This window comes from Micromonospora sp. ZG13, assembly GCF_059359355.1.
Genome location: NZ_JCADBQ010000002.1, coordinates 622,326 through 677,252, shown reverse-complemented (window position 1 = coordinate 677,252; position 54,927 = coordinate 622,326). Strand labels below are relative to the sequence as shown.

58 protein-coding genes (1 of these 58 cut by a window edge) are annotated in these 54,927 nt (G+C 74.1%); 33 read left to right on the top strand and 25 right to left on the bottom strand.

Features of this window, described 5'->3' with window-relative positions; translation table 11 throughout:
- Nucleotides 1-157 precede the first annotated feature (157 nt).
- The 4 genes from AC5L34_RS07075 (at nt 158) to pheA (ending at nt 2,787) form a co-directional block, all read left to right on the top strand.
- On the top strand, nt 158-616 hold the full coding sequence (locus AC5L34_RS07075) for a hypothetical protein (RefSeq protein WP_494824126.1): 459 nt from the start codon (nt 158-160) through the stop codon (nt 614-616).
- Nucleotides 617-691: 75 nt separating this feature from the next.
- Nucleotides 692-1,081 (top strand): ACT domain-containing protein, encoded by a 390-nt coding sequence (locus AC5L34_RS07070; protein WP_089002865.1) that lies wholly within the window; start codon nt 692-694, stop codon nt 1,079-1,081.
- 65 nt (nt 1,082-1,146) lie between these two features.
- Nucleotides 1,147-1,824, top strand: coding sequence for a hypothetical protein (locus AC5L34_RS07065; protein ID WP_441173972.1), 678 nt, complete (start codon nt 1,147-1,149; stop codon nt 1,822-1,824).
- A 9-nt stretch (nt 1,825-1,833) separates the two neighbouring features.
- On the top strand, nt 1,834-2,787 hold the full coding sequence (gene pheA / locus AC5L34_RS07060; RefSeq protein WP_441173971.1) for a prephenate dehydratase: 954 nt from the start codon (nt 1,834-1,836) through the stop codon (nt 2,785-2,787).
- Between the two features lie 232 nt (nt 2,788-3,019).
- On the opposite strand, the gene AC5L34_RS07055 is transcribed toward pheA, so the two are convergent.
- From AC5L34_RS07055 to AC5L34_RS07045, 3 genes are all read right to left on the bottom strand, one after another.
- A complete protein-coding gene (locus AC5L34_RS07055) occupies nt 3,020-3,742 on the bottom strand; it encodes an AIM24 family protein (RefSeq protein ID WP_494824125.1) in 723 nt (240 codons plus the stop codon).
- Nucleotides 3,743-3,833: 91 nt separating this feature from the next.
- A complete protein-coding gene (locus AC5L34_RS07050) occupies nt 3,834-4,178 on the bottom strand; it encodes a metallopeptidase family protein (RefSeq protein ID WP_172896728.1) in 345 nt (114 codons plus the stop codon).
- 110 nt (nt 4,179-4,288) lie between these two features.
- Complete coding sequence (locus AC5L34_RS07045) at nt 4,289-4,720, bottom strand: OsmC family protein (protein ID WP_441173969.1); 432 nt, start codon at nt 4,718-4,720, stop codon at nt 4,289-4,291.
- Nucleotides 4,721-4,832: 112 nt separating this feature from the next.
- Between AC5L34_RS07045 and AC5L34_RS07040 the strand changes: the two genes are divergently transcribed.
- The 3 genes from AC5L34_RS07040 to AC5L34_RS07030 all read left to right on the top strand — a co-directional run bounded on the left by AC5L34_RS07040 (nt 4,833) and on the right by AC5L34_RS07030 (nt 7,483).
- On the top strand, nt 4,833-5,579 hold the full coding sequence (locus AC5L34_RS07040) for a hypothetical protein (RefSeq protein ID WP_441173968.1): 747 nt from the start codon (nt 4,833-4,835) through the stop codon (nt 5,577-5,579).
- Nucleotides 5,580-5,849: 270 nt separating this feature from the next.
- Nucleotides 5,850-6,671: an HAD family hydrolase gene (locus tag AC5L34_RS07035; RefSeq protein WP_441173967.1), complete on the top strand. Its 822-nt coding sequence runs from the start codon at nt 5,850-5,852 to the stop codon at nt 6,669-6,671.
- Nucleotides 6,671-7,483, top strand: coding sequence for an HAD family hydrolase (locus tag AC5L34_RS07030; RefSeq protein ID WP_441173966.1), 813 nt, complete (start codon nt 6,671-6,673; stop codon nt 7,481-7,483). Before AC5L34_RS07035 ends, AC5L34_RS07030 begins: the two co-directional genes overlap by 1 nt.
- Nucleotides 7,484-7,516: 33 nt before the next feature.
- On the opposite strand, the gene AC5L34_RS07025 is transcribed toward AC5L34_RS07030, so the two are convergent.
- On the bottom strand, nt 7,517-8,125 hold the full coding sequence (locus tag AC5L34_RS07025) for a bacterial proteasome activator family protein (protein ID WP_441173965.1): 609 nt from the start codon (nt 8,123-8,125) through the stop codon (nt 7,517-7,519).
- An 83-nt stretch (nt 8,126-8,208) separates the two neighbouring features.
- Here AC5L34_RS07025 and AC5L34_RS07020 point away from each other — a divergent pair, with 83 nt between their 5' ends.
- Nucleotides 8,209-9,006 carry an alpha/beta hydrolase family protein gene (locus AC5L34_RS07020; RefSeq protein WP_494824122.1) on the top strand — a complete coding sequence of 266 codons (798 nt, stop codon included), beginning with the start codon at nt 8,209-8,211 and terminating at the stop codon, nt 9,004-9,006.
- A gap of 80 nt (nt 9,007-9,086) precedes the next feature.
- Nucleotides 9,087-10,283 (top strand): ABC transporter substrate-binding protein, encoded by a 1,197-nt coding sequence (locus tag AC5L34_RS07015; protein ID WP_441173963.1) that lies wholly within the window; start codon nt 9,087-9,089, stop codon nt 10,281-10,283.
- A 51-nt stretch (nt 10,284-10,334) separates the two neighbouring features.
- Here the strand turns inward: AC5L34_RS07015 and ddaH are convergent, their stop codons facing one another.
- Complete coding sequence (gene ddaH, locus AC5L34_RS07010; RefSeq protein ID WP_494824121.1) at nt 10,335-11,168, bottom strand: dimethylargininase; 834 nt, start codon at nt 11,166-11,168, stop codon at nt 10,335-10,337.
- 59 nt (nt 11,169-11,227) lie between these two features.
- Here ddaH and AC5L34_RS07005 point away from each other — a divergent pair, with 59 nt between their 5' ends.
- Nucleotides 11,228-11,686 (top strand): Lrp/AsnC family transcriptional regulator, encoded by a 459-nt coding sequence (locus AC5L34_RS07005; RefSeq protein WP_089002854.1) that lies wholly within the window; start codon nt 11,228-11,230, stop codon nt 11,684-11,686.
- A gap of 98 nt (nt 11,687-11,784) precedes the next feature.
- A complete protein-coding gene (locus tag AC5L34_RS07000; protein WP_441173961.1) occupies nt 11,785-13,668 on the top strand; it encodes a beta-propeller domain-containing protein in 1,884 nt (627 codons plus the stop codon).
- 106 nt (nt 13,669-13,774) lie between these two features.
- Here the strand turns inward: AC5L34_RS07000 and AC5L34_RS06995 are convergent, their stop codons facing one another.
- The 3 genes from AC5L34_RS06995 to mobA all read right to left on the bottom strand — a co-directional run bounded on the left by AC5L34_RS06995 (nt 13,775) and on the right by mobA (nt 15,929).
- The gene (locus AC5L34_RS06995) at nt 13,775-14,881 is read right to left on the bottom strand and encodes a T3SS (YopN, CesT) and YbjN peptide-binding chaperone 1 (RefSeq protein WP_441173960.1); all 1,107 of its coding nucleotides are present in this window, start codon (nt 14,879-14,881) and stop codon (nt 13,775-13,777) included.
- An 80-nt stretch (nt 14,882-14,961) separates the two neighbouring features.
- Nucleotides 14,962-15,228, bottom strand: a complete 267-nt coding sequence (locus AC5L34_RS06990) for a DUF6457 domain-containing protein (RefSeq protein ID WP_089003792.1) — start codon at nt 15,226-15,228, stop codon at nt 14,962-14,964.
- A complete protein-coding gene (gene mobA, locus AC5L34_RS06985) occupies nt 15,225-15,929 on the bottom strand; it encodes a molybdenum cofactor guanylyltransferase (RefSeq protein ID WP_494824119.1) in 705 nt (234 codons plus the stop codon). The genes AC5L34_RS06990 and mobA overlap by 4 nt, the downstream gene beginning before the upstream one ends.
- Before the next feature lie 51 nt (nt 15,930-15,980).
- Here mobA and fdhD point away from each other — a divergent pair, with 51 nt between their 5' ends.
- The gene (gene fdhD, locus AC5L34_RS06980; protein ID WP_494824117.1) at nt 15,981-16,850 is read left to right on the top strand and encodes a formate dehydrogenase accessory sulfurtransferase FdhD; all 870 of its coding nucleotides are present in this window, start codon (nt 15,981-15,983) and stop codon (nt 16,848-16,850) included.
- A gap of 33 nt (nt 16,851-16,883) precedes the next feature.
- On the opposite strand, the gene AC5L34_RS06975 is transcribed toward fdhD, so the two are convergent.
- Together AC5L34_RS06975 and AC5L34_RS06970 are read right to left on the bottom strand one after the other, a co-directional pair.
- A complete protein-coding gene (locus AC5L34_RS06975) occupies nt 16,884-17,579 on the bottom strand; it encodes a GAP family protein (RefSeq protein ID WP_441173957.1) in 696 nt (231 codons plus the stop codon).
- Between the two features lie 204 nt (nt 17,580-17,783).
- The gene (locus AC5L34_RS06970) at nt 17,784-18,029 is read right to left on the bottom strand and encodes a flavin reductase (RefSeq protein WP_441173956.1); all 246 of its coding nucleotides are present in this window, start codon (nt 18,027-18,029) and stop codon (nt 17,784-17,786) included.
- 529 nt (nt 18,030-18,558) lie between these two features.
- Here AC5L34_RS06970 and AC5L34_RS06965 point away from each other — a divergent pair.
- Together AC5L34_RS06965 and AC5L34_RS06960 are read left to right on the top strand one after the other, a co-directional pair.
- Nucleotides 18,559-19,302 (top strand): Scr1 family TA system antitoxin-like transcriptional regulator, encoded by a 744-nt coding sequence (locus AC5L34_RS06965; protein ID WP_441173954.1) that lies wholly within the window; start codon nt 18,559-18,561, stop codon nt 19,300-19,302.
- Complete coding sequence (locus tag AC5L34_RS06960) at nt 19,290-19,484, top strand: DUF397 domain-containing protein (RefSeq protein ID WP_441173953.1); 195 nt, start codon at nt 19,290-19,292, stop codon at nt 19,482-19,484. The genes AC5L34_RS06965 and AC5L34_RS06960 overlap by 13 nt, the downstream gene beginning before the upstream one ends.
- 70 nt (nt 19,485-19,554) lie before the next feature.
- Here AC5L34_RS06960 and AC5L34_RS06955 read toward each other — a convergent pair whose 3' ends face one another.
- Nucleotides 19,555-20,343, bottom strand: coding sequence for a class I SAM-dependent methyltransferase (locus tag AC5L34_RS06955; RefSeq protein WP_441173952.1), 789 nt, complete (start codon nt 20,341-20,343; stop codon nt 19,555-19,557).
- A gap of 164 nt (nt 20,344-20,507) precedes the next feature.
- On the opposite strand from AC5L34_RS06955, the gene coaD reads away from it, so the two are divergent.
- Complete coding sequence (gene coaD / locus AC5L34_RS06950) at nt 20,508-20,930, top strand: pantetheine-phosphate adenylyltransferase (RefSeq protein ID WP_441173951.1); 423 nt, start codon at nt 20,508-20,510, stop codon at nt 20,928-20,930.
- A gap of 44 nt (nt 20,931-20,974) precedes the next feature.
- Here coaD and AC5L34_RS06945 read toward each other — a convergent pair whose 3' ends face one another.
- The 3 genes from AC5L34_RS06945 to AC5L34_RS06935 form a co-directional block, all read right to left on the bottom strand.
- Nucleotides 20,975-21,919: an acyltransferase domain-containing protein gene (locus AC5L34_RS06945; protein WP_441173950.1), complete on the bottom strand. Its 945-nt coding sequence runs from the start codon at nt 21,917-21,919 to the stop codon at nt 20,975-20,977.
- A gap of 93 nt (nt 21,920-22,012) precedes the next feature.
- Nucleotides 22,013-22,666, bottom strand: a complete 654-nt coding sequence (locus AC5L34_RS06940; protein ID WP_441173949.1) for a class I SAM-dependent DNA methyltransferase — start codon at nt 22,664-22,666, stop codon at nt 22,013-22,015.
- Between the two features lie 35 nt (nt 22,667-22,701).
- Nucleotides 22,702-23,208: a VOC family protein gene (locus tag AC5L34_RS06935; protein WP_089002847.1), complete on the bottom strand. Its 507-nt coding sequence runs from the start codon at nt 23,206-23,208 to the stop codon at nt 22,702-22,704.
- Between the two features lie 25 nt (nt 23,209-23,233).
- Here AC5L34_RS06935 and AC5L34_RS06930 point away from each other — a divergent pair, with 25 nt between their 5' ends.
- Nucleotides 23,234-24,076, top strand: a complete 843-nt coding sequence (locus AC5L34_RS06930) for an AraC family transcriptional regulator (RefSeq protein WP_441173948.1) — start codon at nt 23,234-23,236, stop codon at nt 24,074-24,076.
- Between the two features lie 172 nt (nt 24,077-24,248).
- Entirely contained in the window at nt 24,249-25,421 is a 1,173-nt protein-coding gene (locus tag AC5L34_RS06925; protein WP_494824113.1) for a serine hydrolase domain-containing protein, read from the top strand.
- A 6-nt stretch (nt 25,422-25,427) separates the two neighbouring features.
- Here the strand turns inward: AC5L34_RS06925 and AC5L34_RS06920 are convergent, their stop codons facing one another.
- On the bottom strand, nt 25,428-26,468 hold the full coding sequence (locus AC5L34_RS06920) for a DUF4192 domain-containing protein (RefSeq protein ID WP_441173946.1): 1,041 nt from the start codon (nt 26,466-26,468) through the stop codon (nt 25,428-25,430).
- 257 nt (nt 26,469-26,725) lie between these two features.
- Here AC5L34_RS06920 and AC5L34_RS06915 point away from each other — a divergent pair, with 257 nt between their 5' ends.
- From AC5L34_RS06915 to AC5L34_RS06895, 5 genes are all read left to right on the top strand, one after another.
- Nucleotides 26,726-27,640, top strand: a complete 915-nt coding sequence (locus AC5L34_RS06915) for a fructosamine kinase family protein (RefSeq protein WP_441173945.1) — start codon at nt 26,726-26,728, stop codon at nt 27,638-27,640.
- Complete coding sequence (gene moaA / locus AC5L34_RS06910) at nt 27,637-28,650, top strand: GTP 3',8-cyclase MoaA (RefSeq protein WP_494824111.1); 1,014 nt, start codon at nt 27,637-27,639, stop codon at nt 28,648-28,650. The genes AC5L34_RS06915 and moaA overlap by 4 nt, the downstream gene beginning before the upstream one ends.
- A 122-nt stretch (nt 28,651-28,772) precedes the next feature.
- The gene (locus AC5L34_RS06905; protein ID WP_089003790.1) at nt 28,773-29,012 is read left to right on the top strand and encodes a MoaD/ThiS family protein; all 240 of its coding nucleotides are present in this window, start codon (nt 28,773-28,775) and stop codon (nt 29,010-29,012) included.
- Nucleotides 29,013-29,025: 13 nt separating this feature from the next.
- Nucleotides 29,026-30,297: a metallophosphoesterase gene (locus tag AC5L34_RS06900; RefSeq protein ID WP_494824110.1), complete on the top strand. Its 1,272-nt coding sequence runs from the start codon at nt 29,026-29,028 to the stop codon at nt 30,295-30,297.
- Nucleotides 30,298-30,397: 100 nt separating this feature from the next.
- A complete protein-coding gene (locus tag AC5L34_RS06895; protein WP_494824109.1) occupies nt 30,398-33,592 on the top strand; it encodes a UvrD-helicase domain-containing protein in 3,195 nt (1,064 codons plus the stop codon).
- Between the two features lie 46 nt (nt 33,593-33,638).
- Here AC5L34_RS06895 and AC5L34_RS06890 read toward each other — a convergent pair whose 3' ends face one another.
- Together AC5L34_RS06890 and AC5L34_RS06885 are read right to left on the bottom strand one after the other, a co-directional pair.
- A complete protein-coding gene (locus AC5L34_RS06890; RefSeq protein WP_441173941.1) occupies nt 33,639-34,268 on the bottom strand; it encodes a prepilin peptidase in 630 nt (209 codons plus the stop codon).
- Nucleotides 34,269-34,278: 10 nt separating this feature from the next.
- Complete coding sequence (locus AC5L34_RS06885) at nt 34,279-35,307, bottom strand: EamA family transporter (protein ID WP_494824108.1); 1,029 nt, start codon at nt 35,305-35,307, stop codon at nt 34,279-34,281.
- Nucleotides 35,308-35,387: 80 nt separating this feature from the next.
- Between AC5L34_RS06885 and AC5L34_RS06880 the strand changes: the two genes are divergently transcribed.
- From AC5L34_RS06880 to AC5L34_RS06870, 3 genes are all read left to right on the top strand, one after another.
- Complete coding sequence (locus AC5L34_RS06880) at nt 35,388-36,005, top strand: LppU/SCO3897 family protein (protein WP_494824106.1); 618 nt, start codon at nt 35,388-35,390, stop codon at nt 36,003-36,005.
- Between the two features lie 607 nt (nt 36,006-36,612).
- Nucleotides 36,613-37,101: a PT domain-containing protein gene (locus AC5L34_RS06875; protein WP_441174092.1), complete on the top strand. Its 489-nt coding sequence runs from the start codon at nt 36,613-36,615 to the stop codon at nt 37,099-37,101.
- Between the two features lie 139 nt (nt 37,102-37,240).
- The gene (locus AC5L34_RS06870; RefSeq protein WP_441173938.1) at nt 37,241-38,482 is read left to right on the top strand and encodes a DUF8462 domain-containing protein; all 1,242 of its coding nucleotides are present in this window, start codon (nt 37,241-37,243) and stop codon (nt 38,480-38,482) included.
- A gap of 96 nt (nt 38,483-38,578) precedes the next feature.
- Here the strand turns inward: AC5L34_RS06870 and AC5L34_RS06865 are convergent, their stop codons facing one another.
- The gene (locus AC5L34_RS06865) at nt 38,579-39,133 is read right to left on the bottom strand and encodes a GNAT family N-acetyltransferase (RefSeq protein WP_441173937.1); all 555 of its coding nucleotides are present in this window, start codon (nt 39,131-39,133) and stop codon (nt 38,579-38,581) included.
- A gap of 125 nt (nt 39,134-39,258) precedes the next feature.
- Between AC5L34_RS06865 and AC5L34_RS06860 the strand changes: the two genes are divergently transcribed.
- Together AC5L34_RS06860 and AC5L34_RS06855 are read left to right on the top strand one after the other, a co-directional pair.
- The gene (locus AC5L34_RS06860) at nt 39,259-39,804 is read left to right on the top strand and encodes a DoxX family protein (RefSeq protein WP_101413412.1); all 546 of its coding nucleotides are present in this window, start codon (nt 39,259-39,261) and stop codon (nt 39,802-39,804) included.
- A 215-nt stretch (nt 39,805-40,019) separates the two neighbouring features.
- Nucleotides 40,020-41,462, top strand: coding sequence for a glycosyltransferase 87 family protein (locus AC5L34_RS06855; RefSeq protein ID WP_441173936.1), 1,443 nt, complete (start codon nt 40,020-40,022; stop codon nt 41,460-41,462).
- A gap of 19 nt (nt 41,463-41,481) precedes the next feature.
- Here AC5L34_RS06855 and AC5L34_RS06850 read toward each other — a convergent pair whose 3' ends face one another.
- The 4 genes from AC5L34_RS06850 to moaC all read right to left on the bottom strand — a co-directional run bounded on the left by AC5L34_RS06850 (nt 41,482) and on the right by moaC (nt 44,231).
- Nucleotides 41,482-41,934, bottom strand: coding sequence for a molybdenum cofactor biosynthesis protein MoaE (locus AC5L34_RS06850; RefSeq protein ID WP_441173935.1), 453 nt, complete (start codon nt 41,932-41,934; stop codon nt 41,482-41,484).
- Complete coding sequence (locus AC5L34_RS06845) at nt 41,931-43,190, bottom strand: molybdopterin molybdotransferase MoeA (RefSeq protein ID WP_441173934.1); 1,260 nt, start codon at nt 43,188-43,190, stop codon at nt 41,931-41,933. Before AC5L34_RS06845 ends, AC5L34_RS06850 begins: the two co-directional genes overlap by 4 nt.
- An 82-nt stretch (nt 43,191-43,272) precedes the next feature.
- On the bottom strand, nt 43,273-43,743 hold the full coding sequence (locus tag AC5L34_RS06840; RefSeq protein WP_363622896.1) for a MogA/MoaB family molybdenum cofactor biosynthesis protein: 471 nt from the start codon (nt 43,741-43,743) through the stop codon (nt 43,273-43,275).
- On the bottom strand, nt 43,740-44,231 hold the full coding sequence (gene moaC, locus AC5L34_RS06835; protein WP_441173933.1) for a cyclic pyranopterin monophosphate synthase MoaC: 492 nt from the start codon (nt 44,229-44,231) through the stop codon (nt 43,740-43,742). Before moaC ends, AC5L34_RS06840 begins: the two co-directional genes overlap by 4 nt.
- Nucleotides 44,232-45,021: 790 nt before the next feature.
- Between moaC and AC5L34_RS06830 the strand changes: the two genes are divergently transcribed.
- The 5 genes from AC5L34_RS06830 (at nt 45,022) to AC5L34_RS06810 (ending at nt 50,789) form a co-directional block, all read left to right on the top strand.
- Complete coding sequence (locus tag AC5L34_RS06830; protein WP_441173932.1) at nt 45,022-47,526, top strand: putative bifunctional diguanylate cyclase/phosphodiesterase; 2,505 nt, start codon at nt 45,022-45,024, stop codon at nt 47,524-47,526.
- 65 nt (nt 47,527-47,591) lie between these two features.
- On the top strand, nt 47,592-48,896 hold the full coding sequence (locus AC5L34_RS06825) for a glycosyltransferase 87 family protein (protein ID WP_441173931.1): 1,305 nt from the start codon (nt 47,592-47,594) through the stop codon (nt 48,894-48,896).
- A gap of 9 nt (nt 48,897-48,905) precedes the next feature.
- Nucleotides 48,906-49,538, top strand: a complete 633-nt coding sequence (locus tag AC5L34_RS06820) for a phosphoribosyltransferase (RefSeq protein WP_089002830.1) — start codon at nt 48,906-48,908, stop codon at nt 49,536-49,538.
- A 22-nt stretch (nt 49,539-49,560) separates the two neighbouring features.
- The gene (locus AC5L34_RS06815) at nt 49,561-49,989 is read left to right on the top strand and encodes a TFIIB-type zinc ribbon-containing protein (protein WP_441173930.1); all 429 of its coding nucleotides are present in this window, start codon (nt 49,561-49,563) and stop codon (nt 49,987-49,989) included.
- Between the two features lie 113 nt (nt 49,990-50,102).
- A complete protein-coding gene (locus tag AC5L34_RS06810) occupies nt 50,103-50,789 on the top strand; it encodes a maleylpyruvate isomerase N-terminal domain-containing protein (protein WP_441173929.1) in 687 nt (228 codons plus the stop codon).
- A gap of 60 nt (nt 50,790-50,849) precedes the next feature.
- On the opposite strand, the gene dnaB is transcribed toward AC5L34_RS06810, so the two are convergent.
- Nucleotides 50,850-52,241, bottom strand: a complete 1,392-nt coding sequence (gene dnaB / locus AC5L34_RS06805) for a replicative DNA helicase (protein ID WP_441174091.1) — start codon at nt 52,239-52,241, stop codon at nt 50,850-50,852.
- A 411-nt stretch (nt 52,242-52,652) separates the two neighbouring features.
- Between dnaB and AC5L34_RS06800 the strand changes: the two genes are divergently transcribed.
- On the top strand, nt 52,653-54,209 hold the full coding sequence (locus tag AC5L34_RS06800) for a hypothetical protein (protein ID WP_441173928.1): 1,557 nt from the start codon (nt 52,653-52,655) through the stop codon (nt 54,207-54,209).
- A 127-nt stretch (nt 54,210-54,336) separates the two neighbouring features.
- Here the strand turns inward: AC5L34_RS06800 and rplI are convergent, their stop codons facing one another.
- Both rplI and rpsR read right to left on the bottom strand, forming a co-directional pair.
- Nucleotides 54,337-54,783 (bottom strand): 50S ribosomal protein L9, encoded by a 447-nt coding sequence (rplI, locus tag AC5L34_RS06795; protein WP_101413423.1) that lies wholly within the window; start codon nt 54,781-54,783, stop codon nt 54,337-54,339.
- Between the two features lie 14 nt (nt 54,784-54,797).
- Nucleotides 54,798-54,927: the 3' portion of a 30S ribosomal protein S18 gene (rpsR, locus tag AC5L34_RS06790; RefSeq protein ID WP_007073789.1), read on the bottom strand. 110 nt of this gene lie beyond the right edge of the window; the window shows 130 of its 240 coding nt (coding positions 111-240); the start codon falls outside the window, past its right edge; it ends in the stop codon at nt 54,798-54,800.

Genomic DNA, 54,927 nt, shown 5'->3' with positions numbered 1-54,927 from the left:
ACCCGGGCGCCGGTCGGCACCCGTCGGCCGCGCCGTCGCCGGCCGCCTGGTCAGGGCATTCCCTCACCCAACCGGCGGCCCGGCGAGCCCGCGCGGTCGGCGACATCCGCGACGACCGGCTAGCGTGGACGGACCGTCGGTGTACATAGGAGGCGCGGTGGCCCACGTCGAACTCTCGCTCTCTGACGTGTTCGTGCCCACGGCGGGAACATCGACAGAGCAGGAGTTCGACAACCTCGGTCGGTGGTCGTCGACCGTCTTCAGCGCCGCCGAGCCGTGCCTGCTCATCGACGCCGGGACGAGGGTCGTCGCCGTCTCCACCGCCGGTTGCGAACTGCTCTGCCTGGGCGACCCGGAGGACGTGACGGGGCTGCCGCTGCTCGACGGCGGGCTGCGGCTGCTCGACTTCACCGCCAACCGCTGCGAGCTGACCGAGCCCGAGATCGACAAGATCCCGCCGCTGCTCGCCCTCTCCTCCGGGCGCCTGGCCCGGGGGCTGCTGCGGGTGCAGGGCGCGTCGGCCGACGCGTCGGACTCGACCGTCGACGCGATCTCCACCCCGGTGTTCACCAGGGGGACGGTCGCCGGTTCGCTCACGTTCTTCTCCCCGGTCTGACCAGCGGCGGGATGTGGCGTTCGCCGCACGCGGCGAATCTGGGGCGGGCCCGTGCCGAGGCCGTAAGGTGCCCTCATGCTCGATATCGCTCTGCTGCCGGGGAAGTACGCCGTCTGCCGCCTGGCCGCCGGCTCCGCCCTGCCGCCCGAGTTGTCGGGCGGGCTGAGCGACGGCGACGTCGTCACGGTGAGCTGGACGGCCGACGGGATCTCGCTGATCTGCCCCGCCGACCGGGCGCCCGAGCAGGCCGTCGGGGAGACCGCCTGGCGCTGCCTGCGGGTCGCCGAGCCGCTCGACCTGGCGGTCAGCGGTACCCTCGCCGCGCTGGTGGACCCGCTCGCCGCGGCCCGGGTCAGCGTGGTCGCCTTCTCCACCTACGACACCGACTACCTGCTGGTTCCCGCCGTACGGCTCCGCGAGGCGACAGCCGCGCTGGAACGGGCCGGCCATCGGGTCCTCGGCTGATCTTCACCCGGCCGCCGGTTGCTCCTAGGATGGGCTCGGCCTCCCGGCCGCAGTGACGCTCCCCGATGTCCCGAGGATCGGCCGTGCCGCCCACCCCCTCGCGCCACGACACCTCCGCCCGACCGTCCGGCCCCGCCGCCGGGCCCGGAGCGGGTCGGTCGCGCCCGCACCCCGACCGACCGGCCCCGCCGCCGTACGCCCGCCGGATCTCCGCCGTGCCGTACGCCCGACGGCTCGCGGCCGTCGCGCTGTTGGTCGCGGTGCCACTGGCCGGCTGCGGCACCCCGCCGGAGTTGCGCGAGCCCGCGCCGACCACCGCCCCGACCCGCACCGCGGTCCCCGCGACGTCCAGCGCCCCACCGACTCCCCCGTCCCCCACCGGCCTGCCGGGCACCGGGGCGGTCACCCCCACGCCCGATTCCGGCCTGGTGGCGGTCCCGTGCCCCGACGGCCCCTCCGGGGCGCGGATCGTGGACCTGGTGCGGGGCCGGGGCGGCGTGCTGCCGAACGGCGTCCGGGTCCGGGTGCGCACCGGGCCGCTCTGCGCCGGCGAGTGGCACTACACCGTGCTCGACGTGACCGGGCACGAGACGCTCCAGGTGGTCACGCAGGGCCGGCCGGGCGCTCCACGGCTGGTCACCGCCGGCACCGACGTCTGCACCGCCGAGGTCCGTGCCGCCGGGCCGCCCGGCATCCGGACGCGCGTCTGCGACGCCGGGTCGCTCGGCGTACCTGGTGCGTAGGCTGTCGCCATGCCGGGAACACCGCCGACGCGCTTCGTCTACCTCGGGCCGGAGGGCACCTTCGCCGAGCAGGCGTTGAACAGCATCCCCGCCGCCGAGCGGGGCAGCCGCACGCCGGCGCGCAGCGTGCCGGAGGCGCTGGAGAGTGTACGGGCCGGGGAGGCCGACGCGGCCCTGGTGCCGCTGGAGAACTCGATCGGCGGCGCGGTCGGGGTCACCTTGGACGAACTCGCCGAGGGCGAACCCCTGGTGATCACCCGCGAGGTGATCCTGCCGGTCGAGTTCGTGCTCGCCGCGCGGCCCGGCACGGCCCTTCCGCACGTACGCAGCGTCGCCGCCCACCCGCAGGCGTCCACCCAGTGCCGTGGCTGGCTGCGCGCGCACCTGCCCGACGCCGTCGTGGTCGACGTGCTCTCCAACGGCGCGGCGGCCGCCGGAGCCGCCGCCGGCGAGTACGACGCGGCGATCTGCGCCCCGATCGGGGCCGGCCGGCACCGGCTCGCCGTGCTCGCCGACAAGATCGCCGACCACCCGGACGCGGTGACCCGCTTCGCACTGGTGTCCCGTCCCGGGCCGCCCCCGCCGCCGACCGGCGACGACGTGACGTCCCTGGCGGTCTACATCGCGCACGACCGGGTGGGCGCGTTGCTGTCGGTGCTGATGGAGCTGGCCGTCCGGGGGGTCAACATGAGCCGGATCGAGTCCCGTCCGACCGGCGAGGCCCTCGGCCGCTACGTCTTCTTCCTCGACTGCGCCGGCCACGTGGCGGACGTACGGCTCGGCGAGGCGTTGCAGGGGTTGCGCCGGGTCTGCGCCGACGTGCGTTTCCTGGGCTCGTACCCCCGGCAGCGGTTCCCCGGGGCGGGCGACCGCCCGATCCCGGCCCCGGCGGGCCTCTCGGACACCGACTATGCCGACGCCGCCGCCTGGCTGGCCCGCCTCCGCGCCGGCGACCTGACCTGAGCGCGGCCCCGGCACGACTCCCGCCGCCGACGGCGGTCCGGAAACGACGCGACCCGCACCGCCGACGGCGAGCAAGGCACGGCACGGCACGGCGCTCATCGCCGACGGCGGGCCCGAACCGGCACGGCCCGCACCACCGACGGCGGGCCCGCAACGGCACCGCCCCCGGCCGGCGTCGGGTCCGGCGGGGCCGGGCGATCGCGGTGCGGGGGCGGTGGCGGGGTGGCGCGGGTCAGCTCAGCAGGCCGCCGAGCAGACCGCCCTGCTGCTCCTGGGTGCCGCTGCCCATGATCGGCGGCTCCTCGGAGGGCTGGACGACGACGAAGCCCTGACCGGCGAAGCTCATCGTGAACGACTCGCCGGTGCGCCGGCCGAGCAGCGTGCCGAGGCCGAGCTGCTCGGCGCGGTGGTAGCCGGTCTGGAGGTTGGCCGACCAGCAGACCGCGGCCTGCGGGTCCACGTAGGTGGGCGCGTCGACGTTGAGCACCACCGGGGTGCCCTTGGTGGTGATGGCGATCCGCCCGTGCCCGCTGAAGACGCAGTTGAACAGGCCCGACGAGGATGCCATGCCGGCCCCGCCGACCATCCGGATGTCGTACTGGAGGGTGGAGTCGAAGGCCAGCACGCTGGAACCGTTGATCGAGAGCGCGTCGCCGGGCTCCAGGTCGATGACGTGCACGTCCTTGGCGAAGTCGGCGAGGAAGACGTCACCCCGGCCGGAGACCTTCATCAGCGGGACGCCCTCGCCGGTGAGCTTCTGCTTCAGGAACTTGCCGAGCCCGCCGGAGCCGAGCGCCTGGAACTGCACCTGCCCCTGGTAGGCGACCATCGACCCGGCCCGGGCCATCGCCTCGCCGTTGAGTTCGATCTTCAGCATCTTGGAGTTCTGCAGCCGCATGCCGGGCTGCGCGGACTCCTTCTCAAGGTTCTCCGCCGAGAACAGCTCGCTGCGCATGGAAGTGCCTCCTGAGTTCGTGGTACCTGGACCGACGGTAGGCGACCGCGGCAACCGCCGACCACCGGCCGACCGGCCCTGCCACGCCCCGTTAGCCCCAGCCCAGCTCGTGCAGGCGGGCGTCGTCGATGCCGAAGTGGTGGGCGATCTCGTGCACCACCGTCACCGCGACCTCGTCGACGACGTCCTCGTCGTCGTCGCAGATGCGCAGGATCGGGTTGCGGTAGATCAGGATGCGGTCCGGCAGCACGCCGGCGTAGTCCCAGCCCCGTTCGGTGAGGGCGTGCCCCTCGTAGAGGCCGAGCAGGTCCTCGCCGGGGGGTGGGTCGTCCTCCACCAGGATCACGACGTTGCTCATCAGGGCGAGGAGTTCCTCGGGCACCTCGTCGAGCGCGTCGCCGACCAGCTCCTCGAAGCGCTCGCGACTCATCTCCACCGGCACCCCGCCCATTCTGCCCGACGACCCGGCCCGCCCGCGCCGGCCGAGAGGGCGGACCGCCACGGGAAGGTCCTTCCCGTGGCGGTCGAGAGCGAGGATGCGGACGGTCAGGAGGCGAGGCGGGCGGTCAGGCTGATCTGGGCGCCCGGGGAGAGCAGGCGGGAGATCGGGCAGTTCTCCTTGGCGGTCTCCGCGAGCTTGGTGAACTGCGCCTCGTCCATGCCGGGCACCTGGCCGACGGTGTCCAGCTCGATGCGGGTCACCGTCATCCCGGCGTCGGTCTTGTCGAGGTGGACCTTGGCGGTGGTCTCCACGGAGGTGGGGGGAGAACCGGCCTCGGCGAGCGCCTTGGAGAACGCCATCGAGAAGCATCCGGCGTGGGCCGCCCCGATCAACTCCTCGGGGTTGGTGCCCTCGCCCTCCTCGAAACGGGACTTGAAGGAGTAGTTCCCCTGCAACCCGCCCTTGCCGGTGCGGATGGTGCCGGACCCCTCGGTGAGGTTGCCCTGCCACTGTGCGGAAGCGGTACGGATAGGCATGCACCCGACGCTAGCCCACCGGCCACGAGCCGGCGACCGTTCACGCTCCGCGTCGCCGGGTGCGTACTGTGTCATGATTCGGGGCAGGCCCGCGAACGCGGAAGGGTGGCCGATGTCCCAGGATTCCCCCATTCCCCGGCAGGAACACCGGTCCGACGGTGCGGCCGTCCTGGAGTGGGGCACAGCGGAGCCGGCCGGGCCGCGCCGGTTCGGGCGTACGTTCTCCGGCCTGGGCCGGGACCGCCGACTGCCGGTGTTGCTCGCGGGGCTCGCCGCGGTGGCCGCCCTCGCCTCGATGCTCGGCGAGTGGCAGATCATGACGATCCCCAACGGCGGGCCGCAGGGCAACACGCCGCTGCGGGTGCCGGGCGGGGTGTCCGACATCGGCGGCTTCGGGGTGGGCTACCTGGTCGGGCTGTTCGCCCTGGTCTGCGCGGTGGTGCTCGCGCTGCGCGGCACTGGCGCGGTACGCCCGAACGCCCGGCTCGCCGGGCTGGCCCTGGCCGTGGCGCTGCTGGGGCTGCTGGTCGCGACCGCCGCCTCGCTGGACGAGGCCGCGCAGCGGGTCTTCTTCTACTCCACGGACGACGGGTTCCAGGTCGAGTACGGCCGGGGCCTGGTGACGGCGTTCGTGGCCTGTGCCCTGTTCGCGGCGGCGCTGAAGCTGGCCCCGGCCGGCGCCGCCCCGCCCGCCGGGAAGGCCGACGAGGGGCGGGAGGCGGACGACGCCGACGACCCGGAGCCGGTGGGCTGGCGTCGCCGCAGGGCGCGGGACATGGCGGACGACGGCCCGCCCGCGCCGGCCGACCTCACCGTCGGGCCGGCCATCCCCTTCGCCCGCCCCGAGCTCCGGGACTGACCCGGCTCCACTCCGGTCCGCACGGCCGCCCGGCCCGGCGCGCCCGCTCGACCCGACGAGGCCCGGCCCGCCCAGCCCGGCCCGGCCCGACCCGGTGGAAGGTCCCGGACGGGGGACATCGGCGGGCCGTCGTCCGTTGGCACGGCATTCGCCGGAACGCCATGGCCGGTGCCCCTTTCGCGAGGTACGTTTGCTGCCCGCCGTCACTCGGGGTCGAGGCACCGAGGACCGAGACGGCTGGCTGCGACGGCGGCGGGCGAAGGAGGAACGATGACCCGCCCGGGGCTGCCCAAGCTGATCGCCACGGATCTCGACGGCACGCTCGTCCGCAGCGACGAGACCGTCTCCGCGTACACCCACGAGGTGCTCGACCGGGTGCGGGCCGCCGGGATCCCGGTGGTCGGCGCCACCGGTCGCGGGCCCCGGCTGGCCGAACTGACCCGCAACGACATCCGCGCCGCGGACTTCCTGGTGATGGCCGGCGGCGGCCGGGTGGTCGACCAGAGCGACCCGGCCGGGCCGGTGGTGCTGCGCGACGAGCGCCTCTCCGCCGAGGTGCTGGCCACGCTGCTGGCCGACCTGGAGACGACCGTCGGGCCGCTGACGGTGATGGTCGAGGCGTCGGACGAGCACGACGCCCCGCTCTGGGGCGACTACCACGCGAGCTGGCCCTACCAGGACGCGTTCGAGACGCGCAGCCGCGCCGAGTGCCTCTCCTGCGACGTGATCAAGGCTTTCGTCCGGACCGCCGACCACCACGTCGACGAACTGCTCGAGGTCGCCCGGCAGATCGTCCCGCCGGAGGTGGCCACCCTCACCCAGGCCGGGCTGGACTTCGTCGAGATCTGCCCGCCGGGGGTGGACAAGTCCACCGGGCTCACCGTGGTGGCGCAGCGCCTCGGCGTCGACCCGGCCGAGGTGCTGGTCTTCGGGGACATGCCCAACGACCTGCCGATGTTCGAGTGGGCCGGCTGGGCCCGGGTCGCGGTCTCCAACGCCCACCCGACCGTCCGTGCCCTCGCCGACGAGGTCACCCTGCGCAACGACGACGACGGGGTGGCGGTGTACCTCGATCGGCTACTGTCCCGCTGATGGGAGAGGCACCACGGCTGATCGCCACCGACATCGACGGCACCCTGCTCCGGGACGACCGCACGCTCAGCCCGCACACCGCCGAGGTGCTGGCCCGGCTCTCCGCGCGGGGCACGCCGGTCGTGCTGGTCACCGGCCGTCCCATCCGCTGGTTGAAGATGGTGTACGAGCAGCTCGCCGAGCCGCTGCCGGCGATCTGCGCCAACGGCGCGGTGGTCTACGACCCGGTCGCCGACGAGGTGCTGCGGGCCGACCCCCTCGCCCCGCAACTGCTCGCCGAGGTGGCCCGGCGGCTGCGCGCCGAGGTGCCCGAGGTCAGCTTCGCGGTCGAGATCGTCGACAGCCGGCAGATGCGGCACGAGGCGCACTACCCGCTGCGCTGGGACGCCGACCACGACGCGATCCGGGCGGTCGAGACCCCCGAGGAGCTGCTGGCGGCGCCGGCGGTGAAGCTGCTGGCCCGCTCGGCGGAGCAGGATCCCGACGCGTTCGTCGCGCTGGTTGCCGCCGCCCTGGAAGGGCTGGCGGAGGCGACCCACTCGTCGTACTCGGGGCTGGTGGAGATCTCCGCGTCCGGCGTGACGAAGGCGGCCGGCCTGGCGTGGTACTGCGCGCGGCTGGGCATCGACGCCCGGGACGTGCTCGCCTTCGGCGACATGCCCAACGACGTACCCATGCTGACCTGGGCCGGGCGGGGAGTGGCCGTGGCGAACGCGCACCGCGCCGTCCTGGAGATCGCCGACGAGGTCACGGCGGCGAACTCGGCGGACGGCGTGGCGGCGTACCTGGAAAAGGTCTTCGGGGTGGGGTGAGCGGCCGGCCGGGGTCCCCGGCCGGCCGGACGGTCAGAGGTACTGGCCGGTGCTGTGGCCCTCGCCGCCCTGCGGCGGCTGGCCCATCCCCGGCATGCCCGGCAGCATGCCGGCGCCCGGGCCGCTCGGCAGCGCCTGCCGGCCGGAGCGCATCTGCTCCAGCTGCACGCGGGCGGCCATCTGCTGCGCGACCAGGGCCGCCTGGATGCCGTGGAACAGGCCCTCCAGCCAGCCGACGAGCTGGGCGTGTGCGATGCGCAGCTCGCCCTCGCTGGGCGCCTTCTCCTCGGTGAAGGGCAGCGAGATGCGCTCCAGCTCCTCGCGCAGCTCGGGGGCGAGCCCCTCCTTCAGCTCGACGATCGACCGCTCGTGGATCTCCCGCATCCGGTGCCGGCTGGCGTCGTCGAGCGGGGCGGCCTTGACCTCCTCCAGCAGCTGCTTGATCATGCTGCCGATCCGCATCACCTTGGCCGGCTGCTCGACCAGTCGGGTCGGGTCCTCGCCGTGTGCCTCGTCGGTCTGCACGGTGCCGACGGGCCGCCCGTCCGGGCCCACCACCACCACCGTTCCGGAGCGACCGGTGCCATCCTGGCCCGGCTCGTCGTTCTGTCCAGCGGAGTGCGCTTCGGTCATGGCAACCATCTTTACCCAGCCGCGAGCGCCCATGCGTCCGGGGACCGATCCCCGACCTCGGATCCACGCGTGATCCGCGCTACGGTCGCGCCATGCCCGCCGACCCCCGCGACGTGCTCAGCCGGCCCACCGCGGCCCCCGACGTCACCGTCTTCTACGGCGACCATCCGGACCAGGTCGCCGACCTGCGCGTTCCCGCCGGGACGGGCCCGGCCCGACGGCTGGTCGTGGTGGTGCACGGCGGCTTCTGGCGGGCCGAGTACGACCGCCGGCACACCGACCCGCTGGCCGTCGGGCTGGCCGCGCTGGGCCACCCGGTGGCCCAGGTGGAGTACCGGCGGACGGGACAGCCGGGCGGCGGCTGGCCGGCGACGCTGACCGACGTGCTGACCGGCGTGACGGAGCTGCCCCGGCTCGCGGCCGAGGCGCTGCCCGGCCGCGTCGCCGCCGGGCCGCCGCTGCTGGTGGGTCACTCGGCCGGGGGACACCTGGCGTTGTACGTGGCCGCGACCGCCCCGGCCGCCGTCGGCGGCGTGCTGGCGCTGGCCCCGGTGTCGAACCTCGCGGAGGCGTACCGGCTGGATCTGGACGAGGGGGCGGTGGCCGCGCTGCTCGGCGGCGGACCGGCGGAGCACCCCGAGCGGTACGCCGAGGCGGATCCACGATTGTCGGTGCCAACACCAACACGCACAGTAGTCGCGCACGGTGCACTGGATGAGCAGGTGCCCATCGCGATGAGTCGGGAGTTCGTGGCGGCCGGCCGCGCCGCGGGTGGCGATATCGCCCTTCTTGAGCTGCCAGAATGCGAGCATTTCGGGCTCATCGATCCGGAGTCGGCGGCGTGGCCGCAGATCACGGCTGCTTTCCGATCCCTCCAGGAAGATCGTTAGGCATTGACGCAGCGTCGCTGACCGGGTAGAACGCCGAGGGGGCGTGATCCGCCCTGCAACGCTCCCCCGGAAGGAACTCGGTGTCGCAGATGAACCGCAGGCGGGCCCTCCAACTCCTGGCCGCTCTCGGTACGGCCGGACTGGTCGCCGGATGCGGCACCGACGACGCCGACGGCGAGTCGGCCAGCCCCGGAAGCCCCATCAAGATCGGCCTCGTGGCGCCGACCAGCGGCGGCCTCAAGGCGATCGGCGATGAGATCACCAACGGCTTCCAGCTCTTCCTCGACCTCAACGAGAAGCTGCTGGGTGGGCACCCGACCACCCTGCTCACCGCCGACGAGGGCGAGAGCGTCAAGACCGGCAAGGCGGCCGTCGAAGGGCTGCTCAAGCAGGGCGTACTCGCCCTCACCGGCGTGGTCGACGCGAACGTCATGTCCGGCATCCGGGACACCGTCGAGCAGGCCCGGGTGCCCCTGATCGGCTCCAACGCCTCGCCGTCCAGCCTCCAGAGCGTCGTCTACATCTGGCGGACGTCGTACGTGCTGGACGAGGCGGGCCGGGCACTCGGTCGCTACCTGCGCGAACAGCTGCCGGACTCGGCACGGCTGGCGATCATCGCGCCGGACAGCGTCCCCGCCCAGGACGTCATCCGGGGCTTCCGGCAGGAGTTCGGCGAGTCCGACCCCCGGATCAAGGACGCCACGGTCTCCACGGGCGTCCACACCAACCCGTCGAAGTCCGCGTACCGGGCCGACATCCGCACGGCGCTGGGCCGCAACCCGTCGGCGGTGTTCTGCTTCTTCGCCGGGCCGGCGGCCGTCGAGTTCATCAAGCAGCTGCGCATCGAGGGGTTCACCGGCAAGGTGTACGCCCCCGGCTTCCTCACCGAGGGCGCGGTGCTCAGCAGCGTCAAGGCCGAGGACGCGCTGGGCATCCAGACGGCCCTCAACTACTCGTCCGACCTCAACAACACGGCCAACCGCCGGTTCGCCTCCGCGTACCGCAAGAAGCACGGCACCTCGCCCACCACCTACGCGATGGCCTCGTACGACGCCGCGCAGGTGCTCGACCAGGCGATCCGGATCGCGGGCGGTTCACCCAACCCGCAGCAGGTCAACCTGGCCCTCGGCAAGATCGGCCAGATCGACAGCCCGCGCGGGCTGTGGCAGTTCAACCAGCCCCGTACGCCGCAGCAGAAGTGGTACCTGCGCGAGGTGCAGCTCGACGGCCAGGTCCTCTCGAACGTCCTGGTGACCGAACTGGCCACCCTGGGCTGACCCACCCGCCCACCGTGGGGTGGGCGGGTGGGGCGGCACGGCGGAAGTGGGTCAGGAGCGGAGTTCGGCGATGCAGCACTTCACGCTGCCGCCGCCCTTCTTCAGCTCGGCCAGCTCGACCGGGACCGGGTGGTAGCCGGTCGCCTTCAGCTTCCCGGCCAGCCGGGTCGCCTCGCTGTTGAGCACCACGTTGAGCCCGTCGCTGACCAGGTTGAGGCCGAAGGACAGAGCGTCCTCGGCGTCGGCGACCACCGCGTCGGGGAAGAGCTGGGTGAGCACCCGCTGGCTGGCGGCGGAGAAGGCGCCCGGGTAGTAGACGACGTTCTCGTCGTCGATGGAGGCGAGCGCGACGTCCAGGTGGTAGAAGCGCGGATCGACCAGGCGCAGCGACACCACGGGCCGGCCCAGCGCCTCCTGCGCCTCCGCGTGCGCCGGCAGCTCGGTACGGAAGCCGTGCCCGGCGAGGATCAGCCCACCGTGCGCCTCCGGCAGGTACGCGAAGTCGCCCTCGCCCTCGTTGGTCTCGATCGGCGCGATGAACCGCCAGCCCCGCGACTCGTAGAAGGCCCGGTGGGCGGCGGCCTCGGCGGCCCGCTGCTCGTGCTTGAACTGCGCGCCGTAGACCGAGCCGTCGACCACGAACGCCCCGTTGGCGGCGTAGACCATGTCGGGCAGGCCCCGCTCGGGCGTCAGCAGGTGCACGTCGTGGCCGAGGCCGACCAGGGTCTCCCGCAGCCGGTCCCACTGCTTGACCGCAAGCTCCGAGTCGACCGGGGTGGACACGTCCATCCACGGGTTGATCGCGTACTCGACCGCGAAGTGCTCGGGCGAGCACATGAGATATGTCCGCTTTCGCGGGACTCGCTGCTGGTTCACGGTGACCAAGGGTAGGTACCCTCGAACTTTGGTAACAGCCACAACCGTTGCTTCCCAAAGGCGGAACGTTGCAGATAGACGCCGTAGACCAGCGGATCATTGCGTTGCTCGTCGCGGACGCCCGCGCCTCGTACGCGGACATCGGCCAGCGGGTGTCGCTCTCCGCCCCGGCGGTCAAGCGGCGGGTCGACCGGCTGCGGTCGGCCGGCGTGATCCGGGGCTTCACCGCCGTCGTCGACCCCGCCGCCGTCGGCTGGACCACGGAGGCGTTCGTCGAGTTGTTCTGCGCCGGGCGGACCACGCCGGCGCAGATCGGGGTGGCCACCCGCCGGCACCCCGAGGTGGTGGGCGCGTACACCGTCTCGGGCGAGGCCGACGCGCTCGTACACCTGCGGGCCGCCGACATCGCGCACCTGGAGGCGGCGTTGGAGCGGCTGCGGGCCGAGCCCTTCGTGACCTCGACCCGGAGCACCATCGTGCTCTCCCGGCTGGTCGAGTCCCCCGGCGTCGGTCCCTCCCCCCGCTGACCCGCGCGGGCCGCCGGAGGGACGGCACCCGGGAGAAGCGGCACGGAAGGGCGGAGGAAGGCCGGAACCGCCCGGCGGCCGGGCGCGTCGAACCGCCCATGACACGGGGAGCCCCCATCTTCGCGGTCGGCACGCTGGCCGCGCTCACCCTGCTCGGCGGCAGCGCGATCCCGGCGGTGCCGCCCGATCCGCCGGGCCCCGGGCAGCCGACGGCCGCTCCCGTCCTGGTCTCCTACGACTCCTGCGCCGAGGCGCTGGCCGGGCTCCGCGCCGCCGCCGCAGCCTCCGTCGGCCCGTGGGGCTTCGGTGACGGCTGGCGTACGGGGGCCGCCTTCAGCGAGGCCGCGAAGGGCGCGTCCGGGTCCCGGGCATCGGCCCAGTCCGCCCAGCCCGCGCAGGAGCACTCCACGACCAACGTGCACGAGGCCGGCGCCGACGAGCCGGACCTCGTCAAGACCGACGGGCGGCGGATCGTGACCGTCACCCGGGGCGTGCTGCGGGTGGTGGACCCGGCCGCCCGGCGGGAGACCGGCCGCCTCGACCTCACGCGGACGATGCCGGAGCTGAGCTGGGGGGAGCAGGCCAACCTGCTGCTGCACGGCGACCGGGCGCTGGTGCTGACGCAGGTCGGCCCGGAGATGCAGCCGGGGACCCGTGGCGCGCGGCCCCGCACCGCGCCGCACCTGATCCTGGTCGACCTCGCGGGCGCGCCACGGGTGCTCGGCACCTACCGGATGGACGGCAACCTCGTCGACGCCCGGCAGACCGGGTCCACCGCGCGGGTCGTGGTCCGCACCCGCCCCCGGCTGGTCTTCCCGTACGCCGACCGGGGCACCGACGCGACGCGGACCGCCGCCAACCGCGCGGTGATCGCCGCCGCCGGGGTGGAGGCGTGGCTGCCGGCGTACGAGTGGACGGCCGGGGCGGAGCGGCACGCCGGCCGGGTCGAGTGCGACCGGCTGAGCCGGCCCCCCGCCTGGTCCGGTACGTCGATGCTGACCGTGCTGAGCTTCGACCTCGGCGGCGACCGGCTCGGTGACGGCGATCCGGTCAGCGTCGCCGCCGACGCGACCACCGTCTACGGCACCGGGTCCAGCCTCTACCTCGCCGGGGAGCGGCCGGAGACGACCCGGCCCGGCCCGCCGCGCGGGGGTGTCCGGCGGCCGGTCCCGCAGGTCACCGAGATCCACCGGTTCGACACCGGCACGCCCGGGCGCCCCCGCTACGTGGCCTCCGGCTCGGTGCCCGGCTCACTCGTCAACCAGTACGCGCTCTCGGAGTGGCAGGGGCACCTGCGGGTGGCCACCACCACCGGCGACACGTGGGGCGCCCGCCCCACCTCCGAGTCGGCCGTCCACGTGCTGCGCCCCGACGGGGGCACGCTGGTCCGTACGGGCGCGGTCACCGGCCTCGGTCCCGGGGAGCGGATCTTCTCCGTGCGCTTCCTCGGCGGCTCCGCGTACGTGGTCACGTTCCGGCTCACCGACCCGCTCTACGCGGTCGACCTGACCGACCCGACCGCGCCCCGGGTCACCGGCGAGCTGAAGATCACCGGGTACTCGGCGTACCTGCACCCGCTGCCCGAGGGCCGGCTGCTCGGGGTGGGCCAGGAGGCCGACCGGCGGGGGCGGACGCAGGGGCTCCAGGTGTCACTGTTCGACGTCCGCGACCCGGCCCGTCCGAGCCGACTCGACCAGTGGCACGTGCCGAGGGCGTACTCCGCGCTGGAGCACGACACGCACGCCTTCCTGCACCACCCGGAGACGGGCCTGGTGGCGCTCCCGGTCGGCGACGACGTACGCCTGCTGCGGGTGTCCGGGACCGACATCGGCGAGGTCGGCACGGTCTCCCACACCGGCCCGTCGGGCCCGGTGCTGCGGTCGCTGCTGGTCGGGGACGTGCTCTGGACCGTCTCCGCCGCCGGCCTGCGGGCCACCGACCCGGCCACCGCCCGGAGCCTCGACTGGCTCCCCGTGACCTGATCCTCCCTCCCCGGCGGGTGGGGCCCGGTTTCTCGGGGTTTCCGGGCTCCACCCGCCACCACCGATCCGGGCCCCACCCCGTCGCCCACCGGTGGCGGGGCGTGGATCAGAGGTACATGCCGGTGCGGTGTTCGCCCTGGTCCCGCTTGACGGGCTTGTCGCCCTCGCCGAAGAAGCGCTTCCCGCCGAACTCGCCGTGCAGGCGGTCGTCCAGCTCGTCCGCCAGCCCGGTCATCACCTGGACCGCCAGCATGAGGTGGGTGGCCTGGAAGTTGCGGCCGAAGACGGGGATGGACGCCCACACGGTGTCGTCGGCGCAGTAGAGCCGGCCGATCGGCATCCGGTTGGTCAGCTCGGAGAGCTTCACGTAGAGCCGCTCGGTCGGCTCGACCTCGGTGAGCACCGGGGAGAAGACGTCCACCAGCGGCGGGTTGTCCCGGACCCGGACGAAGACCATCGCCGAACCGGCGCGGATGTTGATGTCGCCGTCGGAGTCGACCTGCAACCGGTCCGGCTCCGACTTGAGCATGGTCGAGACGACGGTGCGGACCTGCTCGGCGAGCGCGGCCGCGTCGTGCTCGGGCGCCTGGGCGGCGGCGGCCGCCGCGAGCGCCTCGTCCAGGTCGGCCTCCACGTTGCGGTCGGGGCCGAACTCGCTGCGCGCGGTGCCCAGCGGCTCCACCGGCAGCGCCTCGCCCTCGGCGTCGTGGATGAGGTAGACGAGGAAGGCGGGGTGCGGGGCGCCGTAGACGTCGCGCAGCGTGCGGGTGAGCAGGGCCGCCAGCCGGGTGGCCTCGGCGGTGCCGCTGTCCAGCCCGAAGTACTCCCCGGAGCCCGCCACCACGCCGGGCGGCGACCAGCCGAGCGCGATCATGTCCGCCACGGCGGCCCGGTCGAGCCGGTAGCCCTCCGGCAGGGTCGCGTTGCCGACCGCGCGGGCGGCCAGCTGGCCCTCCTCGCGCACGTCGATGCTGACCGAGTAGACCGCGTCGCCGGTGCCGGAGGCCGTCGGGTCGAGGGTCAGCTCCACGTGCGTGCCCGTGGGCAGCGCCGCCAACCGCCCGGCCAGCGCCCGGGCGAACTCGTGCCAGGCCTGGGTTACCTTGGCCCGCAGGTCGGCCGTGCTGGGCTCGTCGAGCAGGATCGGCTCGTGGTGCGCCGGCAGGGTGCCGGGCGAGTCGCCGCTCGGCGCCGAGGGGTGGTCTGCCGTCATGATCGCCTCCGTCCGTCGAGGTCACCCTACCCACGGGAAGGGGGAGGCGAATCAGCCCGACCGTGATCGGACAGCGGAGGTCAGGCGGGTGTCCCGCCCGGGCGCTCGGCGTCGAGCCCCACCGGCCACTGGGCGGCCAACGCGCTGAGCCGGGCCGCGGCGCCGGCCGGGTCCGCACCCCGCCCGACCGCGAGCCCGAGAAGGTACGCGCTGACGGGCGCGCCCGGGCGCAGCACCTGGTGCGCCACGTCCTTGGCCAGGTCGAGCACGGCCGGCACCGGCACCTGGGCCGGGTCGAGGTCCAGCTCGGCGCAGGCCGCCGTCACCCAGTCGTCCATGACCGTCATCGCGTCCACTCCTCCGCCCGGCGTACGTCCTCGTCAGTGTCGCAGTCGAACCAGGGCGGCGGGCCACCACCGGCCCACGGCACCTCGCGCACCCGCAGCCCGGCGAGCAGCGCCCTGATCGGTGCCCCGGCCAGCGACGCGGCGGAGCCGCCGGGGTGCCCGCTGGCGCGCCCGGCGGAGCCGCCGGGGTGCCTGAGGGCGACCTCATCGGGCCTGGTGGCGACCTCGGCGGGCCTGGCGGGCCTGAGGGCGCGCTCGGTGGCGAGGCGGTCCAGGGCGGCGCGCAGCGGGGCCACCCGCCACACGCCGCAGAGGGTCTGCCGCCGGCCGTCGGCGTCGACGTAGCAGGCGCCGTCGTGGCCGGCGTCGAGGTGGTCGAGCAACTCCCCGACCGCCGCGCGGGTGAGCAGGGGCAGGTCGGCGGCGAGCAGGGCGACCACCGGCGTACCGGGGTCGAGCAGGGCCAGCCCGGCCGAGGTGGCGGCGACGGGACCGCCGCCCGGCGGATCCTCCCGGGTCAGCCGCACCCCGGCGGGCACCCGTCCGGGCGGGCCGACCAGGATGCGCGGCGCGGCGTCGGAGACCGCCGCGAGCACACGCTCCCGCATGGGCAGGCCGCCGACCGTCCGGGCCGGCTTGTCGACGCCCCCCATCCGCCGCGCGGCCCCGCCCGCCAGCACCACCGCCGCGTACGCGTCCATCCGGCCACGGTAGCCGCGCGGCGGCCCGGGCCGGGGGTGCAGGATGGCGGGATGGGACGGGCGACTGACCGGCGCGGCGTGCTGCGCATCGACCTCGACGCGGCGGCCACCGGCCGCACCTCGGTACGCCGGCAGGACAGCCTGGCCGTGGAGGAACCGCTGGAGATCCGGGTCGGTGCGGCCGGCCCCGGGCGGCGACGGCCGCTCGCGGTGACCATGCGTACGCCCGGCGACGATCTCGACCTGGCGATCGGCTTCCTGCTGACCGAGGGGCTGATCCGCGCCGCCGACGATGTACGCACCGCGCAGCTCTGCGCCGGCGCGGAGACGTCCAACACGTACAACGTGGTGGACGTGGTGCTGGCGCCCGGCGTGCCCGAACCCGCCGTCGATCCGGCCCGGAACTTCTACACCACCAGCTCCTGCGGGGTGTGCGGCAAGGCGAGCATCGACGCCGTGCGTACCCGATCGGTCTTCGCGGTGGGCGACGACCCGCTGACCGTGCCGGCGGCGGTCCTGACCGCGCTGCCGGACCGGCTGCGCGCGGCGCAGCGCGGCTTCGACCGCACGGGCGGCCTGCACGCGGCGGGTCTGTTCACCGCCGACGGCGACCTGGTGGTGCTGCGGGAGGACGTGGGCCGACACAACGCCGTCGACAAGGTGGTCGGCTGGGCGGTCCGCGAGCGGCGGCTGCCGCTGGCCGGGCACGTCCTGCTGGTCTCCGGGCGGGCGAGCTTCGAGCTGACCCAGAAGGCGTGGATGGCGGGGGTGCCGCTGCTCGCGGCGGTCTCCGCGCCGAGCACCCTGGCGGTGGAGCTGGCCGAGGAGGCCGGGCTGACGCTGGTCGGCTTCCTGCGCGGCGACGCGATGAACGTCTACGCCCGCCCCGACCGCGTGACCACCGACGGAACAGCCACCTGATCCCCAGGCCTCACATGCCTCTGAAAATACGCCCTAGTCGAACAGCCCCAACCGGAACGCGGCGTCGCGGGCCAGCAGGAAGCCGGCGATGCCGAGGATCCAGCCGAGCATGCTGCCGGAGGTCCGCATGATCCAGGCGTTGAGCCGGGCCAGCACCGGCTCGATCAGCCTCGGCAGGGTCACCCGGGCCGCCAGCAGCAGCACCGCCGGCAGCACCATGACCAGGCAGTAGCCGGCGAGCAGCCCCACCATCTCGGCCGCGCCGAGACCCGAGGTGGTCAGCAGGCCGACCGCGCCGAGGTACGGCAGCATCGTCGCCACCTCCGCGAGCGCGGCGAGCAGCGCCAACCCCACCAGCCACCGCGCCGAGGAGTCGCCGGCGATGGCCCGGTCCCGCCAGCGCAGCACGCCTCCGCTGCGCGGGCGCCGCTTGCCGTCGTAGCGGAAGCTGAGCAGGAACAGCCCGACCCCGAGGACGAGTTGCGCCCAGAGCACCGGCCGGTTGTCCATCGCCCCGCCGAGGACGTCGGCCAGCCGGCTTCCGCCGAGGGCGAGCAGCAGCCCGACGCCGAAGTAGAAGACGACGATGGTGCCGAGGTAGCCGAGGATCCGGCGCGCGTTGACCGGCCCGGGTGCGAGCAGCAGCCAGACGGGGATGAAGAGCGTGCCGATGCTCGTGCTGTCGACCAGGGCCAGGCCGGCGAGCGTCAGCAGCAGTCCGACGCTCATGCGGTGCTTGCGGTGGGTTGGGGCACGGAACCATTCTGTGCCGGCGTCGTACCCGCCGACTCGCCCCGTGGAACGAACGTCCCCTACATCTTTCGACGGAGAACGCCATGCCGTCGCTCCCGGTGGTGGCGCTCCCGGAGGCGGTCCTTCCGGTAGTGGCGTTCCCGGGGGCGGTGCCTTCGGCGGCGGTGCCTTCGGCGGCGGTCAGCGCGGGCGGGCCCAGGCGGTGAAGCGGACGGTCAGGCCGGCCGGTGTCGTGGCGTGGTCCAGCGCGGCGAGTTCCTCGCCCGCCTCGGCCTGGAGGGTCGCCAGGTGGATCAGCAGGGCTGGCCGGTCCGTCCGGTACTCGGCGAGCAGGCGCAGCTTCGCCGCCGAACACGGCCAGGCGATACCGCAGGCCGCGCAGCGCCAGGTCGGCCGGGTGGGCAGGTGGGCGCGGCGGCGGGTCATGCCGGGACCCGCGGGCGGACCGGCCGGCGCCGGGCCGGCGCCGGGGAGGCCGGAGTCGCCGTACGCCAGCGGACCCCCTCGCATCGCACGTAGAGGGAGCGCCGGTCCACGGCGTCGCCGCGCGCACCCAACTGGTAGACGTCGATCCAGCACCAACCGTGGTACGTGTGCCAGTCGGTGAGGACGCGGATCACGCGCACGACGATCGGGCGGGCGAACTGCGGGCTCGCGGACCGGGTCAGATGCAGGACGTCACCCGACCTGATCTGCCGCGGCGCGGGCCTCGGGTCCGGCTTCGGCGGCGGCTGGCGCTCCGGCAAGGTCTTCCCCCTCAGCGGTCGGTGTGGAGGAGGGGGCCGCCACGGATGCTCGCCCGGCGGGCGGCCCCCTCGTGGCACGACCGGCGGGCCTCGGGATGCCTCCACCGGCTCGCGCCGTCTGAGAAGCACCCTGCCCAGGGTTGCCGGTCGATCACACCGCGTAGCAGTCTGTACCCGGAGCATTCGGGACGTTCGTGTGAGGGGCGGGGATGAACCGGGCGGTTCAGGTAGCGATGGCGAAGGCCGGGCAGACTGCGGAGAGCCTGGCAGCTCAGGTTGGCGTCGACCCGAAGACGGCGGCACGCTGGGTGAGTCAGGGACGAATCCCGCAGACCCGTCACCGTGCCCGGGTCGCCGAGATTCTCAACAAGGACATGGAAGAGCTCTGGCCGGACGCACTGAAGCGAAGAGAGCCAGCGTGGTTCAGACCGTGGACCGAGATCGAGCGTGAGGCGTCAGGGCTGCGGTGGTTCGAGTCGGCCGTCCTCCCGGGCCTCCTACAGACCGAGGACTACGCCCGGGCCGTCCTCACCAGCGGGCCGCTGATGGCTGACGCGGAAGCTCATGTGGACGCCCGGCTACGCCGGCAGGCCGCCGTGCTCGACCGCCCGCGTCCTCCCCTCCTCGTCTTCGTGATCGACGAGGCTGCGCTCCGGCGGGGAGAGCCCGAGGTCATGCAACCGCAGCTTGATCACCTGATCGAGCTTGCCCGGCGTCCGAACGTCATGGTCCATGTGCTTCCCCTCCGCGCCGGGCTGCACCCCGGTCAGGCCGGACCGTTCATCATCGCCAGCACGCCGGACGGCGAGGTCGGCTACCTGGACGACCAAGCCGCCGGTCGCCTGACGAATGACGTTGCTCCGCTCTGGGCCGTCTGGGATACCGTGAGGTCGGTCGCGCTGCCGCGAGACCAGACCATCGACCTGTTGAGAGCGCGATCATGGATGACCTGACCAGCGCGCAGTGGCGCAAGAGCACCCGCAGCAGCTCGAACGGTGGCGCCTGCGTCGAGGTCGCCGACAATCTTCCCGGCGTCGTCGCCGTCCGCGACTCGAAGGACCCGGCCGGCCCGGCACTCGCCTTCGCCCCGGCGGCGTGGCGCGCGTTCGTCGCCGAGCTGGCCGAGCGGGCCTGACCAACCGGGGCGCGCTCCGCTGCCGGCGGGTTGTGGCAAGGGAAGGCTGTAGCTGAGGGAGGCGCGGCTCTCAATCGGGCGTACCGAACTGGAGCCAGACGCGGATCCGCTCGGTGACCTCGTCGCGTCCGCCGAGGGCGTCGCGGACCTCTGCGGCGAACGTGACTCGGCCCTGCGTGGAAGGCAGCCGGTCGGCCGACAACGCGGAGAAGACGCCGCCGACCATGTCATCGACGGTGAGCGGTGCGTCGTACTGCACCGACGTCTCCGCGTACCGGTAGCCGGCGCGAACGAGGGCGTCCTGGTTGCGTAGGCGGCCGGCCTCGTCGGTCTGGCAGGCGGCGGTGACGGGGTGCCCGAGCAGCCGTTCCAGGCATTCGCGCAGTGCCTCGGACCAATCGGCGTCCTGGAGCCACAGCGGCGCTCCGTTGGTGACCACGGCGATGCCGCCGCCGGGACGCAGCAGCGGCCGGGCGGCCCTGAACAGCGCGTCGCGGTCCATGAAGTGGATGGCGACAGCGGCGGTCAGCGCGCCGATCGTCCGTTCGCCGAGTAGCCGACCCAGCGCGGGCAGGTCGCTGTCCGTGCCGAGCAGCCACGTGGTGTTGACCGTCGCAGCGTCGAGGGCGGCCTGGCGGGCCAGGGCCAGCATGTCGGGCTCCGGGTCCACGCCGATGACGGCCCCGACCCGGACGGCGAGCGGGAGGCTCAACTGGCCGGTGCCGCAGCCGAGGTCGACCACCCTGTCCTCGGCGCTGAGGCCGAACGCTCCGACGAGGGCGTCGAGCACCTCGGGCCGGTAACCCCGCCGGTGCCTCGCGTAGTACGTCGCCACCTCACCGCTGAAGCTCGCCTTCATCTCGACAGCCTGCCCGCAGCGCAGATCGGGAAGCGAGCGATTCTGCTCAGGGCATGGCCAAAGGTGTCGCTGCTTGCGCCGGGCGCGGCGAGTCCCTGTGGGTGTGACGTACTGCCCACAGCGAGGGGCCAGCGGATCCGACAGCCGATACCTACAGTCGGGCCATGAGCACCGGCAGAGGCGTGCGGGCGGTCTATCCCGGCAGCTTCGATCCCTTCACTTCCGGGCATCTGGATGTGGTGGACCGGGCACGCCGCCTCTTCGACGAGGTGGTCGTGCTCGTCGCGGTCAACAGCCTCAAGAATCCGGGCACCGACGAAGAGGAGCGAGCGGCCGCTGTCCGGGCCGTTCTGCCGGCCGGGTGGACCTCCGTCAGCGTCGCGGCCTGGAGCGGGTTGACCTCCACCTACTGCCGTCACCACGAGGTAGGAGTGATCGTCCGCGGCGTGCGGAACACCACCGACCTTCAGAGCGAGTACCAGCTCGCCGCGATGAACGAGTCGCTCGGTGTCCCCACGGTGTTTTTGCCTGCGCAGCCCGAACTTGCCACGGTGTCTTCGACCGCGGTGCGCACCCTGAGGAAGTGACGTTCGTCCCCACGGTCGCAGGCGGCCGGAGTGACGCCGGGGTGCTAGATCGGGAAACGGCCGCGCCGGACCTGCCAGTGGCGGCCGGCCTTCAGGTGATCGACGATCGCGCGCTGGAGCACGGTGTGGCGCGGCAGCTCGTCGAGGGGCGTGGTCAGGGTGCGGAACACGAACCGCAGCACCTCGACGTCGGCGTCCAGCCCTTCCGGTTCCTCGTAGGGTGACAACTCGAACAGCCGCTGGAACCGGACGATGTTGGAGTCGTCGGGCAGGTACTCCAGCAGTTGCGGGTCGAGCAGCCACGAGCCGCAGGCGAACGCCGTGTAGTGCTCGTCGGGGAAGTGGCGCGGGAAGAACGCGCGGGCCTCGTCGAGCGAGGCCGCGACCGCCTCCGGAGTGAGCGGCCCCGCCTCGGGGATGTGCAGGTCGAGGGCGGTGCCGCCGCGCTGGTGTTGCAGCCGGCCCAACTCGTAGAGGCCGCCGCGGGCGTGCAGCGTCAGCCAGCTCTGCATGACCGGCCAGCCCTCGCGCTGCATCCGCCGGTCGATCGCGAGGTTGCGGCCCAGGTCCGCGAGGGTCGCCCACGAGACGGCGTCGGCGATGCCGTGGTCGCGGTGGTATCCCCTGACAGCGTCGAGCAGGGCCAGGTACGCGTACACGTAGAGATGCCGCCAGGCGGGGCCCCGCTCGCGCGGCAGCTCCGGACCGGGCGGCAGCCAACCGTGGCCCCCGAGATCGGCGCGGACCAGGGCGATCGACCGGTCGAGCAGCCAGCGAAGCTCCGGCGTCCAGAGTGGGGAGTCATCGTCGGGCCAGCCCGCCATGATCTCGGCGGCGTCGTCCGGCCGTACCGCGAGCCGGTCGAGGATCGCGGGCGCGTCGGCCCTGGCGGGCAGCGGAGCCGACGGCCGGTCACCGGCGAGCCGGTGTACGCGTTCGACGTCCTCGACGGGCACCCCGAGCCGGGCGGCGGTGTCGTCCAGGTCCACGCGGACGACCCTACCGGCCGGTCGGCGTCTCCCACGGCCCCGTACCGCTCGGGTCGGACCGGTCTGACAACGGCCATGGCTCGCGGGACAGGGCTAGGGATGCCGGCGTGCGAAGAGGATGCCGCCGAGCCTGCTCTCGGGCGAGGTCACGACCGTCTCGGCCTCCACTGTGAATCCAGCCGCCCGCAGCCAGGCCGCCAACCGTTCCGGCCGGCGGCGGTGGACGTGGACCTTCATGGGATGGCCGCCGTAGCCCTCGGTCTTCAACCGCGACCCGTCGCCGACGTGGAAGCCGAGCAGCAGCGGGCCCCCTGGGCGCAGTACCCGCCGGAATTGCGCGAGGACCCGGCCGATTTCCTCGTCCGGGACGTGGATGAGCGAGTACCAGGCGATCACGCCCGCGACCGAGGCCTCGGCGAGCGCGAGGTCGGTCATCGAGCCCACCTCGAACCGCAGGTGGGGATGGTCTCGCCGAGCTATCCCGATCATCCCCGGGGAAAGGTCGATGCCGAAGGCGTCGAGGCCATGCCGGTGCAGGAGGGCGGTGACGCGTCCGGACCCGCAGCCGATGTCGGCGACCGGGCCTCCGCCAGCGGCCAGCACCAGTTCGGCGAACAACGCCAGGGCCGCCCGTTCGTGGGGCGCGTCGACCAGGAGGTCGCGCACAAGTTCCGCGTAGCTGGCGGCAACGGTGTCGTAGGAGTCCCTGGTGTCCGCCAACCAGCCTTCGTTCCTCACGCCCGACACGTTAGGTCCTCCAGGCGACGCTCGCCTTTTCCGTGTCAGCTCGCCTGGTTCTGCTGCTCGGCCCATTCGGCGACCCGTCGCGCGCTCTCCTTCTCGGAGAGGTCCTCCACCCGGGTCATGACCGACCACCGTACGCCGAAGGGGTCCCTGATGCTGGCGAACCGGTCGCCGGACACGAAGGTGGACGGCGCCTCACGGACGACGGCGCCGGCAGCCTCGGCCCGGGCGACGACCGCGTCCACATCCGGGCAGTAGAGGCCCATCGAGTAGCAGTCCTGGTCCCCTTCGGGTGCCGCGACGAGCCCGTAGTCGGGCATCGGCTCCCCGAGTTGCAGCAGCCCGTGGCCGAAGTCGAGGACGGCGTGGGCCACGACCCCGCCCATCTCGGTCACGTCGACCACCCGGGCACCGAAGATGTCCCGATAGAAGTCGATGGCGCCGCGTGCGTCGGGGATCGCCAGGAAGGGGGTCAGGCTGGTGGCGCCGTGCGGCGTACCGTTCGTGGTGTGCTCACCGTCGGCGGCTCGGCTCGTTGCAGTCATGTGACCGATCGTAGGAACGGCGGGCGTGGGCCGGCTTGAAGATTCGCGACAGGCGGCCGGCCCGGGTGCGGCGAGCCCACCGGGTGTCCTCTACCCGGCGCGGCTGCCCACGTTCGACCGGCTCCCGCCGCCGGAGGCGGTGCGGCAGCTGGTGCGGTGGTTCTGGATCCCGGAGTGGCAGATCCAGCCGGGGCGATCCTCCCGGCAGCATCTGATCGCCTTCCCCGCCTGCAACCTCGTCGTCGAACCGGACGCGGTCGGCGTCTCCGGACCGACGACCGGCAGTTCGTACCGTGACCTCACCGGAACGGGCTGGGCCGTCGGCGCCCTGCTGCGGCCGGCGGCCGTACCCCATCTCGTCGCGGACCCGGCGGCCCTGCGGGACCGCTACGAGGCCGTGGACCTACCCGTCCTGCACGAGCGGGTGCACCGCGAGATGACCGGGCCGGGCGACCGGCAGACCCGGCACCGCCGGGCCGTCGACGCCTTCGCGGGGTGGCTCAGCGAGGTGGTCCCACCGCCGAACGACGAGGCGCTGCTGGCCAACGCGATGGCCGAGGCCATCGACACGGATCCGACTATCCGGACGGTCGAGGATGCCGCCGTACGCCTGCGCCTGTCCACCCGCTCGTTGCAGCGGCTCGCGGGACGGTACGTCGGGCTGCCGCCGTCGACGATGATCCGTCGGCGTCGGCTACAGGAGGCGGCCGAACGCCTGCGTACCGACCCGGACACGACCCTGGCCGCGGTCGCCGCCGACCTCGGCTACAGCGACCACGCCCACCTCGCCAACGAGTTCCGGTCGGTACTCGGCCTCTCCCTGAGCGCCTACCGACAGCGGGCCACGCGCGAGGAGGACGGGGTGTGACAGGACGTCGCCGGACCTGGTCTGCCGCGCGGCCATGCACGCCTGCCACGTTGGTGTCGCCGAGGTCGAGCCGCTGCCACGGATGACCGGGTTCTCCCCGGTCGTCCGATCCGGGTGCGCCAGGGGAATCTCCCCGATGCCCGGCCGGCACCGGGAGACAAGGCTCGATGTCATGAAAATCATGAATGGCCGGACCGCTCTCGTCGCGACGGCGCTCGCCACCGTGCTGACCGTCGTGGCCCCCGGCGCGGTCACCGCCGCACCCCCGGCCCGCTCCGCCGCCGACTGCCGCCCCGGCACCCTCGACCCCGGCCCGCTCCGGCAGGCGATCGCCGGATTACCCGACTCCGACGCCACCAGCGCCCAGGTCCGAATCATCACCCCGGACGGCTGCTGGACCGGTGCCACCGGCGTCCGGGACCTGCGCAGTCAGGCCCCCGTGCCGCCGCACGCACGCTTCCGGATCGGCAGCGCCACCAAGGTCTTCACCGCCGCACTGGTGCTGCAACTGGTCGCCGAGGGCCGCATCGACCTGGCCGACCCGGTGCAGCGTCACCTGCCCGGGCTGCTGCCCGCCGACTACCCGACCGTCACCGTCCGCCAACTGCTCGACCACACCAACGGCATCCCCAGCCCGACCATGCCGGACGGCATCGAGTGGCAGCTCGCCCACCGGTACGACCGCTGGACCCCGGAGCAAGTCGTGCGACTCGGCCTGCGCAACCCCAGGCAGTTCGAACCCGGGACGAAGCAGCACTACACCAACATGGGCTACATCGTCGCCGGCCTGCTGGTGGAGAAGGTCACCGGCCACGCGTACGCGCGGGAGCTGGACCGGCGGATCGCCCGCCCGCTCCGCCTGCGAGACACGTACGCCCCTGGCGACGACCCGCGCATCCTCGGTCCGCACGCACACGGATACCAGGCCGTCGTGCGCGACGGAGCCACCGAACTGGTGGACGCCACGACCTGGAGCCAGACCTTCACCCCGGCCTCCGGCAACGTCATCTCCAGCCTCGCCGACCTGGACACGTTCGTCGCCGCGCTCTTCGCCGGCCGGGTCGTGCCGCCGGCCCAGCTGGCCGAGATGTTCACCCTGCCCGCTGTCCCCGACGTCTCCGGTGGTCCGGCCCGCTACAGCGCCGGGCTCACCGCGTTCCCGCTGCCCGGAGGCGAAGTCCTGTGGATCAAAACGGGCTCCCGGTTCGGCTACCTGACCGGCGTGGCGTCCACCCGCGACGGCCGGTTCCGGACGCAGTACTCGATCACCGGGACCGACGCCAAGGGTGAGGAGCTCAGCCGTACAGCCCAGGCCGTCATCGGCGCCGCACTCGGGATGCTCTGACGGGAGTCAGCGGGGGCCGCGTCGGCTGCGCCGGCGGCGTAGCACTCCGGGCGTTCCCACCGCCGGCCAACCGTCCAGCTCCGCCGGCGGCACGCCCCGGCGAAGCAGGTCGTCGAGGAGCAGCGCCATCGAGTGGCCGGGATGCTCGGCCAGGGCCCGTTCCAGAGCCACGGCCGCCAGCGCACCCTGCCCCGCCCGCCAGGCCGCGAACGCCAGCAGCGCGGCCGGCACGGCGATCAGCTCCGGCTCGGCCCGGCGCAGCACGTCGGTCCAGAGGGCGATGTCCTCGTCCCGCCCGTCGGTGCGCTCCCAGGCGTGGTCGCGTACCGGCACGTGGGTCAGCAGCACGCTCAGCCAGGCGACCTCGTCGTCGCTGAGGCGCTGCCCCCGCCGCTGCCGGCGCAGCGCGGAGCGTACGGCCGCCGTCCCCGCCGCGCGGACCGCACGCCCGCCGCGCGGGTCGGTCGCGGGCTCCCGGTCGAGCAGGGCCGCGAGGCGTCGCTCGGCGCGGGCGGTGGCCCGGCGTACGGCCGAACGGGCTTGACCGGTCACCGGGGCGACCTGCGCGACCAGGGCGGCCCGGTCGGGCAGCGCGACCTGGCCGGCGAAGACGGCCGCCGCGCTGACCTCGCTCGCGCCGACGTCGTAGGGGGTGCCGTCGGGCGGGCAGCACGCCGGCTCGGTGCAGAGGTACGACCAGTAGCGGCCCTCGGTGACGCGCAGGGCGTCGAGCACGGGGAGCCCGGCGGTGGTGAGCGCGGCGCGCACGGCGTCGACCGCCGGGGTGACCAGCGGCGCCGGACCGTAGCCGAGGACCGTGGCGGTCTCGGCGTGCTGCCGGGCGACGACGCCGGCGAGGTGGCCGGCAGGGTCCCGCGGGTCGGCGAGGTCGGGCAGGTCCGCGCGGGCGGCGAAGGTGATCCGGCGGCCCCGCATCGCCACCACGACGACGCTGTCGGTGGGGTGGAAGCCGAGCAGGAAGGGCACGGCGGCGATGAGGTCGGCGGGGGAACGGACGGCGAGCCGGGGGCGGTCGGTCGGGGTCATGGCTGGCAGCCTGCGGCGGGGGCGGGGCGGCCGCCGGCCCCTGTGGACGACACGCGGGTTGTCCACAGACACGGAGAGTATCTATGCAGCTCAAGCCCAATTCTCGTCCCCCAGGCGCCACCCGCAACGGGCACGCCCCGCACCGAGCCCCGGCGATCATGGAGTGAACGAGCCCCCTGAGGGGCCGAAATCGTCCAAGATTCACGACAGCCCGTTTCCGGCGGGACGGGACGCCGTCGGCGCGTTACCTTGCGCAGATGGATCTGGCGTACCTGCGGGCGCACCCGGAGCACCTGCCGACCTTCCTGACCCACCAGCGGATCCGGGAGACGCCGGTCGCCGGCGGCGACATCTGCGCCGCGTCCCGGCTCACGCTGGACGACGGGCACTCGGTCTTCGCCAAGACCTGGCCGGAGACCGCCGGAGGACCGGTGCCCGAGGGCTTCTTCGCCGCCGAGGCGGCCGGCCTGCGGTGGCTGCGCGAGGCCGGGACGGTCGCCGTACCGGAGGTGGTCGTGGCGCTGCCGGGGCTGCTCGCGCTGGAGTGGATCGAGCCCGGCGAGCCGACGCCCGAGGCGGCCGAGCGGTTCGGTCGCGAGCTGGCGGCCCTGCACCGGGCCGGCGCGCCGGCGTTCGGGGCCGACTGGGCCGGCTTCGTCGGGTCCCTCCCGCAGGACAACAGGCCGGACGACGGCCCCTGGTCGCGCTGGTTCGCCCGGTGCCGGCTGCTGCCCCACCTGCGCCGCGCGGTGGCCGGCGGCGGGCTCAGCGACGTCGAGGCCACGCTGGTCGAGCAGGTCGTCGAGCGGATCGGCGAGTTCGGCGGGGACGAGCCGCCGGCCCGGATCCACGGCGACCTCTGGCCGGGCAACGCGCTCTGGGGCGCGGACGACAGGGTCTGGCTGGTCGACCCGGCGGCGCACGGCGGGCACCGGGAGACCGACCTGGCTCAGCTGGCTCTCTTCGGCGGCGCCCCGCACCTCGACCGGATCCTCGCCGCGTACGCGCAGGAGTGGCCGCTGGCCGACGGGTGGCGGGAGCGGGTGCCGCTGCACCAGCTCCACCTGCTGCTGGTGCACGCCGCCCTGTTCGGCGGGGCGTACCGCGATGCGGTCGCCCGTACCGCCCGGTCGGCGCTTGCCGGGCTCGGGCGCGCTACCGTCGACGGGTGACCGCCGCCCCGCCGAACTCCGGCGTCCTCGCCGACCGGTACGGCCGCGTCGCCCGGGACCTGCGCGTCTCCCTGACCGACAAGTGCAACCTGCGCTGCACCTACTGCATGCCGGCCGAGGGGCTGGCCTGGCTGCCCGGCCCGCAACTGCTCGGCGACGACGAGATCGCCCGGCTGGTCGGGGTCGCGGTGCGCCTGCTCGGCGTGACCGAGGTGCGGTTCACCGGCGGGGAGCCGCTGATCCGGCCCGGCCTGGTCGGCATCGTGGCCGCCGTGGCGGCGCTGGAGCCGCGCCCCCGGATCTCGCTGACGACCAACGGCATCGGGCTGGACCGGCTCGCCCCCGCGCTGCGCGCCGCCGGGCTGGACCGGGTGAACGTCTCGCTGGACACCCTCGATCCGGAGCGGTTCGCCCGGCTGACCCGGCGCCCCCGCCTGGCGGACGTGCTCGCCGGGCTGGCCGGGGCCGCCGCCGCCGGGCTCACCCCCGTGAAGATCAACTCTGTGCTCATGCGCGGCGTCAACGACGACGAGGCACCCGGGCTGCTCCGCTTCGCCCTCGCCCACGGCTACGAGCTGCGGTTCATCGAGCAGATGCCGCTGGACGCCCAGCACGGCTGGAACCGCGACACCATGATCACCGCCGACGAGATCCTGGCCTCCCTGCGCGGGGAGTTCGACCTGACCCCCGACCCGGCGGAGCGCGGCGCGGCGCCGGCCGAGACCTGGCTGGTCGGCGGCGGCCCCGCCCGGGTCGGCGTGATCGCCAGCGTCACCCGGCCGTTCTGCGGCGACTGCGACCGCACCCGGCTCACCGCCGACGGGCAGGTCCGCGCCTGCCTCTTCGCCACCGAGGAGTCCGACCTGCGCGGCGCCCTGCGGGCCGGAGCGGACGACGACGAGCTGGCCCGGCGCTGGCGTACCGCGATGTGGGGAAAACGGGCCGGGCACGGCATCGACGACCCGGCCTTCCTCCAGCCCGCCCGGCCGATGTCCGCGATCGGAGGCTGACCGTGGCGGGACCGACGCACGCGGGCCGTACCGGGACAGCGGCTCCCGCCCCTCCGGCGCACACCGGCCCGGCCGAGCCCGAACCGACCCCGACCGCACCGGCGGCCGGCGCCGGGGCGCCGCTGACCGTCCGCTACTTCGCCGGGGCGCGGGCCGCCGCCGGCCGGTCCGAGGAGACCGCATCCGGCGGCCGGTCCCTGGACGAACTCCTCGTCGAGTTGACCGAACGGCACGGCGAACGGCTCGCCGCCGTGCTGAAGGTGGCGAGTTTCCTCGTCGACGGCGTGACCTGTCATGATCGGCGGGCACCGCTACCGGCCGGGGCCACGATCGACGTCCTGCCGCCCTTCGCGGGCGGCTGAGGGAGGCGCACACATGCTGGCGGCACTGGCGTTCGTCGCCACCATAGGGCTGGTCACCGGCCTGATCCACCTCTACCTGTGGAAGCGCCTGGTGCGGGACACCACCATCCCGGGGCGCTGGCGGCGGATCGGCGGGATCACCGCCCTGGTGCTCGCGCTGCTCGTACCGGCGACCATGGTCGGCACCCAGGCGGGCCTCTACTGGCTCGCGTGGCCGGGCTACCTCTGGCTCGCCGTCATGTTCTACCTGCTCGTCCTGCTCGTGGCGCTGGAAGTGCCGATGGCGGCGACGAAGCTCGTGCTGCGTCGCCGGGTCGCCGCCGCGGAGCCCACCGCCGCCGCGCCCGAGCCCGCCATGGTCTCCGCCGCGCCCGAAACCCCCGCGGTGGGCGCGGCGGTTCCGGCCGACCCGCCGGCCGCCGGCGCCGTCGGGCAGCCCGACCACGACCCGGCCCGCCGGCTGCTGCTCGCCCGTGGGGCGGCGATCTTCGCCGGGCTCACCGCCACCGGCCTCACCGGGTACGGCATCCGCACCGCCCTCGGCCCGCCACAGCTCGACCGGGTGCAGATCCCGCTGGCCAAGCTCCCCCGCAGCATGGACGGCCTGCGGATCGCCACCGTGTCCGACATCCACCTCGGCCCGCTGCGCGGGCGGGCGCACACCGAGCGGATCGTCGCCGCGATCAACCGCCTGGACGCCGACATCGTCGCCGTCGTCGGCGACCTGGTCGACGGCTCGGTCGCGGAGCTGGGCGAGGCCGCCGAGCCGCTGCGCAGGCTGCGGTCCCGGCACGGCAGCTACTTCGTCACCGGCAACCACGAGTACTACTCGGGCGTCGAGGAGTGGGTCCAGGAGCTGGACCGCCTCGGCCTGCGGGTCATGCAGAACGAGCGGACGGAGATCCAGGCCCGGGGCGGCGTACTCGACCTGGCCGGGGTGAACGACGTCACGGCCGCCGGTACGGGCCTGGCCGCCCCGGCGGACTACGCGGCGGCGCTCGGCGACCGCGACCCGAACCGCCCTGTGGTGCTGCTCGCCCACCAGCCGGTGGCGGCGGTCGAGGCGGCGAAGTTCGGCGTCGACCTCCAGCTCTCCGGGCACACCCACGGCGGCCAGATGGTCCCGTTCAACCTGCTGGTGAAGCTCCAGCAGCCGGTGGTCTCCGGCCTGGGCGAGGTCGACGGCACCAAGGTCTACGTCACCAACGGCGCCGGCTTCTGGGGCCCGCCGGTGCGCGTCGGCGCCGAACCCCAGATCACCCTGGTGGAGCTGCGCTCCCGCTGACCCATAGCGCGGGCGGCCGGCGTTGTCCAGCACCGGATGCTCAGGTCACGGGTGTGCGTGGCGACGGGTGGGTAATGGCGCGGTCGTGACAGGATGCGGCGTGCCTCCGTTCAGTCCCGCACCCCCCGGCGGCCCTTCGCCGTTCGTCGCGGATCTGCACATCCACTCGAAGTACTCGCGCGCGTGCAGCCGCGACCTGACCCTGCCCAACCTCGGCTGGTGGGCGCGGCGCAAGGGCATCGGGGTGCTCGGCACCGGCGACTTCACCCACCCCGCCTGGTACGACCACCTGCGCGAGACGCTGCACCCGGCCGAGCCCGGCCTGCACCGGCTCAGCCCGGAGACGGAGCGGGACGTCGCCCGCCGGCTGCCGCCCCGGCTGGCCAGCGAGGCGGAGGCGGACCCGGTCCGGTTCATGCTCAGCGTGGAGATCTCCACGATCTACAAGCGGGACGACCGCACCCGCAAGGTGCACCACCTGATCTACCTGCCCGATCTGGACGCGGTGGCCCGGTTCAACGCCGCGCTCGGGCGGATCGGCAACCTCGGCTCGGACGGCCGGCCGATCCTCGGCCTGGACTCCCGGGACCTGCTGGAGATCACGCTGGAGGCCAGCGCGGACGGCTACCTGGTGCCGGCGCACATCTGGACCCCGTGGTTCTCCGCGCTGGGCTCCAAGTCGGGCTTCGACGCGATCGCCGACTGCTACGCCGACCTCGCCGAGCACATCTTCGCGGTGGAGACCGGCCTCTCCTCCGACCCCGGGATGAACTGGCGCGTCGGCAGCCTGGACGGCTACCAACTGGTGTCCAACTCGGACGCGCACTCGCCGCCGGCGCTGGCCCGGGAGGCCACCGTCTTCGCCACCGCCCGCGACTACTTCGCGATCCGCGACGCGCTGCGTACGGGCGACGGGCTGGCCGGGACCATCGAGTTCTTCCCCGAGGAGGGCAAGTACCACGCGGACGGGCACCGGCTCTGCGGGGTCAACTGGTCGCCCGAGCAGACCCGGGCCGCCGGCGGCCGCTGCCCGGAGTGCGGCAAGCCGCTGACCGTCGGCGTGCTCAGCCGGATCGAGGAGCTGGCCGACCGCCCGTCGGGGCACCGCCCCGCACACGCCCGCGACGTCACCCACCTGGTGCCGCTGGCCGAGATCCTCGGCGAACTCAACAAGGTGGGCGCCCGGTCCAAGCGGGTCGAGGGGAAGCTCCACGAGCTGATCGCCGCGCTCGGCCCCGAGCTGGAGATCCTCACCACCACGCCGCTCGACGAGATCGGCCGGGTCGGCGGGGAACTGCTCGCCGAGGGCATCGGCCGGCTGCGCCGGGGCGACGTGCGCCGCGTCCCCGGCTACGACGGCGAGTACGGCGTCATCACCCTCTTCGACCCGGCCGAGCTGGGCGGCGACGCCGGTACGGCGCAGGAGACCCTCTTCGACGTACCCGTGCCGGCGCAGCGCACCCCCGCGGAGCCGGCGCCGAAGCCCCGGGCCAAGCGCCCGACGGCGGCCAGGGCCGAGCCCAAGCGCAAGGCCGCACCGCCCGCGCCGCCGCCCCCGATCGCGCCGACGCCCTCGCCGCACGAGCCGTTCGAGCCGATGCTCGCCGGGATGGAGGAGGTCGGCACCGGCCTGCTGGACCGCCTGGACGCCATGCAGCGCGTGGCCGCCTCCGCGCCGGGCGGTCCGCTGCTCATCGTGGCCGGGCCGGGCACCGGCAAGACCCGGACGTTGACCCACCGGATCGCCTACCTCTGCGCGGAGCTGAACGTCTTCCCCGAGCAGTGCCTGGCGATCACGTTCACCCGGCGGGCCGCCGAGGAGCTGCGGCACCGCCTCGACGGCCTGCTCGGCCCGGTCGCCGAGGACGTCACCGTCGGCACCTTCCACTCGCTGGGCCTGACGATCCTGCGGGAGAACGCCGACGCCGTCGGCCTGCCGGCGGACTTCCGGATCGCCGACGACGCCCAGCGGGCGGAGGCCCGTGCCGAGGCCGGCGACGACGACACCGGCTACGCGGCGCTGCTGCGCAAGCAGGACCTGGTGGACCTGGACGAGCTGCTGACCCTGCCGGTCGCGCTGCTACGGGCCGACCGCAAGCTGGTGCAGCGGTACCGGGAGCGCTGGCGGTGGATCTTCGTCGACGAGTACCAGGACGTCGACGAGGTGCAGTACGAGCTGCTGCGCCTGCTCAGCCCCGCCGACGGCAACCTCTGCGCGATCGGCGACCCGGACCAGGCGATCTACTCCTTCCGGGGCGCCGACGTCGGCTACTTCCTGCGCTTCTCGCAGGATTTCACCGACGCCCGGCTGGTCCGGCTGAACCGCAACTACCGCTCGTCGGCCCCGATCCTGGCCGCCGCCGTGCAGGCCATCGCGCCGTCGTCGCTGGTGCGGGGCCGCCGCCTCGACCCGGCCCGGCTCGACCCGGAGGCCCCGCTGGTGGGTCGCTACCCGGCGGCGTCCGTCGCCGACGAGGCCGATTTCGTCGTACGCACCATCGACGAGCTGGTCGGCGGGCTCTCCCACCGGTCCCTGGACTCGGGGCGCATCGACGGCCGGTCCACCTCGCTCTCGTTCTCCGACATCGCGGTGCTCTACCGCACCGACGCGCAGGCCGCACCGATCGTGGACGCGCTCGCCCGGGCGAACATCCCCGTGCAGAAGCGCTCGCACGACCGGCTGCGGGACCGGCCCGGGGTGTCCGCCATCGCCCGCGAGCTGCGCCACGCCGACGGGCTCGACGGCTCGCTGGCCGCCCGGGTCCGGCTGGCCGGGCAGGTGCTGGCGGAGCGCTTCGCGGTGCCCACGCTGGACGGTGCCGGCGCGGTACGGCCGGAGGACGTCCGCTCGGCCGTCGACCTGCTCACCCCGCTGGCCCGCCGCTGCGGCGACGACCTGCCGCTGTTCCTCTCCCAGCTCGCCACCGGCGCGGAGGTGGACGCGCTCGACCCCCGCGCCGAGGCGGTCACCCTGCTCACCCTGCACGCCGCCAAGGGGCTGGAGTTCCCGGTGGTCTTCCTGGTCGGCACCGAGGACGGGCTGCTCCCGCTGCGCTGGCCCGGCAGCACGCCCGACGACGACGCGATCGCCGAGGAGCGGCGGCTCTTCTTCGTCGGGCTGACCCGCGCCCAGGACCGGCTGTACGTCACCCACGCCGGCCGTCGCAGCCGGCACGGAACGGAACGCGAGTGCGTCCCGTCGCCGTTCCTCGACGCCATCGACCCGGGCCTGTTCGAGCGCTTCGGCGAGGCCGAGCCCCGCCGCCCCCGCGACCGCCAGCTCCGCCTGATCTGAGCCACCCGGTCGGGCCGTAGGCCTCGGTCCGGCCGCGGGCGAACGCTCAGGCGGTCAGGGCGGCCAGCCAGGCGCCGGTGAGCAGGGCCGGGCCCAGCGGGAGCGGGGTGTCGCGGCGCACCCTGCCGGCGGACAGCAGGGCGAGCACCACCGCGCCGTGCAGCAGGTGCGGCAGGAGCAGCCCGAGCGCCACGGACGAGCCGCCGAGCCAGCCGAGCGGCAGGCCCAGGACGGCGGCGAGCTTCACGTCGCCGAAGCCCAGCCGGGAACCGGGCAGCAACGCCAGCACCACGTGGCAGGCGAAGCAGAGCGCGGCCCCGGCCGCCGCCCCGAGCAGCCGCCCGGGGCTGCCGGAGATCAGCGCCGCGCCGGCCAGGCCGACGGCGGCGACCAGCGCGGCGGCGCCGACCAGCGGGTCGGGCAGCCGCAGGCAGGCCAGGTCGACCAGGGCGAGCACCAGCCCGACGGCCGCCAGCACGAGGAGGACGGGCAGGACGGGGTCGGCCCCCAGCGCCGCCGCGAGCCCGGCGAACACGACCGCCCCCGCGGCCGCACCCGGCGCGGCCCGGACGACACCGGCGGTGGGCGGGGCGGTGAAGTGGCGGGCGGCCCCGGGAGCGGCGAGGCCGGCCAGGGCGCCGAGCAGCGTCACGCACGCCAGCAGCCCCGTCGACACGGGGCGGACGCTACCGCCGCGACGGCTTCGGCGCGGTCCCCGGTGCGGGACGTCGCGGTCTCTCGGTGCTCACCACGAGGGCCACCCCGGCGACGATGACCGCGCCGCCGAGCACCACCCGCGCGGTGACCGGCTCGGCCACGAACAACGCGCCGAGCGCCACCGCGACCACCGGGTTGACGTAGGCGTACGTGGAGGCCAGCGAGATCGGGGCGTGGTGCAGCAGCCAGACGTACGCGGTGAACGCCACCAGCGAGCCGGCCACCGTCAGGTACGCGAGCGCGAGCCACGACCGGGTCGTCACCGTGCCCGGGTCGAACCCGCGCAGCTCGCCCCGGGCCACCGAGAGTACGGCGAGTGCCGCCGCCCCGGCGAGCATCTCGTAGACGGTGGCGACGAACGGATCGGCGGGCATCCGGATGCGCCCGGAGAGGAAGGAGCCGACCGACCAGCAGGTGGCGCCGACGACCACGGTCAGCGCCCCGGTGAGCGGCACGGCACCCGTCCCGCCGGTCGGCAGCACCAGCAGCACCAGCCCGACGAAGCCCAGCGTCACCCCGGCCAGCGTCCACGACCGGGGTCGGTCGCCGGTGACCGTACGCAGCAGCACCACCAGCAGCGGAACGGTGGCCACCAGCAGCGCGGCGATCCCGGAGGGCACCGCGACCCCCGGCGGCCCGGACTCGGCGAGCACCACCAGCCCGTTGCCGCCGGCCAGCAGGAGCACGCCGACCAGCGCTGCCGAGGCGAGTTGCCGGCGGTCGACCCGCAGCGCGCCCCGCCCCCGCCGCACCCGGAGCACGATCGCCAGCACCAGGGCGGCGGCGGCGAACCGGGCGGCGGCGGAACCGAGCGGCGGCATGGACTCCACCGCGATCCGGATGCCCAGGTAGGTGGAGCCCCAGAGGACGTAGACCAGCAGCAGGGCGGTCCAGAGCAGCGCCGGCCTGGCGGCAGCCGTACGAACGGTCCCGGCTCCCGGGCCCGTTCGGGTGCCGGCGTCGGCCGGCGGCGGTGCACTCGGTGGAGGTGGGCTCATCGGTGGACACGCTACGGTGGCCTCGGCGTCGGCGTCCCTCGTTGGTGGCCGGCCTCTCACCACTCGCACGGGAGGCGTGCATGGCGAACTACGGAGCACCGGGTCACGGGGACCCGGACCCGTGGCACGGGCGACGCCCCGACGAGTCGTACGGTCCGCCGGCCGGCGGGTGGGGCGGCGGGGAGGCCCCGTACGCGGGTAGTCCCGCCCCGCCCCCGCCCCCGCAGCGCCGGCGCGGGCGGGCGGGTCCGGTCGTCGCGGTGCTGGCGACGGTGGTGTTGCTGGTCGTCGGCGGCGGCGCCGCCGTGCTCTACCTGCTCGGTCAGGACGACGACACGCCGGTCGCCACGCCGAGCGAGCCCGCACCTGCGGCGAAGACCGACCCGCCGACGGCGACGACGGGCGCGGCCACCGCCGCCCCGGTCACGCCGCCCGCTCCCGAGTCCTCGGCCGACCCGCGCTTCGTCAAGGCGGGCCAGTGTGTCCGCAACGACGGCCCCGCCGGCGGCAAGCCCAAGCTGCTGATCAGCGACTGTGCCCCGCAGACGTACGAGGTGCTGCGCCGCATCGACGGGGCGACCAGCGGCGAGAAGGACGCCGCCGCGAAGTGCGCGAAGGTCGACGGCTACACCAACTGGTACTTCTTCGACAGCGAGCTGGACACCCTCGACTTCGTGCTCTGCCTGAAGCAGCGCTGAGCGCCGCGCCCGGCATATCCGCACCCCCCTGAGCACCGCACCCTGGACCACGCACCCCTGATCCACCCGCACCCCTGAGGAAGAGATGACGACCTACGGATCACCCGCGCAGCCGGAGGACCCCTACCAGCGCCCGCCCGGCACCCCGGGCGGCCCGCCACCCATCGACCCGACGCTGCCCGAGTGGGGTCAGCCGCCGGCCGCCGGACAGTGGGGCCAGCAGCAGCCGGGGGGTGAACCGCAGTGGGGTCAGCAGCAGCCCGGGAGCGAGCCGCAGTGGGGCCAGCCGCCGTCCGGTGGCGAGGCACCGGCCGCCCCGCAGTGGGGGCAGCCGGACCCGATGTGGAACCAGCCGCAGCCGCCGAACCCGGAGCCGGCCTACCCGCCACCGACCTCCGGCGCGGGCTATCCGCCACCCAGTTCCGGGGCCGGCTACCCGCCACCCAGCTCCGGCGCGGGCTACCCGTCGCCCAGCTCCGGGGCCGGCTACCCGTCGCCGGCGGACCAGGGCGGCTACCCGGCGGCCGGGCCGTATCCGCCGGCCGGGCCGACGCCAGCCCCGGGCAACCAGTGGGGCGCCCCGCCGCCGGGCCCCGGTGCGTACGGGATGCCGCCGGCCGCTCCGCCGGCGAAGAGCGGCGCCGGCAAGGTCGCGTTGATCATCGGCCTGGTCGTGGTCCTCCTGCTCTGCCCGTGCCTCGCCCTCGTCGGCTGGGGGTTCTACCAGGCCGGCGAGGACGACGATCCGATCGCGGCCCCGACGGTGAGCGCTCCGGTGAACCCGAGCGGCCAGCCGACGGGCCGACCGACGAGCGAGCCCACGGACGAGCCCAGCGCCGCGCCGACCTCCGCCAAACCGAGCCCCAGCAGGAGGGACTTCGCCAAGGGCGACTGCGTCGTCAACGACGGTACGGCCACCGACGCCGAACTGCGGAAGGTGCCCTGCGGCCCCAACACGTACGAGGTGCTGCTGCGGATCCCGGGCACGGCGGACGGCGACCGGTGCAAGACCCGGGCCCCGGAGGCGACCGCGAACTACGTGCACGACAACTCAATCGACTTCCTCGACTACGTGCTCTGCCTGAAGAAGCGCTGATTACCAAAACTAGGGCTGTCTAGCGTCCACGCTAGACAGCCCTAGTTTCGTGTCGAGAGGCTCCGACGCCCCGACACGCCGGTTGCCCCATCTACGCATGTCTAGTCCCGCAGCTAGACGGCCCGATACTGTGCGATGCGTGGATCCGGTCCGCAACCCGTACGCCCCGGGCGCCGGCCAGCGCCCGCCCGAGCTCGCCGGGCGGGGGCGCGAGCTGGACGTCTTCGACGTCGTGCTGGAGCGCATCGCCCGGGGCCGGCCCGAACGCAGCCTGATGCTCACCGGCCTGCGCGGGGTCGGCAAGACGGTACTGCTCAACACCCTCCGCTCCCAGGCCATCAACCACCTCTGGGGCAGCGGCAAGATCGAGGCCCGGCCCGACCAGTCGCTGCGCCGCCCGATCGCCGCCGCGCTGCACATGGCCGTCCGGGAGCTGGCGCCCCGCCACCGCGCCCCCGACCGGATCGACGCTTTCCTCGGCGTGCTCAAGGCGTTCGCCCAGCGCACCGCGCCGACCGGTCGCGGCAACGCCGCCCCGAAGCTGCGCGACCGGTGGCAGCCCGGCATCGACGTACCCGCCGCCAGCGGCCGGGCCGACTCCGGCGACATCGAGATCGACCTGGTCGAGCTGCTCACCGACGCCGCGGCGGTGGCCGCCGACGTCGGCACCGGCATCGCGATCTTCATCGACGAGATGCAGGACCTCGGCCCGGAGGACGTCTCCGCGCTCTGCGCCGCCTGCCACGAGCTGTCCCAGCTCGGCGCGCCGCTGATCGTGGTCGGCGCCGGGCTGCCGCACCTGCCGGCCGTACTCAGCGCGGCCAAGTCGTACTCCGAACGGCTCTTCCGCTACCAGCGCATCGACCGGCTCGACCGGATCGCCGCCGACCAGGCGCTCTGCGCGCCGGCCGAGCGCGAGGAGGTGGAGTACGAGCAGAAGGCGCTCGACCTGCTCTACGAGAAGTCGGGCGGCTACCCGTACTTCGTCCAGGCGTACGGGAAGGCGACCTGGGACCACGCGCCCCGCTCGCCGGTCACCGCCGCCGACGTACGGGTCGCCGCGCCGGAGGCCGAGGCCGAGCTGGCGGTCGGCTTCTTCGGTTCCCGCTTCGAGCGGGCCACCCCGGCCGAACGCGAGTACATGCGGGCCATGGCCACGCTGTCCCTGGTGGAGGGCGAGATCGACGGCGGGGGCCGGGACGACATGGACGCCGCGGTGCCGACGGCGGAGATCGCCCGTGCGCTGGGGCGCAAGCCGGCCAGCCTCTCCCCGGCCCGGGACGCGCTGATCAAGAAGGGCCTGATCTACTCCGGGGAACGCGGCACGGTCGCCTTCACCGTCCCCCACTTCGGCCGCTACCTGCGTACCCAACCGGCCTGACCGGCCACCACGGACCGCGACAGGGCGCCACCCCCGATCAGCGCGGCGCGGGACGGCCGGGTCCGGCGCGGCGCGGGCGTCGGGCCAGCGGAGGCGTCAGACCTTGGACCAGGGGGGCGGGAAGAGCACCTCGCCGCGCGGCGGCGGGCCCTCGCCGCTCGTGGCCGGCGGCAGCACCAGCGCCTGCCAGGGGTCGCCGAGACCCGACCAGGGACTGGTCAGGCCCATCCGGTCGGCCCGACCGAAGCCGAACCGGTGGTAGTAGGCCGGGTCGCCGAGCACCACCACCAGCCGCTCGCCCAGCTCGGTGGCCGCCTCGATGGCGGCCTGCACCACCGCCGTGCCGAGCCCGATCCGCCGCCGGTGCGGCGCGACCGCCACCGGGCCGAGCGCCAGCGCCGGCACGACGTGGTCGTCGGACTTCACCCGCACCCGGGTGAGCAGGGCGTAGCCGACGACCTCGCCGCCGTACTCGGCGACCATCGCCAGCTCCGGCACCCAGGCGTCGCTGTCGCGCAGCTCGTCGACCAGCCCGACCTCCGGCGGCGTGGCCACGTCGGGACGGGCGAACGCGGCGGCGAGCACCCGGCGGACCGCGCCGGTGTCGGCCGGGTCCTCAGGTCGCAACCGCAGCGTCGTCACGCCGGGCACGTTACCCCTCACAGGCGGTCCATCAGCGACGGTCGCTCGAATCGGCGTGGCGCGACGTGCACGTCCGCCGATCCGGATCGGCGGTTGCGGGGGTAGCGGGGCCGGCGACGGGGTATGACTGATCCATGAAACCCGTGCGTTCCCTCGCCCGTGCCATGCTGAGCGGCATCTTCGTGGTCAGCGGGTTCACCAACCTCCGCAACCCCGGGCGGCTGGTCCCGGCCGCGAAGCCCGTGACGGACCGGGTGACCCCGCTGCTGGAGAAGGCCGACCCCCGCATCCCCACCGACACCGAGACGCTGATCCGCGCCAACGCGGCGGTGCAGGTGGGCGCCGGGCTGATGCTCGCCACCGGCCGGTTCGCCCGGCCCGCGGCGCTCGTCCTCGCCGGCACGCTGGTCCCGGTGACCCTCGCCGGGCATCCCTTCTGGAACAACGACGACCCGGCGACGCGGCACAACAACCAGATCCACTTCCTGAAGAACCTGGGCCTCCTCGGCGGGCTGCTGCTCGCTGCGGCGGACACCGGCGGCAAGCCGGGGCTGCGCTGGCGGACGGGTCACCGGATCGGCCACTCCCGACGTTCGGTGCAGCGAGCCGTCCGTACCGCCCGCAGGGAGGCCCGGATCGCCGTACGATCAGCGGCGACGGCCCGACGACTACCCGGCTGACCTGCGTCGATACCTCCCCCCGGCCGACCCCTCACGTGTCAACGCCGCGAATCACCTGAACCGCCCGACAGGCGTTAACGCGGTGGAAATGTCAAAAACATGTGTGGGATCGGACACGGTCGCATAACGCGGGAGGCATTAACGTGAGGCGCCGTTCTAGGCTCCGTGCAGGACCTGGACGGGTAGGACGACCTTGGTACGGGGGTGGCCACGCCATGCCGGCGACCGTCGGAAGACGGGTGGACCGCCTCGCCCCAGTCCGCCGCGTAACGCGTGGGATCGATCGTAGGACAGTCGTACGGACCGGCATCGTGGCCGCCGTCGCCTATGCCGCATGGTTCGCCATCGGTGCTTTCGGGCGGCCGTACAACTTCTTCGACATGAAGATCTACCACGGCGCGGTGGTGTGGTGGGCGAGCGGTCACGAGCTCTACGAGTTCATCGCACCCGGCACCACCCTGGGCTTCACCTACCCGCCGTTCGGCGGTCTGGTGATGCTCCCGATGGCGCACCTGCCGGTCGAGCTGGCCGGCATCGTCAACGCGCTCGCCAGCGTCGCGGCCCTGGCCGTCGTGCTGGCCGGGCTGCTCCGCCCGATCGTCGACCGGCTGGGCTGGCCCCTCTGGTTCACCGTGGGCATCGCGACGCCGCTGGCGGTCGCCATCGAGCCGGCCCGGGAGACCCTCGGCTACGGCCAGGTGAACCTGCTCCTCTTCGCCCTGATCATGGCCGACCTGATCGGCCTGCGCTGGCGGTCGCGCCGGGGCACCCACATCGCCCCGAGCGACGGGCCGCTGCTGCGGTTCGTCCACAGCGGCGCCTGGGCCGGCGTGGGCATCGGCCTGGCCACGGCGGTCAAGCTGACCCCGGCGCTGTTCATCGCCTACCTGATGATCACGCGGCAGTGGCGCGCCGCCACCACCGCCATCGGCACGGTGATCGCCGTGACCCTCGGCTCCTTCGCGGTCGTCGGCACGGAGTCGCGCGCCTACTTCGGCGGCGTGCTCTGGCAGACCGAGCGGGTCGGGGCCGCCGACATGACGCCCAACCAGTCGCTGGCGGGGCTGCTGGCCCGCCTGTACGACTCGATCGAGACGCCCGGCCTGCTCTGGCTGGCGTTCTCGGTACTGATGCTGGCGGTCGGCCTCTCCCGGGCCGTCAACGCCCGCGCCGACGGTGACGAGCTGACCGCGTTCACCCTGGTCGGCCTCACCGCCAACGTGATCAGCCCGATCTCCTGGACGCACCACCTGGTCTGGGTGATCCCGGCGATCATCGTGCTCGCCGACGCCGCCGTACGCCGCCGCGACGCCAGTCGTGGGCTGGCCCAGCGGTCCGGTCAGGGCGGTTACGGCGGCCCGCCGGGGGTGACCGGGCTGCGCCCGCCGATCTGGTACCCGACGCTGACCGGGCTGCGGCACGGCGCCGCCGCGACCGGGCTCTACCTGCTCTTCCTGATCTCCCCGATCTGGCCGTACGAGCACCAGCTCCCCGAGGTGTCGCACTACCAGGACGGCCTCTTCGGCGCCCTGATGGAGAACTCGCTGGCGCTGGCCCTGATCCTGCTGGTCGCCGCGCTGCCGTGGCGTCCCGGTGCCGAGCCGGCCTTCTACGGCGACCGGTTCGGCCGCCAGGCCGTGCCGGGCGTCCGCCGCTGACGGGATGGAGCCGCCCCGCTCAGGGGCAGTTCACCCACTCCTCGGTGCCGTCGGCGAAGACCTGCCGCTTCCAGATCGGCAGCCGCGCCTTGACCTCGTCGACCAGCCGGGCGCAGGCCGCGAACGCGGCGGCCCGGTGGGCGGTGCTGACGGCCGCCACCAGCGCCACGTCGCCGATGGCGAGCGGGCCGACCCGGTGCGACACCGCGACCGCGTACACGTCCGGGTCGGCGGCCACCTCGGCCGCCACCTCGCGCAGGATCCGCTCGGCGCTCGGGTGGCCCTCGTACTCCAGGCTGGTCACCGCGCGGCCGTGGTCGTGGTCGCGGACCACCCCCTGGAACGAGACCACCGCCCCCGCCCGGCGGTCCGCGACCGCCGCCTCGTGCGCCGCGAGGTCGAGCGGCCGCTCGGTGACCTCACCGAACGTCGCGGGCTGTCGGCCCGACGCGTCGGCCGTCGGCGCGGTCACCACGCACGCTCCCCGGGCAGCAGCGGCAGCGGTACGACCGGCACCCGGTCGCCCGGCTCGCCGGAGGTGCCGGGGCGGATGACGGCGAACCCGTCGGCGCCGGCCAGCCCGCGCAGCATCGCCGAGCCGACGTGCCGGACCGGCTGGGCGGTGCCGGCGGTCCGGTCCACCCGCACCAGCGCCAGGTGCGTGTACGCGCCCCGGCCTCGCACCGGCTCGGCGAGCGTGACGTGCGGCAGCACCGGCATCGGGCGGCCCGCCAGGCCGGCCAGCAGCGGAGCGACCAGCGAGACCAGGGCGACGATGGCCGACTGCGGGTTGCCGGGCAGCCCGGCGACGAACCGGACCCGGCCGTCGGCGTCGGCCAGCCGCGCCAGCAGCATCGGGAACCCGGGCCGCACCGCCACCGTATTGACGACGTAGTCGGCGCCGAGCGCCTCCAGCGCCGGATGCAGGTGGTCGACCGGCCCGTGCATCGTGCCGCCGGTCGTACACACCAGGTCGGCGGTGCCCAGCGCGGCGCGCAGCGCCGCCACGTGCGCGGGGAGCGTGTCCGCGACCGGTCCCACCACGTCCGAGGGGCGGACGAGGCAGCCGTAGCGGCGCAGCCACGCCGGCACCGCCGGCCCGAGCGCGTCGCGCACCCGCCCGGCGCCGGGCGGGCCGGCGGTCAGCAGTTCGTCGCCGAAGACCAGCAGCGCGGCGCGGGGTTGGCGCCGTACCAGCAGCCGGTCGTGCCCGCAGGAGGCCGCCAGGCCGATCACCGCCGGGTCCACCGGCGTGCCGGCGGGCACGAGTTCCTCCCCGGCGTACGCCTCCTCGCCCGGCTCCCGCCACTCCGGCGCCGGCCGGGGCGTGCCGTCGACGAGCCCCTCCGGCGTACGGCGGGAATCCTCCACCCGCAGCACGGCCGTGGCGCCCTCCGGCACCATCGCGCCGGTGGCGATCTCGACGGTCGTCCCGTCGTCGGCCAGCGGGGCGGGGGTGCCGCCCGCCAGCACCCGCCCGACCGGCCGCCACGGCCCGGCACCCCGCACCGCCCAGCCGTCGACGCTGGAGGTGGGAAAGGCGGGCAGGTCCGTACGGGTGGCCAACGGCTCGGCGAGGGTGTGCCCGTCGGTCTCGGCGAGCGGCCGACTGACGGCGGGCAGCGCGGCGGCCAGGCCGACGGCGTACACCCGGGACCGGGCCTCCTCCCAGCCGGCGGGCGGGGGCGCGCTGACCGGCTCGGCGGCCGGTGCGGTTTCCGTGCTCACCGGCCGAGCCTAGCGGTGGGACACGACGGTCGCGCCGTCAGCGGCGCCACGCCCACCGGTTGGCCGTGGCCCGGGGCGGTCGTCAGTGGTCGCCGCCGCGGAGCTGGTCGACGGCGTGGCTGAGGATCGGCCCGAGTACGGCGAGACCGTCCCTGGCACCGCCGGTCGAACCGGGCAGGTTGACCACCAGCATCCGGCCGACGACGCCGGCGAGCCCCCGGGAGAGCGCGGCGGCGGGGACCTTGTCGCGGCTGTGCGCCCGGATCGCCTCGGCGATGCCCGGGACCTCGTGGTCGAGCAGCGCCCGGGTCACCTCGGGCGTGCGGTCGGAGGGGTTGATCCCCGTGCCGCCGCTGGTCAGCACGACGTCGATCCCGTCGGCCAGGGCGGCCCGCAGCGCCTCGCCCACGGGCTCGCCGTCGGGCACCACCACCGGCCCGTCCACCTCGCAGCCGAGGTCACGCAGGCCGGCCACGAGCAGGGGGCCGCTGGTGTCCGCGTACACGCCGGCGGCGGCCCGGTTCGAGGCCACGACCACCCGCGCGCGGATCACGACCGCTCCTGCGGGCGCACCCACAGGCCGGTCTTGCCGCCCTCCTTGCGCAGCACCCGGACCGCGTCGACGCTGGCCGCCGGGTCGACCGCCTTGACCATGTCGATCAGCGCCAGCCCGGCGACGGCCACCGCCGTCAGCGCCTCCATCTCCACGCCCGTACGGTCGGCTGTCCGCGCGGTGGCGGTGATCTCGACGGTGTCGTCGGTGAGGGTCAGGTCGACCGTGACGCCGTGCAGGGCGATGGGGTGGCAGAGCGGGATCAGCTCGGGGGTGCGCTTCGCGCCCATGATGCCGGCGAGGCGGCCGACCGCCAGCGCGTCGCCCTTGGGCAGCCCGTCGCGGCGTAGCAGCTCGACGACCTCTCTGGTGGTGCGGAGCCGGCCGGTGGCGACGGCCAGGCGGCCGGTGACCGCCTTCGGGGAGACGTCGACCATGCGGGCCGCGCCCGCCGGATCGACATGGGTGAGCTGCGCGGGATCGGTCACGGTCGCGAGCCTATCCGGCGGGTGGCACCATCCTGTCGCGAATTGACCGGGAGAGGGAACGCGTTTCCGGCTCGTTGCGTCACGACCGTTTCCACCCCGCTTCCACGGACCGGTCCGATAGTCGTCCTCCCCGGCGCGACGCTGGACCGGGATGTCGTCCGGTAACCGCGTGACGCCATTGGCCCTTCACCGACCCGAGAAGCGATCATCGCCAGCGGGGAATTACCCACTGCCGGTCGATCCGGCGGCGACGGGCAACGTACGGAGTGCATCTTGCTCCCTGTCATTCCGTGACGACGTCCGGCCCGTACGCGGGTGGCCACGCCGACGGAACTGCCTGGCGGACGGGGCGTACCGGCGCGGAAGCGGTGCCTCGGCCACCCGACGCGCCCGGGGGCCGGTTCACGGGCCGGTGCCGCAGCCGCCTCCCGCTGCAAACTGCACCGTCGTGTCCGATGCCGTGAAGGCCTCCACCGGTCCATTATCTAGCGTTAACCGGAAGTCGATAGAAACACAGCACTGAGTTCCCGCCCAGAAGCAGAAAGTCACGCCAGAGGGCGCGCTTCTCATCCATTGCCCATAGTTACATATATCCCTCCATAATTGGCCGAACCGCACTTAGGCTGTCGGCGTCGCGGAACACAGCGGCGCAAGGGCCAACGCGAGACCGGGGAGGGATAGCGATGTCGGCACACGAGTGGAACTGAGCATTGTGGCTGGCGCGTGACCGCGGGTAATCTTGGCGTGCTTCGCAGGCGAGAGCAGTCGGGACGCGGTGACACGACTGGACGTGGGCAAGACAGAGGCCGAGCGGCGGCTCACGCTGCACGTCGGCCTCGTCTGCGTTGTGGCCGCCATCGCGGCCGCCCTGTGCCTGCGCGAGCTGACCCGGCTGGACTGGTCCCGTGGTTACCTGACCCTCTCCCTCGCCCTGATCTGCCTGGCCTTCCTGGGCATGACGATCAAATGGCGGATCCGGATCCGCGCGACGGTGCACGCGATCTCCTGGAGCGAGACCGCCATCATCCTGAGCCTGGCGGTCGCTCCGACCCCCCTGGTCATCCTGACCACCGGGATCGGAGCGGCGATGGCCCAGTACTTCGCCAAGCTCCCGCCGCTGAAGGCCGCGTTCGGAGTGGCCAAGACCATGCTCCTGGCGGTGGGCGGCGGGGCAGCCCTGCACGCCGCCGGCGGATCACCGCCGATCACCGACCTGTGGCAGGTCCTCGGCCCGATCGGCCTCGCCTACGCCGTCGCGGTGATCCTCGACGAGCTGCTGACCCTCCCGGTCATCGCACTCGCCACCGGCACCCGGCTCCGACAGCTCTTCCGTGAGGACCTCGGGCTGCGCCTGACCAGCGCGCTGGCGCGTTTCGTCCTCATCGTCACCACGCTGTTCATCCTCCACGCCGACCCCCGGCTCCTGCTCGCGGTGCCGCCCCTGGTGCTCAGCCTCCACCTGCTCTACTCCAACCGGGTCAAGGCCCGCACCGAGCAGCAGGCGTGGCAGCGCCTCGCCCGCACCACCGACGCGCTGAACGTGGTCGACCTGGACAAGGTCCTCACCACCGCCGTCACCCAGGCCGCCGAGCTGTTCTCCGCCGACGAGGTGGAGATCGAGCTGCGCGACGGCGGCCGGACCGTGCGCGGCGGCGCGGTCGCCATCACGTACGACGGGCCCGCCGGCGAGCCGACCCCGACGGACGGCACCGTGGTCCCCACCCCGCTGGAGGGGCACGACCGGACGGTCGACGTGGGCATCCTGCGACTGCGGTTCCGTGGTCCCGTGGCCCTCTCCGAGCGGGAGCAGTACACGCTGCGCACCTTCGCCTCGGCGCTCTGCACCGCCGTCCGCAACGCGCAGGCGTACGCCGAGCTGGCCCGCGTCGCCGACGAGCACGCGTACGCCGCCACCCACGACGCGCTGACCGGGCTCGCCAACCGCCGGCACCTGCTCGACCAGGGCAGCGAACACCTCGGCACCCGCCACGCCGACGGCGTGACAGCCCTGGTGCTGATCGACCTCAACCACTTCAAGGAGGTCAACGACACCCTCGGGCACGCCGCCGGCGACCAGGTGCTGGTGCAGGTCGCCGAGCGGCTGAGCGGCGCCGCCCAGGACGGCGACCTGGTGGCCCGCCTCGGCGGCGACGAGTTCGCCGTACTCCTGCGGGGTCTGCCGGCCCCGGCGGTGGCCGCACACCGCGCGGAGACCCTGCTCGCCGCGCTGCACGAACCGTTCGACCTCGACGGCATGCGGATCAGCGTCGAGGCCAGCGGCGGGATCGCCGCCGCACCCGCCACCGGCGGCATGCCGGAGCTGCTGCGCCGTGCCGACGTCGCGATGTACCAGGCCAAGCGGGCCGGGCAGCGCACCTCGACGTACGCCCCGACCCGCGACACCGCCGACCTCGGCCGGCTCACCCTCGGCGGCGAACTGCCGCGCGCCGTCGCCGACCACGAGTTCACCGTCAACTTCCAGCCCATCGTCGACCTGGGCACCGGCCGGGTCACCGGCGCGGAGGCCCTCGCCCGCTGGCACCACCCCACCCACGGCATGATCGATCCGCTGCGCTTCCTGGAGGCCGTGGAACGCTCGGGCCTGCTCCCCGCCTTCGCCGAGGCGATCCTCGACCAGGCCCTCATCGCGGCGGGCAGCTGGCGCGACGCCGGCTTCGACGTGCCGGTGGCGGTCAACGTGTCGCCGCGCAGCCTCCTCGACGCCCGCTTCCCCGGCTCCGTGCTGGCCCGCCTACGGGCCCACGACCTGCCCCCCGACCGGCTGGTCCTCGAGCTGACCGAGACGCTCACCCTCAGCCAGCTCGACGTGGTCGACCGGGTGCTCAGCCGGCTGCGCGACGAGGGCGTCCGCCTGGCGCTCGACGACTTCGGCACCGGCTACTCCTCCCTGTCGCTGCTCTCCCGCATCCCCGTGCACGAGCTGAAGATCGACCGCAGCTTCGTGACCGCCATGGAAAGCTCCGCCGAGGCCGCCGCCGTCATCCGCTCCACCCTCGACCTCGGGCGCAGCCTCGGGCTCGACGTGGTGGCCGAGGGCGTGGAGAGCGAGCCGCAGCGCCGGGCCCTCTGGGAGCTGGGCTGCACGGCCGGCCAGGGACACCTCTTCGCCCGGCCGATGCCCGCCGGCACCCTCCTCGCGGCGTTCCGGCGCGGCTCCGGGGGCAGCCCCGGCACGCTCGCGCCCCCACTGCACGACGCGGGAGCCGTCATCCGGTTCGCCCCCGGCCGCCGGCAGGGCGGGCGCGGCCGAACCGACCGCCACCTGCCCGCCTGACGCGGCGGCAGGCGCCATCTGCCCACCTGCCGCGGCGGCACGCGCCTGCTGCCAGACTGGCCCGCGTGACCGCCGCCCCGACCACCCGCCGCCCCGGCTGGCAGCGCCTCGACTCCGCCGCCGGCGGACTCGCCCTCGACCTCGGCCTGTACGCCGCGTCGGCCGCGTTCGCCGCGATCACCGCCGCCACCTCCACCCTGGCCCCGCACCGGGCCTGGGGCGCCGTCGCCGCCGTCGGATACCTCCTCGCCGCCCTCGCCGCGACCGGCCAGCTCCTGGCCCGCCGCCGCGATCCCGCCTCGCCGCCGGCCGGGCTGCGGGCCCGCTGGGCCGTCACCGGCTTCGCCTGGTTCGCCACCGCCCTGCTGCCGCTGGCCTGGCAGAGCATCCAACGGGCCGGCGGACGCACCGACCGGGCGCAGGAGGAGGTGCTGGTCGTCGAGGAGTCCGGCCAGCGGCTGGTCGACACCGGCACCCCGTACCTCGGGCACGACGCGATCGCCGCCCTGCCACCCGGCGAACAACTGCTCGGCTACACCCCCTACCAGCCGGGAATGGCCCTGTTCGGGCTACCCCGGGCAGCCGTCGACGCCTGGTGGACCGACGCCCGCGTCTGGTTCGCCGTCGGCACCGCGCTGGCCCTCGCCCTGGCGGTCCGCGCCCTCACCCGCGGCGCCCGCCGCGCCGCCGACGACCACACCCGGGCCGCCCTCCTGCGGGGCGTACAGGCCGCCACGGTCCTCCCGGTCTGCGCACTCACCCTGGCCACCGGCGGCGACGACCTGCCCGTACTCGCGCTCTGCCTGCTCGCCCTCGCCCTCGCCGCCGCCGGCCGACCGGGTCGGGCCGGCCTCGCCGTCGGCCTGGCCGGGGCACTCAAGCTCTTCGCCTGGCCGGTCGCCCTCGTACTGATCATCTGGGGCCTGACCCGACGCGCCGGCCTGCGGGTCGCCGCGGGCGCGATCGGCCTGCCCGCCGCCGCCCTGCTGCCGGCTCTCCTCGTCGACCGCGACGCACTGGTCGAGAACGTGCTCCGCTTCCCGCTCGGGCACGGCCTGGTCACCAGCCCCGCGCAGTCCCCGTTCCCCGGCCACCTGATCGCCACCGCGCTGCCCGCCGGCCGCGCCGTCGCCGCCGCCCTGCTGCTCGCGGCCGGGCTGGCCATCGCCGTCCGGCTCGCCCGCCACCCGCCCCGCACCGCCGTCGCCACCGCCCTGACCTGCGGGTACGGCCTGCTCGCCGCGATCCTGCTGATGCCCACGACCCGCTTCGGCTACCTGCTCTACCCGCTCGCCCTCCTGGTGTGGGCCCCCGCCCTGCGCCCCCCGGTTTCCGCGAACTGGCGGGCGGAGGCCGGCGACACGGCGTAGACCTGAGGCATGACCACCTACCGCGACCGCGAAGAGGCGGGCCGGACGCTCGCCGACCGGCTCACCGCCCTCATCGGTGAACCCGACGTCATCGTGCTCGGGCTGGTACGCGGCGGCGTGCCCGTCGCCCGGGTGGTCGCCGAGCGTCTCGGCGCGCCCATGGACGTGCTCGTCGTCCGCAAACTCGGTATGCCGTGGGCGCCCGAGGTGGCCTTCGGCGCGCTCGGCCCCGGTGGCGTGCGGGTCCTCAACGACGTCGTGGCCAGCCGGCTCACCGAGGGCGACGTCGCCGAGGTCGTCCGCCGCGAGCAGGCCGAGTTGGAACGCCGCGAGCGGCTCTACCGCGCCGGCCGGCCGCCGCTCGACCTGACCGGGCGCACCGCCGTGATCGTCGACGACGGCCTCGCCACCGGTGCCACCGCCCGCGCGGCCGTCCAGGTCGCCCGCCACCTCGGCGCCCGCCGGGTCGTGGTGGCCGTCCCCGTCGGCTCGCAGGAGGCGTACGAGATGCTGGCCGCCGAGGCCGACCAGGTCGTCTGCGCCCAGCATCCGCCGGAGTTCATGGCGGTGAGCGCCTACTACGAGGACTTCCACGAGGTTTCCGACTCCGAAGTCACGCAAGCGCTGACAGCGACCGCATGACCGGACCGGGTACGGTCGGAGGATGAGCCTGACCTGTCCCAAGTGTCACGGAGAAATGCGCCAGTACGAGCGCAGCGGCGTCGTCATCGACCAGTGCGGCGAGTGCCGGGGGATCTTCCTCGACCGCGGCGAGTTGGAGAAGCTGTTCGAGGCGGAGGCCAACTGGAACCGCCAGCAGGGCGGTGCGGCCCCGGCGCAGCCCGCCCAGCAGCAGGGCGGCTACCCCGGCCAGCCGAGCCACCAGCAGGGCGGTTACGCGCCCCCGCCGCCCCCGCCGCCGCCCGCCCCCGCCCCGCACCAGCCGGGCTACGGCGCCGTCCCGCCGCCGCCCCCGCCGGCGCACGGCTACCCGCCGGCCCCCGCCTACGGGCACGGCCAGCAGCACCACGGTTACCACGGGCACTACAAGCGCAAGAAGCACAAGAGCTTCCTGGACGAGATGTTCGGCTGAGCCACCCCGTCGACCGGGCCGGCGCCTCGACCGGCCCGGTCACCCGTGGCTCCGCGCCCACCGCCCGCGCCGCTCGCCGTGCCGCCCGACGGCCGTCGTGCGACGCTGCCCCCATGACGCCGCACACGCTCCACCATCCGCTGGCGCAGGCGTACGACGGGATCACCCGGGTCGTCGCCGACCTCGACGACGCCGACCTGCAACGGCCCACCCGGTGCCGGGGCTGGCTCGTCGCGGACCTGCTGTTCCACGTGCTCTGCGACGCCCAACGGGCCCTCGTCGCCCTGGCCAGCCCCGCCGACGGCCCGCCCGACGTGGACGACGTGAGCTACTGGCGCGCGTTCCCGCCCGGCGAGGACGAGGACGGCGACGACGCACGGCACGCCTGGTGGGCCCGCCGCTCCGCCGCCGCCTTCGACCGGCCCGGCGCCATCGTCCGGCTCTGGACCGACACCGCCCCCGCCGCCGTACGCGCCGCCGGCGCGGCCGACCCCGACGGCCACGTCACCACCCAGGGGCACGTGCTGCGGGTGCCGGACCTGCTCGCCACCCTGACCACCGAGGCCGTCGTGCACCACCTGGACCTGGTCCTCGACCTGCCCGACGCACCCCTGCCCGGCGTGCTCGCCACGGGCGTCGCCGTCACCACCATGGACGGCCTGCTCAGCGACGACGCCGTCCGACCGGCCGCCTGGAGCGACGCGGATTACCTACTCAAGGCCACCGGCCGACTGCCACTCACCGACCGCGACCAGCTCGAACTCGGCGAGGTCGCCGGCTGGTTCCCACTGCTGGGCTGACCGGTTCCCGCCGCTCTGGGCTGACCGGTTCCCTCTCCCGGGGCGGAGGCGCGACCGTCCTCAGACGATGGCCATGTCCACGAATCGCGACAGGTGGAGCTGTGCGGCCACCGTCACCGTGTCGGTCGGACCATTTCTGTGCTTGGCGACAATGAAATCCGCCTCCCCGGCCCGCGGCGACTCCTTGTCGTAGTAGTCGTCGCGGTGCAGCAGGATGACGACGTCGGCATCCTGCTCAATCGAGCCCGATTCACGCAGATCGGACAGCTGTGGTCGCTTGTCGGTCCGCTGCTCCGGGCCACGGTTCAGCTGACTCACCGCGATCACCGGGCATTCGACCTCCTTGGCGAGCAGCTTGAGGCCACGGGAGAGGTCCGCGACCTCCTGCTGCCGGCTCTCGGTGCGCTTCGGGGAGGTCATCAGCTGGAGATAGTCGACCACGATCAGCTTGAGGTCGTGCCGCTGCTTCAGCCGGCGCGCCTTGGCCCGGATCTCCATCAGGTTCATGCTTGGCGTGTCGTCGACGAAGAGCGGTGCCTCACTGATCTCGCCCATGCAGCGGGCAAGCTTGGTCCAGTCGTCGTCGGAGAGCTGGCCGCTGCGCAGGACGTGCAGGGGCACGCGCGCCTCGGCCGACAGCAGCCGCATGACGATCTCGACCTTGCTCATTTCCAGCGAGAAGATGGCCGACGCTTGATTTGCCCGAATCGCAGCGTTGCGCGCGAAATCCATACTTGCGGTTGATTTGCCCAGACCGGGACGTCCGGCAACAATCACCAACTGCCCTGCGTGCAGGCCGTTGAGCAGCCGGTCCAGGTCGGTGAAGCCGGTGGGGACGCCGGTCATGACGCCGCCCTGGGCGCCGACCGCCTCGATCTCGTCCAGCGTCGGCTGGAGCATGTCGGCGAGTACGGCGAAGTCCTCGCTGACGCGGCGCTCCGTGACGTCGTAGACCGCCTGCTGGGCGAGGTCCACGATGTCGTCGACGTCGCGGCTGCCGCCCTGGCTCGTGCCGTAGCCCAGTTGCACGATCTTGGTGCCGGCCTCGACGAGGCGCCGCAGGACCGCCCGCTCGCTGACGATCCGGGCGTAGTACGCCGCGTTCGCGGCGGTGGGCACGCTGGCGATCAGCGTGTGCAGGTAGGGGGCGCCGCCGATGCGTACGAGATCGCCGGAGTCGGCCAGGGCCGCCGCCACGGTGATGGAGTCGGCCGGCTCGCCGCGGCCGTAGATCTCCAGGATGGTGTCGAAGATGGTGGCGTGCACCGGCCGGTAGAAGTCGTTGGTCTTCAGGATCTCGACGACGTCGGCGATGGCGTCCTTGGACAGCAGCATGCCGCCGAGCACGCACTGCTCGGCGGCGACGTCCTGGGGCGGGGTCTTGTCGAACTGGCCGTCGCGCTGCGGCGGCGGGGACGCCTGCCCCCCACCCGCTCGCGAGTCCGCCCGCATGTCGTCGGTGACCGACACGGGTTCCCCCTCCACTGCGTCGGATCCGGATCCAGCCGTATCGCCGGGGTACGACAACCTCGACCTGCCGGTCGATCGGGGGTCATCGCACGGCCGGTCGGGGGCCAACCATACGGAACCCGAGGTCAGCCCCTCAACCACGTCGGTGGACGAGCCTCGGGACAACCTGTGGACGCCGGGGGACGAGCATGTGCGCAGGATGTGCACAACCTGTGGACAACGGCTGGGGAATTCTCCGCCGCGCGCCCGTGAACTGCGGAAACGCAATCCCCAGCCTGTGGATGACAAGTTTTCGGTCGAACTGCCCGGTCGAACGTCCCGTACTATCTCCAGCGAACGGCTACACCTGGACAGCGGATTGCGCCATCGGTTGAGAAGGGTCACGCTCCCGCCGTGAGTAACCGGGACTGGAGACGCGGGGAGGATGCGCCGCGCGAGCGACGGCCGGTAGCCCCCTGGCACGATCCCGCCGACCCCGCACCGGCCGGTCCCTACGAGCGCGCACCCGCTCGGCACCGCACGCCGAGCCGGCGGCGGGCCGCCGAACGCGGCCAGGGGGAGCCGGTCGACAGCTACCTGCCCCGCTGGGCGCTGGAGTCGGGAATCCGCAGCGCGGACGGCGGCGGACGACACGCCGCGCCCGACGACGAGGTCCGGGTCGAGGCCGACCAACCGTCTTCCGGTGCCGCCTGGCGGACCACCGAGACCACGAGCAGTTGGCGCCGGGTCAGCGAGACGAGCTGGAGAACGGCTGCGGCGTCCGGCGCGGCGGCGGAGTCGGAGCACACCGGGGAGTGGACGTTCGACCACCTGCGGGAGCGGGGCTACTCCGGGCGCCGGCGGGCCGAGGACGATCCCGTCTCGGGAGCGGCACCGCCGAGCCGGCCGAGGCGCTCACCGTCGCACCCCCCGCAGGTCGTCTGGTCCGGGCTGGAGGAGGCGGAGGCGGCCGGGCCCGTACCGGACCGGGAGACCCGCCGGGGTCGGTGGGCGGCGGAGGACCGGCCCGCCGTCGATCCCTGGGACCGGGGAGCGCTTTCCGACGCGTCCGAGAACCCGCCCTCCCGCACTCCGACCGTGGACGCGTGGGACGCCTCGGGTGCACACGCGTGGGACGCCTCGGGTGTGCACACGTGGGACGCCTCGGGTGTGCACGCGTGGCGTTCGGCCGGGGAGGTCGACCGCTGGGAGCACGCGGGCCCCGACCGCTGGGACCGGTCCGACGACACCGGGCGGTGGGACCGCACCGACGACACCGGGCGGTGGGAGCGGCATGCCGACGGCGGGGGGTGGGACCGGACCGCGCCCGGTTCCGGCACCACGGCGGAGGGCTGGCCCTGGCCGGGGCGCGAGGACCGCGAGGAGGGCTTCTGGTCCGGCACGCACCTGGCGGGCGACGATCCCCGGTGGGCGGGTCCGTCGGCGGCGGCAACCCGGTCACCGGTCGCGCCCTACACCGCGCCGCGCCGGCGGGTGGCGGCACCGACGGCGGGGGCGGCGCAGCCGGTCGGTGCCGCTGGGGCAGCCGTACGCCGATCGTCCGGGACCGCCCGGCCGGGGGTCCGGAGCCGCCGCATCGAGGACGACCTGCTCGATCCCGATCCGGGTGGGCCGTGGCGGTCGCTGCTCTACACGGTCGCCTGCTATCTGGTGCCGGCGGTGCTGATCTTCGGCTGGTTGTTGACGCTGGACGGCCAGGTGCCGGCGGGGTGCGTCACGGACATCAGCGGAGGAGGTTGCGACTCACCGAGGTCGCGGGCGCTCGGCTCGGTGGCGTCGGGCCTGCCGCGCTTCGGGTTGGCGCTGGCCAGCAGCCTGGTCGTGGCGCTGCTGCTGCGCCGGGTCGGTACGACGTGGCGTCCGGCCAGCGTCGCGCTGGCGGCGGCAGTGGTCGGCGGCGGCCTGTCCACGGTGATGATCAGCGCGGTCACCGGGCAGCCGATCGGCTGAGCGGTCGGGGTTGGCGCCCCGGGCCGGTGACGGTCAAGGCCCGCCGGGAAGCGGCACGAGCGGCCGTACGACGGACAGGGCCCGCACCGGTCGGTGCGGGCCCTGTGTCGTGGTGCGGGGTGAGGTGTCAGCCCTGGACGACGTTGAGGTCGAACTTGGCGGTCACCTCGGGGTGCAGCTTGATCTGCACCGGGTAGGAGCCGGTCGACTTGATCGGACCGGACAGCTCCAGCCGACGACGGTCGAGGACCGGGCCACCGGCGGCCTTGACGGCGTCGACGATCTCGGCCGGGGTGACCGAGCCGAAGAGCCGACCGCCGTCGCCGGCGCGGGCCTTCAGGTTGACCTTGAGGCCCTCGAGCTGGCCCTTGACCTCGTTGGCGTGGCCGAGGTCGCGGATCTCCCGGGCCGAACGGGCCCGCTTGATGACCGTGACCTGCTTCTCCGCACCCTTGGTCCAGGCGATCGCGAAGCCCTGCGGCAGCAGGTAGTTACGGCCGTAGCCGTTCTTGACCTCGACGATGTCGCCCGGGGCACCGAGGCCGGACACCTCCTGAGTCAGGATGATCTTCATATCGGTGCCTCCTCTCAGCGGGCCGTGGCCGTGTACGGCAGGAGCGCCATCTCACGGGCGTTCTTGACCGCACGGGCGATCTGCCGCTGCTGCTGCGAGGTCACGCCGGTCACCCGCCGAGCGCGGATCTTGCCGCGGTCGGAG

Coding starts and splice junctions, on each gene's coding strand:
- AC5L34_RS07070 (WP_089002865.1), top strand. CDS start 692: ATGCTCGATATCGCTCTGCTGCCGGGGAAGTACGCCGTCTGCCGCCTG.
- AC5L34_RS07065 (WP_441173972.1), top strand. CDS start 1,147: ATGTCCCGAGGATCGGCCGTGCCGCCCACCCCCTCGCGCCACGACACC.
- pheA (WP_441173971.1), top strand. CDS start 1,834: ATGCCGGGAACACCGCCGACGCGCTTCGTCTACCTCGGGCCGGAGGGC.
- AC5L34_RS07055 (WP_494824125.1), bottom strand. CDS start 3,742: ATGCGCAGCGAGCTGTTCTCGGCGGAGAACCTTGAGAAGGAGTCCGCG.
- AC5L34_RS07045 (WP_441173969.1), bottom strand. CDS start 4,720: ATGCCTATCCGTACCGCTTCCGCACAGTGGCAGGGCAACCTCACCGAG.
- AC5L34_RS07040 (WP_441173968.1), top strand. CDS start 4,833: ATGTCCCAGGATTCCCCCATTCCCCGGCAGGAACACCGGTCCGACGGT.
- AC5L34_RS07035 (WP_441173967.1), top strand. CDS start 5,850: ATGACCCGCCCGGGGCTGCCCAAGCTGATCGCCACGGATCTCGACGGC.
- AC5L34_RS07030 (WP_441173966.1), top strand. CDS start 6,671: ATGGGAGAGGCACCACGGCTGATCGCCACCGACATCGACGGCACCCTG.
- AC5L34_RS07025 (WP_441173965.1), bottom strand. CDS start 8,125: ATGGTTGCCATGACCGAAGCGCACTCCGCTGGACAGAACGACGAGCCG.
- AC5L34_RS07020 (WP_494824122.1), top strand. CDS start 8,209: ATGCCCGCCGACCCCCGCGACGTGCTCAGCCGGCCCACCGCGGCCCCC.
- AC5L34_RS07000 (WP_441173961.1), top strand. CDS start 11,785: ATGACACGGGGAGCCCCCATCTTCGCGGTCGGCACGCTGGCCGCGCTC.
- AC5L34_RS06995 (WP_441173960.1), bottom strand. CDS start 14,881: ATGACGGCAGACCACCCCTCGGCGCCGAGCGGCGACTCGCCCGGCACC.
- AC5L34_RS06990 (WP_089003792.1), bottom strand. CDS start 15,228: ATGACGGTCATGGACGACTGGGTGACGGCGGCCTGCGCCGAGCTGGAC.
- mobA (WP_494824119.1), bottom strand. CDS start 15,929: ATGGACGCGTACGCGGCGGTGGTGCTGGCGGGCGGGGCCGCGCGGCGG.
- fdhD (WP_494824117.1), top strand. CDS start 15,981: ATGGGACGGGCGACTGACCGGCGCGGCGTGCTGCGCATCGACCTCGAC.
- AC5L34_RS06975 (WP_441173957.1), bottom strand. CDS start 17,579: ATGAGCGTCGGACTGCTGCTGACGCTCGCCGGCCTGGCCCTGGTCGAC.
- AC5L34_RS06970 (WP_441173956.1), bottom strand. CDS start 18,029: ATGACCCGCCGCCGCGCCCACCTGCCCACCCGGCCGACCTGGCGCTGC.
- AC5L34_RS06965 (WP_441173954.1), top strand. CDS start 18,559: ATGAACCGGGCGGTTCAGGTAGCGATGGCGAAGGCCGGGCAGACTGCG.
- AC5L34_RS06960 (WP_441173953.1), top strand. CDS start 19,290: ATGGATGACCTGACCAGCGCGCAGTGGCGCAAGAGCACCCGCAGCAGC.
- AC5L34_RS06955 (WP_441173952.1), bottom strand. CDS start 20,343: ATGAAGGCGAGCTTCAGCGGTGAGGTGGCGACGTACTACGCGAGGCAC.
- coaD (WP_441173951.1), top strand. CDS start 20,508: ATGAGCACCGGCAGAGGCGTGCGGGCGGTCTATCCCGGCAGCTTCGAT.
- AC5L34_RS06935 (WP_089002847.1), bottom strand. CDS start 23,208: ATGACTGCAACGAGCCGAGCCGCCGACGGTGAGCACACCACGAACGGT.
- AC5L34_RS06925 (WP_494824113.1), top strand. CDS start 24,249: ATGAAAATCATGAATGGCCGGACCGCTCTCGTCGCGACGGCGCTCGCC.
- AC5L34_RS06920 (WP_441173946.1), bottom strand. CDS start 26,468: ATGACCCCGACCGACCGCCCCCGGCTCGCCGTCCGTTCCCCCGCCGAC.
- AC5L34_RS06915 (WP_441173945.1), top strand. CDS start 26,726: ATGGATCTGGCGTACCTGCGGGCGCACCCGGAGCACCTGCCGACCTTC.
- AC5L34_RS06900 (WP_494824110.1), top strand. CDS start 29,026: ATGCTGGCGGCACTGGCGTTCGTCGCCACCATAGGGCTGGTCACCGGC.
- AC5L34_RS06885 (WP_494824108.1), bottom strand. CDS start 35,307: ATGAGCCCACCTCCACCGAGTGCACCGCCGCCGGCCGACGCCGGCACC.
- AC5L34_RS06880 (WP_494824106.1), top strand. CDS start 35,388: ATGGCGAACTACGGAGCACCGGGTCACGGGGACCCGGACCCGTGGCAC.
- AC5L34_RS06875 (WP_441174092.1), top strand. CDS start 36,613: ATGCCGCCGGCCGCTCCGCCGGCGAAGAGCGGCGCCGGCAAGGTCGCG.
- AC5L34_RS06860 (WP_101413412.1), top strand. CDS start 39,259: ATGAAACCCGTGCGTTCCCTCGCCCGTGCCATGCTGAGCGGCATCTTC.
- AC5L34_RS06855 (WP_441173936.1), top strand. CDS start 40,020: ATGCCGGCGACCGTCGGAAGACGGGTGGACCGCCTCGCCCCAGTCCGC.
- AC5L34_RS06820 (WP_089002830.1), top strand. CDS start 48,906: ATGACCACCTACCGCGACCGCGAAGAGGCGGGCCGGACGCTCGCCGAC.
- AC5L34_RS06815 (WP_441173930.1), top strand. CDS start 49,561: ATGAGCCTGACCTGTCCCAAGTGTCACGGAGAAATGCGCCAGTACGAG.
- AC5L34_RS06810 (WP_441173929.1), top strand. CDS start 50,103: ATGACGCCGCACACGCTCCACCATCCGCTGGCGCAGGCGTACGACGGG.
- dnaB (WP_441174091.1), bottom strand. CDS start 52,241: ATGCGGGCGGACTCGCGAGCGGGTGGGGGGCAGGCGTCCCCGCCGCCG.
- rplI (WP_101413423.1), bottom strand. CDS start 54,783: ATGAAGATCATCCTGACTCAGGAGGTGTCCGGCCTCGGTGCCCCGGGC.